Source organism: Pseudofrankia sp. DC12 (assembly GCF_000966285.1).
Taxonomy (GTDB): Bacteria; Actinomycetota; Actinomycetes; order Frankiales; family Frankiaceae; genus Pseudofrankia.
In genome coordinates this window covers 6,753,893-6,810,659 of sequence record NZ_KQ031391.1, presented here as the reverse complement: position 1 = coordinate 6,810,659, position 56,767 = coordinate 6,753,893, and the positions used below count along the sequence as shown (strand labels likewise).

At 73.5% G+C, this 56,767-nt stretch carries 51 protein-coding genes and 2 pseudogenes (2 of these 53 cut by a window edge); 30 read left to right on the top strand and 23 right to left on the bottom strand.

Annotated elements, in window-relative coordinates; all coding sequences use genetic code 11:
* Window positions 1-1,856 carry the 3' portion of a sensor histidine kinase gene (locus FRADC12_RS27615; RefSeq protein WP_045878799.1) on the top strand. Its footprint begins 151 nt before the window's first position, so the window shows 1,856 of its 2,007 coding nt (coding positions 152-2,007); its start codon lies off the left edge, out of view; it ends in the stop codon at window positions 1,854-1,856.
* Window positions 1,857-1,902: 46 nt separating this feature from the next.
* Here the strand turns inward: FRADC12_RS27615 and FRADC12_RS27610 are convergent, their stop codons facing one another.
* The 3 genes from FRADC12_RS27610 to FRADC12_RS27600 form a co-directional block, all read right to left on the bottom strand.
* On the bottom strand, window positions 1,903-2,598 hold the full coding sequence (locus FRADC12_RS27610; RefSeq protein WP_084011234.1) for a response regulator transcription factor: 696 nt from the start codon (window positions 2,596-2,598) through the stop codon (window positions 1,903-1,905).
* Window positions 2,599-3,023: 425 nt separating this feature from the next.
* Complete coding sequence (locus tag FRADC12_RS27605; protein ID WP_045878798.1) at window positions 3,024-4,292, bottom strand: MFS transporter; 1,269 nt, start codon at window positions 4,290-4,292, stop codon at window positions 3,024-3,026.
* A 256-nt stretch (window positions 4,293-4,548) separates the two neighbouring features.
* The gene (locus FRADC12_RS27600; protein WP_045878797.1) at window positions 4,549-5,400 is read right to left on the bottom strand and encodes a rhomboid family intramembrane serine protease; all 852 of its coding nucleotides are present in this window, start codon (window positions 5,398-5,400) and stop codon (window positions 4,549-4,551) included.
* Between the two features lie 329 nt (window positions 5,401-5,729).
* On the opposite strand from FRADC12_RS27600, the gene FRADC12_RS27595 reads away from it, so the two are divergent.
* The 3 genes from FRADC12_RS27595 to FRADC12_RS27585 all read left to right on the top strand — a co-directional run bounded on the left by FRADC12_RS27595 (window position 5,730) and on the right by FRADC12_RS27585 (window position 10,786).
* Window positions 5,730-6,968: an MFS transporter gene (locus FRADC12_RS27595; RefSeq protein ID WP_045878796.1), complete on the top strand. Its 1,239-nt coding sequence runs from the start codon at window positions 5,730-5,732 to the stop codon at window positions 6,966-6,968.
* Window positions 6,969-7,087: 119 nt separating this feature from the next.
* Complete coding sequence (bioA, locus tag FRADC12_RS27590) at window positions 7,088-8,419, top strand: adenosylmethionine--8-amino-7-oxononanoate transaminase (protein ID WP_045880341.1); 1,332 nt, start codon at window positions 7,088-7,090, stop codon at window positions 8,417-8,419.
* Between the two features lie 441 nt (window positions 8,420-8,860).
* Window positions 8,861-10,786 (top strand): GGDEF domain-containing protein, encoded by a 1,926-nt coding sequence (locus FRADC12_RS27585; RefSeq protein ID WP_232304084.1) that lies wholly within the window; start codon window positions 8,861-8,863, stop codon window positions 10,784-10,786.
* 56 nt (window positions 10,787-10,842) lie between these two features.
* On the opposite strand, the gene FRADC12_RS27580 is transcribed toward FRADC12_RS27585, so the two are convergent.
* The 4 genes from FRADC12_RS27580 to FRADC12_RS27565 all read right to left on the bottom strand — a co-directional run bounded on the left by FRADC12_RS27580 (window position 10,843) and on the right by FRADC12_RS27565 (window position 14,935).
* Window positions 10,843-11,676, bottom strand: coding sequence for a bifunctional 5,10-methylenetetrahydrofolate dehydrogenase/5,10-methenyltetrahydrofolate cyclohydrolase (locus FRADC12_RS27580; RefSeq protein ID WP_045878795.1), 834 nt, complete (start codon window positions 11,674-11,676; stop codon window positions 10,843-10,845).
* A gap of 904 nt (window positions 11,677-12,580) precedes the next feature.
* Window positions 12,581-13,330, bottom strand: a complete 750-nt coding sequence (locus tag FRADC12_RS27575; protein ID WP_045878794.1) for a DUF4262 domain-containing protein — start codon at window positions 13,328-13,330, stop codon at window positions 12,581-12,583.
* Window positions 13,331-13,835: 505 nt separating this feature from the next.
* The gene (gene msrB, locus FRADC12_RS27570) at window positions 13,836-14,297 is read right to left on the bottom strand and encodes a peptide-methionine (R)-S-oxide reductase MsrB (protein WP_045878793.1); all 462 of its coding nucleotides are present in this window, start codon (window positions 14,295-14,297) and stop codon (window positions 13,836-13,838) included.
* Window positions 14,298-14,473: 176 nt separating this feature from the next.
* Entirely contained in the window at window positions 14,474-14,935 is a 462-nt protein-coding gene (locus FRADC12_RS27565; protein WP_349305918.1) for a hypothetical protein, read from the bottom strand.
* A gap of 99 nt (window positions 14,936-15,034) precedes the next feature.
* Between FRADC12_RS27565 and FRADC12_RS27560 the strand changes: the two genes are divergently transcribed.
* Window positions 15,035-15,379, top strand: coding sequence for an RNA polymerase-binding protein RbpA (locus tag FRADC12_RS27560; protein WP_013424776.1), 345 nt, complete (start codon window positions 15,035-15,037; stop codon window positions 15,377-15,379).
* A gap of 211 nt (window positions 15,380-15,590) precedes the next feature.
* On the opposite strand, the gene lnt is transcribed toward FRADC12_RS27560, so the two are convergent.
* Together lnt and FRADC12_RS27550 are read right to left on the bottom strand one after the other, a co-directional pair.
* Entirely contained in the window at window positions 15,591-18,416 is a 2,826-nt protein-coding gene (gene lnt / locus FRADC12_RS27555; protein ID WP_045878791.1) for an apolipoprotein N-acyltransferase, read from the bottom strand.
* A gap of 275 nt (window positions 18,417-18,691) precedes the next feature.
* Window positions 18,692-20,317, bottom strand: a complete 1,626-nt coding sequence (locus FRADC12_RS27550; protein WP_084011233.1) for an amidohydrolase — start codon at window positions 20,315-20,317, stop codon at window positions 18,692-18,694.
* A 405-nt stretch (window positions 20,318-20,722) separates the two neighbouring features.
* Here FRADC12_RS27550 and FRADC12_RS35290 point away from each other — a divergent pair, with 405 nt between their 5' ends.
* The gene (locus tag FRADC12_RS35290) at window positions 20,723-21,001 is read left to right on the top strand and encodes a hypothetical protein (RefSeq protein WP_045878790.1); all 279 of its coding nucleotides are present in this window, start codon (window positions 20,723-20,725) and stop codon (window positions 20,999-21,001) included.
* Entirely contained in the window at window positions 20,965-21,105 is a 141-nt protein-coding gene (locus FRADC12_RS31865; protein ID WP_157489086.1) for a hypothetical protein, read from the top strand. The genes FRADC12_RS35290 and FRADC12_RS31865 overlap by 37 nt, the downstream gene beginning before the upstream one ends.
* Window positions 21,106-21,274: 169 nt before the next feature.
* Here FRADC12_RS31865 and FRADC12_RS27540 read toward each other — a convergent pair whose 3' ends face one another.
* Window positions 21,275-21,718: an Lrp/AsnC family transcriptional regulator gene (locus FRADC12_RS27540; RefSeq protein WP_045878789.1), complete on the bottom strand. Its 444-nt coding sequence runs from the start codon at window positions 21,716-21,718 to the stop codon at window positions 21,275-21,277.
* Window positions 21,719-22,073: 355 nt separating this feature from the next.
* Here FRADC12_RS27540 and FRADC12_RS27535 point away from each other — a divergent pair, with 355 nt between their 5' ends.
* The 9 genes from FRADC12_RS27535 (at window position 22,074) to FRADC12_RS27495 (ending at window position 33,147) form a co-directional block, all read left to right on the top strand.
* The gene (locus FRADC12_RS27535; RefSeq protein WP_045878788.1) at window positions 22,074-23,138 is read left to right on the top strand and encodes a 5'-3' exonuclease; all 1,065 of its coding nucleotides are present in this window, start codon (window positions 22,074-22,076) and stop codon (window positions 23,136-23,138) included.
* Window positions 23,139-23,542: 404 nt separating this feature from the next.
* Complete coding sequence (locus FRADC12_RS27530) at window positions 23,543-25,906, top strand: HAD-IB family hydrolase (RefSeq protein WP_045878787.1); 2,364 nt, start codon at window positions 23,543-23,545, stop codon at window positions 25,904-25,906.
* A complete protein-coding gene (locus FRADC12_RS27525) occupies window positions 25,903-27,234 on the top strand; it encodes a zinc-dependent alcohol dehydrogenase (RefSeq protein WP_045878786.1) in 1,332 nt (443 codons plus the stop codon). Before FRADC12_RS27530 ends, FRADC12_RS27525 begins: the two co-directional genes overlap by 4 nt.
* A gap of 169 nt (window positions 27,235-27,403) precedes the next feature.
* Complete coding sequence (gene larAH, locus FRADC12_RS27520; RefSeq protein ID WP_045878785.1) at window positions 27,404-28,984, top strand: NPN-dependent hydroxyacid isomerase, LarAH14/15/16 family; 1,581 nt, start codon at window positions 27,404-27,406, stop codon at window positions 28,982-28,984.
* A complete protein-coding gene (locus FRADC12_RS27515) occupies window positions 28,981-29,964 on the top strand; it encodes a lysophospholipid acyltransferase family protein (protein WP_198153068.1) in 984 nt (327 codons plus the stop codon). Before larAH ends, FRADC12_RS27515 begins: the two co-directional genes overlap by 4 nt.
* A gap of 288 nt (window positions 29,965-30,252) precedes the next feature.
* Window positions 30,253-30,744 (top strand): fluoride efflux transporter CrcB, encoded by a 492-nt coding sequence (crcB, locus tag FRADC12_RS27510; RefSeq protein WP_232304083.1) that lies wholly within the window; start codon window positions 30,253-30,255, stop codon window positions 30,742-30,744.
* Window positions 30,744-31,010 carry a DUF190 domain-containing protein gene (locus FRADC12_RS27505; RefSeq protein WP_084011434.1) on the top strand — a complete coding sequence of 89 codons (267 nt, stop codon included), beginning with the start codon at window positions 30,744-30,746 and terminating at the stop codon, window positions 31,008-31,010. The genes crcB and FRADC12_RS27505 overlap by 1 nt, the downstream gene beginning before the upstream one ends.
* Window positions 31,011-31,258: 248 nt before the next feature.
* Window positions 31,259-31,777, top strand: coding sequence for a hypothetical protein (locus FRADC12_RS35285; protein WP_084011232.1), 519 nt, complete (start codon window positions 31,259-31,261; stop codon window positions 31,775-31,777).
* A gap of 305 nt (window positions 31,778-32,082) precedes the next feature.
* Complete coding sequence (locus tag FRADC12_RS27495) at window positions 32,083-33,147, top strand: hypothetical protein (protein ID WP_045878784.1); 1,065 nt, start codon at window positions 32,083-32,085, stop codon at window positions 33,145-33,147.
* Between the two features lie 4 nt (window positions 33,148-33,151).
* Here the strand turns inward: FRADC12_RS27495 and FRADC12_RS27490 are convergent, their stop codons facing one another.
* A complete protein-coding gene (locus FRADC12_RS27490; protein ID WP_045880334.1) occupies window positions 33,152-34,000 on the bottom strand; it encodes an SDR family NAD(P)-dependent oxidoreductase in 849 nt (282 codons plus the stop codon).
* Between the two features lie 855 nt (window positions 34,001-34,855).
* On the opposite strand from FRADC12_RS27490, the gene FRADC12_RS27480 reads away from it, so the two are divergent.
* Window positions 34,856-35,428, top strand: coding sequence for a MarR family winged helix-turn-helix transcriptional regulator (locus tag FRADC12_RS27480; RefSeq protein WP_084011231.1), 573 nt, complete (start codon window positions 34,856-34,858; stop codon window positions 35,426-35,428).
* A gap of 48 nt (window positions 35,429-35,476) precedes the next feature.
* On the opposite strand, the gene FRADC12_RS27475 is transcribed toward FRADC12_RS27480, so the two are convergent.
* The 3 genes from FRADC12_RS27475 to FRADC12_RS35280 form a co-directional block, all read right to left on the bottom strand.
* On the bottom strand, window positions 35,477-36,898 hold the full coding sequence (locus FRADC12_RS27475) for a WD40 repeat domain-containing protein (RefSeq protein WP_045878782.1): 1,422 nt from the start codon (window positions 36,896-36,898) through the stop codon (window positions 35,477-35,479).
* Window positions 36,899-37,017: 119 nt separating this feature from the next.
* The gene (locus tag FRADC12_RS27470; protein WP_045878781.1) at window positions 37,018-38,109 is read right to left on the bottom strand and encodes a tyrosine-type recombinase/integrase; all 1,092 of its coding nucleotides are present in this window, start codon (window positions 38,107-38,109) and stop codon (window positions 37,018-37,020) included.
* A 76-nt stretch (window positions 38,110-38,185) separates the two neighbouring features.
* Window positions 38,186-38,434 (bottom strand): hypothetical protein, encoded by a 249-nt coding sequence (locus tag FRADC12_RS35280; protein WP_198153067.1) that lies wholly within the window; start codon window positions 38,432-38,434, stop codon window positions 38,186-38,188.
* Between the two features lie 52 nt (window positions 38,435-38,486).
* On the opposite strand from FRADC12_RS35280, the gene FRADC12_RS27460 reads away from it, so the two are divergent.
* The 3 genes from FRADC12_RS27460 to FRADC12_RS27450 all read left to right on the top strand — a co-directional run bounded on the left by FRADC12_RS27460 (window position 38,487) and on the right by FRADC12_RS27450 (window position 43,015).
* A complete protein-coding gene (locus FRADC12_RS27460) occupies window positions 38,487-39,068 on the top strand; it encodes a Clp protease N-terminal domain-containing protein (RefSeq protein WP_045878779.1) in 582 nt (193 codons plus the stop codon).
* Between the two features lie 237 nt (window positions 39,069-39,305).
* Window positions 39,306-41,042, top strand: coding sequence for an ABC transporter ATP-binding protein (locus tag FRADC12_RS27455; RefSeq protein WP_045878778.1), 1,737 nt, complete (start codon window positions 39,306-39,308; stop codon window positions 41,040-41,042).
* On the top strand, window positions 41,039-43,015 hold the full coding sequence (locus tag FRADC12_RS27450; protein WP_045878777.1) for an ABC transporter transmembrane domain-containing protein: 1,977 nt from the start codon (window positions 41,039-41,041) through the stop codon (window positions 43,013-43,015). The genes FRADC12_RS27455 and FRADC12_RS27450 overlap by 4 nt, the downstream gene beginning before the upstream one ends.
* Window positions 43,016-43,129: 114 nt before the next feature.
* Here FRADC12_RS27450 and FRADC12_RS27445 read toward each other — a convergent pair whose 3' ends face one another.
* Window positions 43,130-43,567, bottom strand: coding sequence for a nuclear transport factor 2 family protein (locus FRADC12_RS27445; RefSeq protein WP_045878776.1), 438 nt, complete (start codon window positions 43,565-43,567; stop codon window positions 43,130-43,132).
* A gap of 35 nt (window positions 43,568-43,602) precedes the next feature.
* Here FRADC12_RS27445 and FRADC12_RS27440 point away from each other — a divergent pair, with 35 nt between their 5' ends.
* A complete protein-coding gene (locus FRADC12_RS27440; RefSeq protein ID WP_045878775.1) occupies window positions 43,603-44,286 on the top strand; it encodes a TetR/AcrR family transcriptional regulator in 684 nt (227 codons plus the stop codon).
* A 309-nt stretch (window positions 44,287-44,595) separates the two neighbouring features.
* Window positions 44,596-45,195 (top strand): hypothetical protein, encoded by a 600-nt coding sequence (locus FRADC12_RS27435; protein WP_502685294.1) that lies wholly within the window; start codon window positions 44,596-44,598, stop codon window positions 45,193-45,195.
* A 73-nt stretch (window positions 45,196-45,268) separates the two neighbouring features.
* On the opposite strand, the gene FRADC12_RS33685 is transcribed toward FRADC12_RS27435, so the two are convergent.
* Window positions 45,269-45,709, bottom strand: coding sequence for a DUF6204 family protein (locus tag FRADC12_RS33685; protein ID WP_232304082.1), 441 nt, complete (start codon window positions 45,707-45,709; stop codon window positions 45,269-45,271).
* A 71-nt stretch (window positions 45,710-45,780) separates the two neighbouring features.
* On the opposite strand from FRADC12_RS33685, the gene FRADC12_RS27430 reads away from it, so the two are divergent.
* The gene (locus FRADC12_RS27430; protein ID WP_045878774.1) at window positions 45,781-46,584 is read left to right on the top strand and encodes a class I SAM-dependent methyltransferase; all 804 of its coding nucleotides are present in this window, start codon (window positions 45,781-45,783) and stop codon (window positions 46,582-46,584) included.
* A 207-nt stretch (window positions 46,585-46,791) separates the two neighbouring features.
* Here the strand turns inward: FRADC12_RS27430 and FRADC12_RS27425 are convergent, their stop codons facing one another.
* Window positions 46,792-47,394 carry a TetR/AcrR family transcriptional regulator gene (locus FRADC12_RS27425; RefSeq protein ID WP_045878773.1) on the bottom strand — a complete coding sequence of 201 codons (603 nt, stop codon included), beginning with the start codon at window positions 47,392-47,394 and terminating at the stop codon, window positions 46,792-46,794.
* Between the two features lie 133 nt (window positions 47,395-47,527).
* Between FRADC12_RS27425 and FRADC12_RS27420 the strand changes: the two genes are divergently transcribed.
* Window positions 47,528-48,310 carry a class I SAM-dependent methyltransferase gene (locus tag FRADC12_RS27420; protein ID WP_045878772.1) on the top strand — a complete coding sequence of 261 codons (783 nt, stop codon included), beginning with the start codon at window positions 47,528-47,530 and terminating at the stop codon, window positions 48,308-48,310.
* Here the strand turns inward: FRADC12_RS27420 and FRADC12_RS27415 are convergent.
* Window positions 48,265-48,552, bottom strand: a complete 288-nt coding sequence (locus tag FRADC12_RS27415; protein WP_045878771.1) for a hypothetical protein — start codon at window positions 48,550-48,552, stop codon at window positions 48,265-48,267. The two genes, FRADC12_RS27420 and FRADC12_RS27415, sit on opposite strands and share 46 nt — an antisense overlap.
* Before the next feature lie 134 nt (window positions 48,553-48,686).
* On the opposite strand from FRADC12_RS27415, the gene FRADC12_RS27410 reads away from it, so the two are divergent.
* From FRADC12_RS27410 to FRADC12_RS35270, 3 genes and pseudogenes are all read left to right on the top strand, one after another.
* Window positions 48,687-49,529 carry a class I SAM-dependent methyltransferase gene (locus tag FRADC12_RS27410; protein ID WP_232304081.1) on the top strand — a complete coding sequence of 281 codons (843 nt, stop codon included), beginning with the start codon at window positions 48,687-48,689 and terminating at the stop codon, window positions 49,527-49,529.
* Window positions 49,530-50,059, top strand: a pseudogene (locus FRADC12_RS35275) (recombinase family protein); the annotation flags it as partial.
* A 15-nt stretch (window positions 50,060-50,074) separates the two neighbouring features.
* Window positions 50,075-50,293, top strand: a complete 219-nt coding sequence (locus FRADC12_RS35270) for a helix-turn-helix domain-containing protein (RefSeq protein ID WP_502685325.1) — start codon at window positions 50,075-50,077, stop codon at window positions 50,291-50,293.
* A 62-nt stretch (window positions 50,294-50,355) separates the two neighbouring features.
* On the opposite strand, the gene FRADC12_RS27400 is transcribed toward FRADC12_RS35270, so the two are convergent.
* Window positions 50,356-50,988: a formyltransferase family protein gene (locus tag FRADC12_RS27400; RefSeq protein WP_045878770.1), complete on the bottom strand. Its 633-nt coding sequence runs from the start codon at window positions 50,986-50,988 to the stop codon at window positions 50,356-50,358.
* Window positions 50,989-51,272: 284 nt separating this feature from the next.
* Between FRADC12_RS27400 and FRADC12_RS27395 the strand changes: the two genes are divergently transcribed.
* The gene (locus FRADC12_RS27395) at window positions 51,273-51,869 is read left to right on the top strand and encodes a histidine phosphatase family protein (RefSeq protein WP_052711225.1); all 597 of its coding nucleotides are present in this window, start codon (window positions 51,273-51,275) and stop codon (window positions 51,867-51,869) included.
* A gap of 170 nt (window positions 51,870-52,039) precedes the next feature.
* Here the strand turns inward: FRADC12_RS27395 and FRADC12_RS27390 are convergent, their stop codons facing one another.
* Complete coding sequence (locus FRADC12_RS27390; protein WP_198153066.1) at window positions 52,040-52,555, bottom strand: GNAT family N-acetyltransferase; 516 nt, start codon at window positions 52,553-52,555, stop codon at window positions 52,040-52,042.
* A 275-nt stretch (window positions 52,556-52,830) separates the two neighbouring features.
* Here FRADC12_RS27390 and FRADC12_RS27385 point away from each other — a divergent pair.
* Window positions 52,831-54,291 (top strand): annotated as a pseudogene (locus FRADC12_RS27385) (Tn3 family transposase); the annotation flags it as partial.
* Here FRADC12_RS27385 and FRADC12_RS27380 read toward each other — a convergent pair.
* A complete protein-coding gene (locus tag FRADC12_RS27380) occupies window positions 54,288-54,563 on the bottom strand; it encodes a hypothetical protein (RefSeq protein ID WP_045878763.1) in 276 nt (91 codons plus the stop codon). The pseudogene FRADC12_RS27385 and the gene FRADC12_RS27380 overlap by 4 nt on opposite strands.
* A gap of 424 nt (window positions 54,564-54,987) precedes the next feature.
* On the opposite strand from FRADC12_RS27380, the gene FRADC12_RS27375 reads away from it, so the two are divergent.
* Window positions 54,988-55,557, top strand: a complete 570-nt coding sequence (locus FRADC12_RS27375) for a recombinase family protein (protein WP_045878767.1) — start codon at window positions 54,988-54,990, stop codon at window positions 55,555-55,557.
* A gap of 43 nt (window positions 55,558-55,600) precedes the next feature.
* Here FRADC12_RS27375 and FRADC12_RS27370 read toward each other — a convergent pair whose 3' ends face one another.
* Both FRADC12_RS27370 and FRADC12_RS27365 read right to left on the bottom strand, forming a co-directional pair.
* The gene (locus tag FRADC12_RS27370; protein WP_045878766.1) at window positions 55,601-56,164 is read right to left on the bottom strand and encodes a P-loop nucleotide/nucleoside kinase family protein; all 564 of its coding nucleotides are present in this window, start codon (window positions 56,162-56,164) and stop codon (window positions 55,601-55,603) included.
* Window positions 56,161-56,767 carry the 3' portion of a class I SAM-dependent methyltransferase gene (locus FRADC12_RS27365; RefSeq protein WP_045878765.1) on the bottom strand. 131 nt of this gene lie beyond the right edge of the window, so only the last 607 of its 738 coding nucleotides appear in the window; the start codon falls outside the window, past its right edge — the gene reads right to left on this strand; the stop codon is at window positions 56,161-56,163. The genes FRADC12_RS27370 and FRADC12_RS27365 overlap by 4 nt, the downstream gene beginning before the upstream one ends.

The following is a 56,767-nucleotide window of genomic DNA, read 5'->3' as shown; positions in this document are numbered from 1 at the left end:
ACCCCGCCACCGCGGCGGTCTGGGTGCCTGCCCGGCAGCGGCCGGGCGCCGGCGGGCGCACCGCCGCCGGACCGGGGTTCGAGGAGCGGGTCGAGCGGATGCTCCACCAGCTCGGCGACCGGGTCGGTGACGCCCTCGCCGCGCACGACCGGATGCGTGGCCTCGCGGACGCGCTCGCGGCCGTCGCCCAGGAGTCGAGCCTCGGGGCGACGCTGCGGTGCGCGGCCGAGTCGGCCTGCCGGCTCGCCGACGCCCAGTTCGGCGCGATCGGCGTGCTCGCGCCCGACGGCCGGGTCCGCGACCTGGTGGCGGTCGGGCTCGACGCGGCCGCGCTGGCCCGGGCCGGGCGGCTGCCGCGTGGCCGCGGGCCGCTCGGCGCCGCGTTGCGCGAGTCCTGGTCCGGGTGCGACGGAGAGGCGGCTGGTGCGTCGCGGACCGGCGCCTTCCCGCCGGGGCATCCGGCGTTCGGCGCGTTCCTCAGCGTGCCGGTCACGATCCGCGGGACGGCCCTCGGCGATCTCTACCTCGGCGGCAGACGCGGCGGCGGCCCGTTCACCAGCCAGGACGAGGACCTGGTGATGGCGTTCGCGGCGGCGGTCGGCATCGCGATCGAGAACTCGCGGCTGCGCGACGAGGCCCGCCGCCAGCAGGCCTGGCACGCGGCCAGCGGCGAGATCACCGCGGCGCTCGTGGCGGTGCCCGAGCCGTGGGCCGCGCTGGACCTGGTGGCGAGCCGGGCCCGGCAGGCCACCGCGGCCTGCCTGGCCGCGATCGTCATCCCCGACCCGGCGGCCGGGGTGGTCGTCACGAACGCGGACGGCTCGGGGGCCGACCGGCTGTGCGGGCGCAACCTGCCGGTCGAGCGCAGCCCGCTCGTCGAGGCGATGCGGGTCGGGCGGGCGCGGGTGGTCACCGGGGCCGAGCTGGTCGACCTGATCGGGCCGGCGGCGGCGGAACTGGCGCTCGCGTGCGTGATGGTGGTGCCGATGGTCGCCGCTGGCCGCGCGGTCGGCGGGCTGCTGCTCGCGACGCCCGGCGGCGGTGACGACTACGCCCCCGAGCCGGTGGCTGACGGGCCGGGCCGGGCCGGGGGCGTCACCCCGTTCGGCGAGCTGGACCTGCGGATGGCGACGGCGTTCGCCGGTCAGGCGGCGCTCACGCTGGAGCTCAACCGGCTGCAGCGTGACCGGGAGCGGCTCGCGGTGTTCGAGGACCGGGACCGGATCGCGCGCGACCTGCACGACGTGGTGATCCAGCGGCTGTTCGCCACCGGTCTGCAGCTGCAGGGGATGACCCGGTCGATGCCGGCTGCCATGGCGGGCCGGGTCGAGGAGGTGGTCGGCGAGCTCGACCAGACGATCACCGAGCTACGGCACACGATCTTCTCGTTGAGCTCACCGACGCCGGACGGCGCGGCGCTGCGGGCCGAGATCGAACGGATCGCCGGTCAGGCGGAGCACTCCGTCGGCCTGCGCCCGGCGGTGCGGATCGAGGGGCACGCCGAGCGGGTACCGGTGGTGGTCCACCCGCACCTGCTGGCGGCACTACGAGAGGCGCTGTCGAACATCGCCCGGCATTCGCGGGCCACCCGGGTGCAGGTGCTGGTCCGCGCGACCGACGACGACGTCCTGGTCGAGGTGCACGATGACGGCGTCGGCCCGGGCGGGGCCAGCGTCACCAGTGGCCTGGCGAACCTGCGCCGGCGGGCGCAGGACCTTGGCGGGCACATGGAGTTCGGCCCGGGACCCGGCGGGGTCGGTACCCGGGTCCGCTGGCAGGTGCCCACCGCCGCGCGGCCGGCGCCGGCCGACTGGGCGACCAGCCCGACGCCGCCGCCCGGGCTGCCGCGCCCCTGAACGGGGCCCGCGGTCAGCCGCGGCTGACCGAGCGAGGGCCGGCCGGTCAGGTACCGAGCTTCGTGGCGAAGACCGCCGCCTGTGTCCGGCTTTCCAGACCCAGCTTCGACAGCATGCTGGAGACGTAGTTCTTGACGGTCTTCTCGGCCAGGTACATCCGGTTCGCGATCTGCCGGTTGGTGAGGCCCTCGGCGATCAGCGCGAGGATGCGCCGCTCCTGGTCGGTGAGCCCGGCGAGCCGCTCGTCCTCGGCCGGGCCCTGCCGCAAGCGGAAGAGCACCCGCGGGGTGACCTCCGGGTCGAGCAGGGACTGGCCGGCGGCGACCCGGCGGACGGCGTCCACGAGGGCGGCACCACGGATCTGCTTGAGCACGTAGCCGGCGGCCCCGGCCATGATCGCGGTGAACAGCGCGTCCTCGTCGTCGAACGAGGTGAGGATCAGGCAGGCGATGCCGGAGTCGTTCGAGCGGACCTGGCGGCAGACCTCGATGCCGCTGCCGGCCTGCAGCCGGGCGTCCAGCACGGCGACGTCCGGGCGCAGCGTCATGATCCGCTCAAGCGCCTCGTCGGCTCGGCCGGCCTCCCCGACGATCTCGATGTCGGGCTCCTCGGAAAGGAGGTCACGCAGCCCGCGGCGAACGACCTCGTGGTCGTCGAGCAGGAAAATGCGGATCGTGCGGCCGGGGGGCGGCGCGGGCTGGCCGGCCGCCACCGACGGCGAAGCCGCGAGACCAGGCGACATGCCCGCGGTCGTCCGGGCGTTCCCCGCCGCGGGAATGTCCGCTGATACCTCTGACACCGTTGACCCCGCCAGACCCGCAGTCGTTGAAGACTGTCCGAATGTCACCTGATGCAACGAGAGTATAACGCGGCCGTTCCGGGTCCCAGAGTTGTCCGATGATCAAAGCGATCCGACTGCGGCGCGCTAGGGCCGGAAGGAACGGTAATTCGTCCCGAGTGATTGGATGAACTCGCTGGGCGACATCTGCCCTGTTCGCGCGGCTATCAGGCGTCAGTTTGACGCTGTTTGTGCGCACCAGGACCGCGACTGTCGCGCTGCGCCGTGGGTCAGCGCCTTTCCGGTGTTCTTCCGGTGGGCTGGCGTCCGCCCGATGGTGTTGTGTCGACGCTCGGCAGCCCATTGAGGGACACGTCGTCCGGGCGCGTCTAGGCGGGCCTACCGGACATTTCGGACCGGCCGACCGCGACCGCGCCCGGCGTCGCCGGGCCGGCGGGACCTTCCGGCCCCACCCGGGCGCCGAGCACGGCCCGCTGCCCGCCGAGCGCCGCCAGGCCGACCAGGACGCCCGCGCCGGCCGCCACCGCCCAGCCGGACCGGGCGCCGAACCGGTCGATCGTCGCGCCGGCCAGCGGCGCCCCGGCCGAGATGCCGGCGACGAGCGCCACCTGCAGCCAGGCGAAGCCCTCCGTGCGAGCGGCGGCGGGCACCAGCCGCTCCATGACCGTGTTCGCGCCGGCCATCGAGGGCGCGACCGTCGCCCCGGTGAGCACCACCAGCGGGATCAGCAGCGGCACGTTCGGCGCGGCCCACGGCAGCCACAGCGCGAACGCCATACACCCGCAGGCGACCAGGAACCGGCGCGCGAACGCGTCGCCGGCGGGCCGCGCGCCCCAGAACAGCCCGCTGGTCGCCGAACCGAGGGCGAACAGTGCGAGCAGTACGCCGGAGAACGCGCCGAGCCCGTGCTGGCGGCCGAACGCGACGGTCGTGACGTCGGTCGCGCCGAACGACACGCCGACCGCCACCAGCACCAGCAGCAGCGCGCGCAGCGCCGGGTCGCGGAACACCCGGGGCCGCTCGACGGCGCCGGCGTCGGGCCGCGGCCCCGGGTCGGTCCCGCGCTGGGCCGCCAGGGCCAGCGTCCCGACCGTCAGCAGGACACCGGCGGCGATCAGGCCGGCCCCCGGCGCGACCGCGGTCGCGAGCACGGTCGCCAGCACCGGGCCGGTGATGAAGATGACCTCGTCGACGGCGGCCTCCAGCGAGAACGCCGCGCCGAGCAGGTCGCCGTCCGTCAGGCAGGCGCTCCACCTGGCCCTGGAGCAGCTGCCGGTCGGCGGGAACACCCCTCCCATGATCACGGCGAAGAGGTACCAGAGCGGCCGGGGCGCCCCGGCGCTGACGGTCACCAGCAGGCCGAGCAGCCCGACGAGATGGCCGAGCAGGCACAGCACGAGGACCCTCGCCTGACCGAACCTGTCCAGCGCCCGGCCGATCCGGGCGGCGCTGAGCGCCTCGCCGAGGGTCGCCGCGGTCACGACGGTGCCGCCGACACCGTAGGAGCCGGTCGCCTCCTGGATGTAGAGGACGGTTCCGATGCCGAGCATCGAGATCGGGATCCGGCCGACGAACGCGGCGAGGACGAAGCGCGCGGAGCCCTGGGTCGTGAGCGCCCGCCGGTAGACAGAGGCCATGGCCGGTCTTACCCTGCCTGACCTGCTGTCCCGGATCCACCGGATTACCGGCGACCCGCCTCACAGCACCCCGCCCCGCGCCAGCGCCGCCATCCGGGCGGGAACCGGGCCCCTACCGCACCCGCGGCCGGCGCCGCCAACCCGGCCAAGATCCTGGCCACTGCTCCAGACCGCGAACGATCTCCGCGTCCACCGCCGACAGGCGCAGGGCGGGCGCTCAGCGCCCGACGGTTCGGTGCCCTTAAGGCCCCGAATCCTAGCGGTCCGGACCCCAACGGGTGCCGCGGACCCAGCGGCTGCGTGGCGCATGCCGGCGCGGGTCCGGGCCGGCGGCGCGCAGCCTGCGGACGAACGGCAGCGCCACCAGGGCGCCGAACACGAACCCGACGACGTGTGCCCCGTAGGCGACCGCGCCGCCGGAGGACACCCCGATGCCGGCGAAGTACAGATACTGCAGGACGAACCAGAACCCCAGCACCAGCCAGGCCGGCAGCCAGAACGGGATGAAGAAAAGGATCGGCACGACGCCGATGACCCGGGCCCGCGGGAATACCACCAGGTAGGCGCCGAGAACGCCGGCGATTGCGCCCGACGCGCCGATCAGGGTGTTGCGCGAGTCCGGCTGGGCGAACGAGAAGCCATAGGCGGCGACGAACCCGCAGGCGACGTAGAAGAACAGAAAGCGCAGCCGGCCCATCCGGTCCTCGACGTTGTTCCCGAAGACGCCCAGGAAGAGCATGTTGCCAAGCAGGTGCACCCAGCTTCCGTGCAGGAACATCGAGGTCAGCACGGACAGCACCGGGTTCTTGTGGAACGGCGGCGGTGAGCTCACCTCGCAGCCGGTCGTGCCGTCCGGGTTGAGCCCGATCCTCCCGGTGTCGGCGACCGGCAGCTGCTTGTCGGCCATCAGCTCCTTCGGGATGGCCCCCCATTCCTCGAAGAAGCGCCGCTGTTCGCAGACGTTCGGGCTGGTGCCGCGGTGCAGGCCCATCACAGCCGTCGACACCGGGGTGAACAGCACGAACACGAGGACGTTCACCGCGATGAGCAGCCAGGTCATGACCGGCCGGCGTTTCAGCGGATTGATGTCGTGGATGGGGATGACCACGCCCGCCATCCTGCCGAACCCGGCTGACGCGGGCGCCCGCGGGTCCGTCGCCCCAACGGTCCCCGCCGTCGGGAACTACGGTCGCCGGCCTGCGGCCCTCCGGCCCGCGCGGGCCGGAGGGCCGCAGGCCGGGCGGGGGAGCGCCGGCCGAGCGTGACGTCCGGCCTGGCTGACGTGGGCGGCGAGCGGACAGGAGCGGTGACCGGGGCGATCGGCCGGCCGATCGCGACGGTGGTCCCCGTCACGTGCCCGGCGGGAAGCCGCGACGCCGGCGGGGGCATTGTCACTCCCGTGCGCCCTGTGACTCGCCGTCGCCGGCCGGCCCACCCGTGACCCCGGCACCCGGCGGGGTGCCCGCCCCCGCGGGCCGGGGTGTGCTGCGCGGCGGGGCCGCGCTGGCGGCGGCCGCGTACGCGTTCGTCGTGACCATGGCCGGCACGACGCTGCCCACGCCGCTGTACCCCCATTACCGGGCCGAGTTCGGCTTCTCCCAGCTGATGGTCACGGTGATCTTCGCGACGTACGCGGTCGGGGTGATCGCGGCGCTGCTGCTGTTCGGCCGGCTGTCGGACCGGATCGGCCGGCGAGCCACCCTGCTGCCGGGACTGGCCGTGTCCGCGGCGAGCGCCGTGGTGTTCCTGCTCGCGGGTGGCCTGCCGGCGCTGCTCGTCGGGCGGCTGCTGTCCGGCCTGTCCGCCGGCATGTTCACCGGCACCGCGACGGCCGCGATCGTCGACCTCGCGCGGCCGGGCCGGGCCGGGCGCGCCGCGTTGCTCGCGACGGTGGCGAACATGGGCGGTCTGGGCTGCGGCCCGGTGATCGCGGGCCTGGTCGCCCAGTTCGGCCCGGACCCGCTGCGGTGGACGTTCGTCGTCGACCTGGCGCTGCTGGTGCCGGCCGCGCTGGCCGTGTTGCTGCTGCCGGAGACGGTGTCGCCGGCGGCCCGGGCCGCGAACCGGGCCGGCGGCGGCCGGCTGGTCTCCCGGCCGCGGGTGCCGGCCGCGGCGCGGGTGGTCTTCGTGCGGGCCGCGCTCGCGGGGTTCGCCGGTTTCGCGGTGCTCGGCATGTTCACCGCGGTGTCCCCGGCGTTCCTCGGGCAGGTGCTCCACCAGCATGACCCGCTGGTCACCGGGCTGGTGGTGGCCGCGGTGTTCGCCGCGTCGGCGGCCGGCCAGGTGCTGGCCCGCCGGACCGGGCCGGCGGCCGGGCTGTGGCTCGGCTGCGGCACGCTGCTCGTCGGGCTCGCCGCCGTCGCGCTCGCGCTGGTGTTCGCCTCGCTGCCGCTGCTGGTCATCGGCGGGGTGGTGACCGGGGCCGGCCAGGGGCTCAGCTTCGCCGCGGGGCTCGGCGCGCTGCTGACGGCCGCGCCGCCGGCGGCGCGCGGCGAGACGTCGTCGGCGTTCTTCGTGGTGGCCTATGTCGCCATCTCGGTGCCCGTGGTCGGCATCGGTGTGCTGGCCGAGCTGACCGCGCTGCGGACCGCCGGACTGGTGTTCATCGTGGTCGTCGCGGCCCTGGTCGTGATGGTTCTCGCGCTGCTGCGCCGCGGCGACACCCAGGCCGCGTAGGCCCCCGGCACCCCCGCGACGGTGGCGGCCCAGCCCCGGCCGCCGGCCCGGCCTGGCCCACAGGTCATGCACGGGGATCGGGCAGAGTGGGGCAGGTGGAGCTGCTGAACACCCCGACGGTGAGTGACCCGGATCGCGGTGGCCCCGACCCGCGTGGCGGTGCAGCGGCGCGGCTGGTGGCGCGGGACCGGGCGGTCGTCTGGCACCCGTACGCGACCGCCGGAGCCGCCGCGGGCGGCCCGCTGTTCGCGGTCGCGTCGGCGTCCGGGGTGCGTCTCCAGCTGACCGACGGGCGCGAGCTGATCGACGGGATGTCGTCGTGGTGGGCCGCGATCCACGGCTACCGCCACCCGGTGCTCGACGCCGCGGCGCACGCGCAGCTCGACACGATGGCGCACGTCATGTTCGGCGGGCTCACCCACGAGCCAGCGGTCCGGCTTGCCGAGACGCTGGTCGCGATCACCCCGGCGCCGCTGTCGAAGGTGTTCCTGTGTGACTCGGGGTCGGTCTCCGTCGAGGTCGCGATCAAGATGGCGCTGCAGTACTGGCTCGGCCGGGGCCGGCCCCGGCGCACCCGGCTGCTGACCGTGCGGCGCGGCTACCACGGCGACACCTCCGGCGCGATGGCCGTCTGCGACCCGGACGGCGGCATGCACCACCTGTTCGCCGGCCTGCTCTCGCGCCACCTGTTCGCGCCGGCGCCGGCCTGCGCGTTCGACGAGCCCTGCACCGACGCGCACGTCGCGCCGTTCGCCGCGCTGCTCGCCGCCCACGCCGACGAGACGGCCGCCGTCATCCTCGAGCCCGTGCTGCAGGGCGCGGGCGCGATGCGGGGCTACCACCCGGGCTTCCTGACCCGGGTCCGTGAGCTGTGCGACGAGCACGGCGTGCTCCTGATCGCCGACGAGATCGCCACCGGGTTCGGCCGGACCGGCGAGCTGTTCGGCTGCGACCACGCGGGTGTCAGCCCGGACATCATGTGCGTCGGCAAGGCGCTGACCGGCGGCTACCTGACCATGGCGGCGACGCTGTGCACCGACGAGGTCGCCGACGGGGTCTGCGCCTCGGAGGCGGGGGCGTTCATGCACGGCCCGACGTTCATGGCCAACCCGCTGGCGGCAGCGATCGCCACCGCGAACCTCGAGGTGCTGCTCGGCTCGCCGTGGCGCGAGACCGTCCGACGGATCGAGGCCGAGCTCGCCGCCGGTCTCGCTCCCGCCGCCGCGCTGCCGTGCGTCGCCGACGTGCGCACGCTGGGAGCCGTCGGCGTCATCGAGACCCGCGAACCGGTCGACATGGCCGTCATCCAGCCCCGGCTCGTAGAGCTGGGCGTCTGGGTCCGCCCCTTCGGGCGCCTCGTCTACACGATGCCCCCCTTCATCACCGGTACGGCGGACGTCGCCACGCTCACCTCGGCGATGGTCGAGGCCGTCGCCACGGCGTCACGCTGAGGGACCTGTCGGGGATCGGCCCGACACCCAACAAGATAGTCAACAGTGTTGATGGCCTCCGCGCGGCGTATCGTGATCTTGGTGGAGGGCTGGGCGCCGGGTGGACAGCCGTGGATGGGCTGTGATCTGCTGGTGAAGACCACTGTGTTCCTAGGGTCGCCGCGGCGGGGGATGGGTGCCGTTGGAGGCTGGTAGGGGAGTGGCTTGTTCGCGCAGGTCAGCGCTTGTATCTGGTGTCCAGATGATCGCTGTGCGTAAACATTCTCCAGCGGGTCGCTACCTAAGGCAACAGATTTCCGGCTTCTGTGAAGTGGTTGCCGATACCGGCCCATGCTTCGTACTCTTTGTTCTCAGCAGAGCACAGGGAGTAGCACAACCCCCAGGGGGGCGATGAACCGGCGATATCCCGCCCTGGATCTGGACGAGGAAGGCCGATGCCCCGTGGCCACAGCGACCGACGGTCCGTCCTCTCGCGACGGCAGTGAGGCTCCCGGCCCGGCCCGGCCCGGCGTGGGCGGTGCGCCGCGAGCCGCCGGCGGCGGCGACCCCGTCGGCCTGCGTCCTTCTGGCGGGCTTGGCGACAGCTGCCCCACCGGCGCGCCGCTGGGAGCCGCCGCGCGCGCCTGGTGGCGGCCGGCCGCGCCGCGTCTGCTGGCTCCCCGGGCCATGGCCGGACGGCCGGGCCGCTGGTTCGGCTTACCCTGGCGGCCCACCGGCGCCGGCCGGGCCGTGGTACCGCTGGCGGCGGACTGCGGGTGGGTCGTCGACACGCCAGCCGTCGGGCTCCCGGCGATCCCGGCCGGCCCCGAGCCCGCCCGCCCCGCGGCGGCCTGGCAGCATCCTGGCCCGGCTCGTCCGCCGGCCAGCGCCATCGTCGGCGCCTCGGCCCGACGGTTGCCCGCCCGAGCTGCGCCGGCGCCGCCCGGCCCGCCCGCGCAGCTCGGGATCGCCCTCACCACGACAGCGCCCGGCCCGGCTCCGGGGTCGCCGCCGCCGCGTGCCTCCCAGCCCGGCTGGCGCCTTGCGGGCCTGGGCGCGCTGTGGCTGGCGCTGGCGGCGGGCGGGCTGGCCGGGCTGACCTTTCGCCTGTCGGACGCGGCGACCTTCGCGACGCTGCTCACCTTCGCGGCGCTCGCGCTGCTGACCGCCCGCCCGCCCGGCGGGAGCGGTGCCCGCGACCATGGCCTGGTCGTCGTCTGGACGCTGCCGGTCGCCTTGCTACTGCCCCCGATCTACCCGCTGGTCGTGCACCTGCCGCTGAGCCTGCTGCGGGCGGGCTGGTGGGCCCGATGGGGCCAGTTCCCGGCGCCGCCCGGTCCCGACCGCGGCGCGGGGGAGCCGTGCCAGTGGCTGGGCGGCCCGCTGCGTCTGCCGGCCCGCCGTCGGGTGCAGGACGCGCTCGCCCTCGGCGCGGCCGGCGCGGCGGCCAGCTGGCTGCATGGCTACGTCGTTCCGCCACACGGCTCCTACAGCGCGCTCGACCTGACCGGCTCGCCCGCTCGGCTGGCCGGCCTCGCCGCGGCCGCGGCCGGGTTCGCGCTGGCCCGCGCCCTGCTGCTGCCTGGCTCGGCCTGGCACTGGTGGCCGCGTGGCGAACGGGCGCGGACGACGGCGCCCGGGGGAGTTCTCCCGTCGGCCGGTGCGGCGCTGGGCGTCACCGAGCTGTGCGGCGCCGTCGCGGTGGCGGCGCTGTGGGCGACGAACCCGCTGCTCATGCTGGCCGCCGCCCCGCCGGCGCTGCTGCTGGCCCGGAGCCTGCCGCCCGACGAGCTGCTCGCCGCCGCGCGCACGGATCCCAAGACAGGTCTCGCCAACGTCACCTGGTGGCGACAGGTCGCCGACGCCGAGCTGATCCGCGCGCGTCGCGCCGGCCGGCCGCTTTCGGTGCTGCTCGTCGACATCGACCACTTCAAACAGGTCAACGACCGGCATGGCCACCTGTTCGGCGACACCGTGCTGGTCGCGGTCGCCGAGGCGCTGCGGGCGGCGACCCGGCCGTGGGATTTGGTCGGCCGGTTCGGTGGCGAGGAGTTCGTCGTCCTGCTCGCCGAGGTCGACCTGGTGACGGCCGCGGAGATCGCCGAGCGGATTCGGCGGCAGGTGGCGGCGGCCCGCTGCCCGCTGGACCTGACGGCGCTCGACGGCGACGCGGTCAGCGTCACCGTGTCTGTCGGCGCGGCGGTCTGCGAGCACTCCGCCGGCCTGGCCGAGGCGCTCGAGGCGGCCGACGCGGCGCTCTACCGGGCGAAGGCCGCCGGCCGCAACCGGATTCGCGTCGCGGACACGGCGGTGCCCGTCGAGACCGGTGACCACGCCGGCGAGGTGGCCCCCCCACCTTTGCCCGTCCAGACGGCGCAGCCCGACTGACCGCCGTCTCGCCCGCCCGCTGGCGGCCGTCGCGGGCGGGCGAGGTGCTGCGACCCTCAGCGGGCGCGGTGGGCGGCCTGGATGGTGTTGCGTAGCAGCAGCATGGTCGTGACCGGCCCGACGCCGCCGGGCACCGGGGTGAGGGCGCCGGCGACGTCCGCGATCGCGTCCGCGTCGACGTCGCCGGCCAGTCCGCCGTCGGTGACGTTGGTGCCGACGTCGATGACGGCCGCTCCCGGACGCACGAACCCGGCGCCGACCAGCCTCGGCCGGCCTACGGCGGCGATCACGATGTCGGCCTCATGCGCGACCGTCGCCAGGTCCCGTGTGCGCGAGTGGCAGATGGTCACGGTGGCGTCCTCGGCCAGCAGCAGCAGCGCCACCGGCTTCCCGACCACCGGGCTGCGGCCGATCACGCAGGCCCGCGCGCCGGCCATCGGGACGTCGCCACGACGCAGGATCTCGACCACGGCCTCGGCGGTCGCCGGGGCGAACGCCGGCAGGCCCAGCGCCAGCCGGCCGAGGCTGGTGGGGTTCATCCCGTCGACGTCCTTCGCCGCCGGGATGCGCGCGCCGACCTCGTCCGCCGTCATCCCGGCCGGAAGGGGCGTCTGCGCGAGGATCCCGTGGACGGCAGGGTCGGCGGCCAGCCGGCCGAGGGTGTCCGTCAGCTCGTCGGGTTTGCCGGACAGCTGGTGGCGCTGACAGGCGACCCCGACCCGCCCGGCGGTCTGCTCGATCACCCGGGCGAAGGACAGCGCGGCCCGGTCGTCGCCCGGCAGCACCACGGCCAGGGTTGGCGTGACACCCGCCTCGGCGAGTACGGCCACCTCGTCCAGGACATGCCGGCCGATCTCGGCGGCCATCGCCCGTCCGTCCAGAAGCCTCATCGTTGTATCCGTTCCCTGGTTGTCTGCGCGTCCCCGTCGCCTGAGAGCCCTTCGTGCGGAACCCGTTCGCCGGCACGGTAACAATCGGGACGCCGATCTTCCGGGACGAGGCGTGGACGTCGTGGATCGCGTGGCCGCCGTGGGATCGCCCCTCAGGGCACCTGGTCTGGCCGGGGCACCTGCTCGGCGAGCCGCGGCGGGGCCTGTAGGCAGTACGAATCGGTCAGCAGCTCGGCGAGCTCGTCCCAGTCTGTGTCGTCGGCCTGGACCAGGCCGACGACGTTCTCCCCCCAGCCCGCCCTGAAGTACGGCGGGCCGAGCCGCCCGCACGCCCCCCCCCCCGCCCCCCTGGAAGGCGGGGGGGCGGAGCCGCTCGAACGCCATCAGCTCGGACGGCTCGGCGCGGAAGGTGATCCTGAACAGCTGGTCCTCGCCGCCGAACACGTGCGCGACCGTCGCCGCGCCGACCCGCCAGCGCACGCCCGCCCACGCCTCCTCCTCGTGACAGTCGGGGAAGCGGCCCAGCAGTGCGCCAAGGCGACTGACGATCTCGGCCGGCACGGGCGGACGCTCTGGCATGGCCCGAAATCTGCCACACGGCACCGACAGTCTGGCTCTGTGCCGGACGAGCTCCGTGCCGCCCGCCGCCCGCCGGAAGCGGTCCTCGCCGCTGGTCTCGCTCCTGAGGCCACCGCCCGACACGGCCACCTCATGGCCCACAAGATAGTCAACGCCGTTGACGTGCGCCCAGCTCCGCTATTGATCTTGTTGGGAATTTCCCCCAAAAGGCCCCTACGGGGCTCATGACAACCAACAAGCAGGGGCCAAGAGGCTGGCGCCGCCCGACTCGCGACGGCCGCGGCGCCAGCCCCCGCCCGTCCCAACCAGACTGCGGCGGGACGGATCAGCCGGCCCCGGCGGGTCGCGGGGCGTCGTCCTCCCGGCTGAGAGCGCGGGACCGGAGGCGGTCCGCGGCGCCAGGCCCCGGCTCGTCTGGTCCGGTGTCCTCGCCCAGGTCCAGCTCGTCCTCGTCGAGGTCGGTGAAGGGATCGAGCGGGTAGTGCAGGACCGGCTGGGCGTCGTGTGGCAGGACCCAGCCGGGCTCCCAGGGCAGGTGGCCCGCGGGGTCGCACCAGACGACCTGGAGTGCCTCGACGGGCGGGCCGTCGGTTGGCTGGTAGCGGCGGTTCGCGGCGACGAGGAGTCCCGCGCTGTTGTCGGGGTCGACGTCGAGCAGCGCGAGGCGTGGCCAGCCGGGGAAGTCGGGGCACTGCTGGCGGCTGCCGAGGCGTTGGCCGTCACGGACGTGGTCGCACAGGACGTTCAGGATCCGCGCGGCTACGTGGGGCCGCAGTCCCGTGATGACCAGCTCGGGGTGCCGGTCGTACGCCGTGAGACCGACGGTGTGGGCGAGTCGCGGCCGGCCGTGGCAGGCGGGGACGGCCTGCAGCGCCCAGCCGTGGGTGGCGATGGCCTCGTCGACGAGCGCCTCGAACCGGGCCTCGAACTGGTCGCACAGCTCGTCGAGGAGCCGCTCGGGGTCGACGAGTTGCGCGGGGCGGGCGGCGCGGCCAGCCGGGTACCGGTCGGGGCTGGGAAAGGTCGTCGTCGGTCGAGGGTGCGGCCGGGGGCCAGGGTCGCGGGTCGTGGTCATGGCGTCTCCTGCTGTCGGCGGGAACGCCCCCAGGTGGCGCCGGCGGGCCGGCAGCGGTTCGGCTGCGGCTGCCCGTCGGCTGTCTGGCTGTCGGTGGTGTGCCGTGGTCCTCCGGTGGGTCACCGTAGTCGCTGGTGGCGGGGCTGGGGTGCCGGCTGTGGATACCGGTGCGCGAGCCACAGCGGCCGTCGCCGCGAGGCCCGGGCTGGGGTCCCGGCGAGGCGGCGGACGAGGCGGGCGGCGCGGGATCTCCGCCGCCCGCGGGTGAGGTGCGTTGCTGCTCGACGGGGCCTTGGCGCCCCGGCTCCCGGGGGTCCGTCCTACGCCGTGGTCGCGGGGACGGGCGACGCCGCGACCATGGCGTAGGACGCACGCCGCCAGGTGCTGGGTGATCTGCCCGGCCGCCGGCCCGCTGCTGACGCGCCGTCGCCAACGCTGCGGCTCCCGGGCGGTTGGTGCGCTGGTGCCCCTCCTTCCGGCCCTGGGGCAGCGGGCCGGAAGGGTCTCAGCCGTCCGTGTTGGGGCTGAGGTCGAGCGCGAGGCTGTTCATGCAGTAGCGCTGCCCGGTGGGCTGGGGACCGTCGGGGAAGACGTGGCCGAGGTGGGAGTCGCAGCGGCCGCAGCGGACCTCGGTGCGGACCATGCCGTGGGAGCTGTCATCGACGAACCGGACGGCGTCCGGGGTGATGGGCTCGTAGAAGCTGGGCCAGCCGGAGCCGGAGTCGTACTTGGTGTCGGAGGAGAACAGCGGGCTGCCGCAGGCGCCGCACTGGTAGGTGCCCGTCTCCTTGCTGTAGGTGTAGGCACCGGTGAAGGGCCGCTCGGTCGCGGCCTGGCGCAGGATCTGGTAGCGGGCCGGGTCGAGGACGGAGCGCCATTCGGCGTCGGTGCGGGTCACCTTGTCGGCCGTGGCCGGCTCTGCCGTCCGGGCGGTCGCCGGGGCCGCGGGGTCGAGGTGGTCGCTCATGGTGTTCCTCCGTTCGGCGGGGTGGATGGTGGCCGGGGCGCCGCCCAGGGCTGGGAAGCGGCGGGCTGGGGTCGAAGCCGATGTCGGCCGCCCGGCGCATGGGGTGTAGCGGTCGGGGTGCGGGTGGCATTCCCGCGGGCCGGCTGGGTGATGGCCTGGCCGGCTGGGTGGGGCTGTCAGGGCACGATGGGGGTGGCGTCGTCTGGGGCGGCGCCGGGTGTGGCGGGGTCGGAGAGGACGGGGAGCGCGGCCGCCGCGGCCGCGGCGCCGAGGAGGGCAGCGAGGGTTCCGGCGGCTGGGGAGAGGTCGCGCCGGGCGGTGGCGGTGGCGAGGACGGTCGCGTCGATGGCGTCGGCGATCAGGCCGGCCCAGACCCAGCTGCTGGTGGGCTGGCGGCGGCCGACGGCGTGCAGGAGGCCGGCGCCGAGGGCGAGGTCGCGGCCGCCGAGGAGGCGGGCGGTCCAGGCGGTGCGTTCGGCGGTGACGCGGTCGACGCCGGTGGCGCGCAGGGCGGTGACGGGGTGTGCGAGGGCGGCGACGCCGAGGCCGCATCGGGCCAGGGCGAACAGGCCCAGATAGGGCCGGGTGCCGACACGCTGGGCGACGACTGACATCGGCTGGACACGCGGTATGGCCACGGTCTCGTTACCGACCCTTCCGTTGTGGGAACGTCTCGACTGGCCGGGTCGTTCAAACTGCTGAGACACGGGTATTCGACAACGCTCGGAGGGGTTTCTATGGGCGAACGCGTTCTGCGGGGCAGCCGTCTCGGCGCGGTGTCCTACGAGACCGACCGCAGCACGGAGCTTGCGCCGCGGCAGACCGCGTCGTACGACTGTCCGAACGGTCACCAGTTCACCATGCCATTCGCGGCTGAGGCTGAGGTCCCCTCGGTCTGGGAGTGCCGGGTGTGTGGTGAGGCCTCGGTGATCGTGGACGGGGAGCGGCCGGAGCCGAAGAAGGCGAAGCCGCCGCGTACGCACTGGGACATGTTGATGGAGCGCCGGACGACCGCGGACCTAGAAGAGGTTCTGGCGGAGCGGCTGGCCGTGCTGCGTGGCGAGGACCGTCAGGCTAGTTGAGTCTCGGCGGTTCGCTGCTTGGGGGCGGGCTGCTGGGTGGAAAGTACGAAAAGGGAGCGTGGCGGCGGCCACGCTCCCTTTTCGTGTGGATTCCTGGCCCCGACGGCTGTGGAAGTAGTCCCTCCCGGCGGCCGTGGTGCGGCCGACCGGGAGGGCCGTGATCGCGGGCATGCCTGTGGTGGCACGGAGGCCGGCCAGGCCGGTAGTGGCGTCAGCTGTCGCCCGTGGCGCTCTGCTGGACGGGGGCATCGATGGTGGTGGCTCCGTTGGGGCTGGTGCCGTTGGCGGCCGTTGTGGGCAGTGGCGAGCCGCCGCCTGGCGTGGCCTTGGTCACCTGGGTCGCGGGAGTCGCGAGCGCGGGCTCCGGGGTGGGCGACGGTACCTTCACCGATGGTGACGGCGTGGGGCGGATGGTTCCCGGTCCGCGGCGGCCGGAGGCGACGGCCCACAGGGCGGTGCGCCAGAAGGCCTCGATGATGATGGACCGGCTCATCTTGGAGGCGCCGCGTTCGCGTTCGACGAAGGTGATGGGCACCTCGGCGACCTCGAAGCCCTGGCGCCAGGCGGTCCAGGCGAGGTCGACCTGGAAGCAGTAGCCCTGGGACTGGATCTGGTTCAGGTCGCGGGCGCGCAGTACGTCGGCGTGGTAGGCGCGGTAGCCGGCGGTGGCGTCGCGCAGCGGGATGCCGAGGGCGGCACGGACGTACAGGTTCGCGCCGCGGGACAGTACGAGGCGGCGGCGCGGCCAGTTGCGGACCTTGCCGCCGGGGACCCAGCGGGAGCCGATGACCAGGTCGGCGGTGGCGAGCCGGGCGAGCAGCCGGGGCAGCTCCTCGGGCTGGTGGGAGCCGTCGGCGTCCATCTCGACGACGACGTCGTAGCCGTGGCGCAGCGCCCAGGAGAAGCCGGCGATGTAGGCGGAGCCGAGGCCGGACTTGCCGGCGCGGTTCAGGACGTGGATCTGGGGGTCCTCGCGGGCTAGCTCGTCGGCGATCTGGCCGGTGCCGTCGGGGCTGTTGTCGTCGATGACGAGCAGGTCGACGGTGGGGTTGGCCTCGCGGAGCCTTTGTGCCGTACGGGCGAGGTTCTCCCGTTCGTTGTACGTCGGCACGCAGACAACTACCCGGTGGGCGTCCACGCCGTTCCTTTCCTGTCCGCGGCCGTCGGGCCGGTGGCCTGTCCACGGGTCGGCCAGTGCCCCGGGCGCGTCGTGCTGCGCCCAGGAGGCCTCCCGTGGGGTGCCGTCGTGGTCAGGGCCGGTGTGCCGCGGGCCGGTGGTGGAGGTAGCGGGCCGTGGGCGCCGGCGCCCGGTGGCGATCCCAGCAATAATGGCCGCCGCTCCGAGGGCGGTCGCGACCGCCTCCGGGATCGCGCCGACCCGGTCGGCGAGGGTGCGGGCGGTACGTAGTGGAAGTGCGGCGGAGAGTATGCCGGGCTGGTAGAGCCCGGTCTGTGCGAGGACCGTGCCGTCGGGGCTGATGATCGCGCTCTGGCCGCTGGTGGAGACCTGGATCGTGGCGCGGCCGTGCTCGACGGCGCGGATCCGGGTCATGGCCAGTTGTTGCTGGCTTTCGCCCTTGCGGCCGAAGGAGGCGTTGTTCGTCTGGACGACGAGGAGCCGAGCGCCCTGGTCGACGGAGGCGCGGACGTTGCCGTCGTAGGCGACCTCGAAGCAGATGACGTCGCCGATGACGGTGTGGCCGGCGGGCAGGACGGCGGGGCCGGTGCCGTGGACGAAGTCGTTGGGCATCTCGTCGGCGAACCGTTTGATCAGTTTCTGGAGGACCGGCCGGCCGGGGAGGTACTCGGCGAACGGTACGGGCCGGTGCTTGACGTACAGGTGGCCGCTGAAGCCGCCGGGGGTCCACAGGAGGCCGGCGTTGCGGACGTGGCCGCGGCCCGGGCCGTCGAGGACGGCGCCGACGAGGACGTCGGCGCCGACGGCTTGGGCGGCCTCGTCGAGGAGGCTCGCGGCGTCGGGGTTGACGAAGGGGTCGACGTCGGAGGAGTTCTCGGGCCAGACGACGAGGCCGGGGGCGGCGACGTTGCCGGCGCCGACCTGGGCGGCGAGCTTGAGGGTCTCGTCGACATGGTTGCTGGTGACCTGGAGGCGTTGGCCGAGGGCGTCGTAGCCGCCGGGTGCGTGGACGCCGCCCTGGATCGCGGCGACCTGCAGGGTGCCGTCCTGGGCGCCGGTGGGCAGGGGGACGGCGAGGCCGGCGGCGGCGAGGGCGAGGATGCCGACGGCGGGCAGGAGGGCGCCGAGGGCGAGCGGGCGGCCGGTGGGCCGGGCGGCGGGTGTGGGCTGGTCGGCCGGGACGGCGCCGGGGACGCCGAGGTGGCGGTTGAGCGCGCCGCGGCCGGCGGCGGCCAGGGTGGTGAGCGTCAGGGCCAGCAGGGCGCCGGTGGCGGCGACGGCGAAGGTGAGGGTCGGGGCGCCGGCGACCGCGGCCAGCGGCGTGTACGGGGTGTGGGGCTGGCTGAACGCGAGCCTGCCCCAGGGGAAGCCGCCGAACGGGGCGCGGCCGCGCAGGGCTTCCTGGCCGATCCAGACGCAGGCGACGGCGGCCCACGAGTACCAGGACTTCAGGCGCAGCGCGAGGGTTGTCGCGGGGCCGACGACCGCGAGGATGGCGGCTTCGCCGACGGCGAGGGCGATCAGGGCGTCGAGGCCGACGTAGTCGACGAACCGCAGCAGCGGTAGGAAGAACCCGAGGCCGAAGAGGAGGGCGAGGCCGTAGGCGGTGCGTAGGCGCCGGCCGCGGACGAGCAGGGTGAGGCCGGTGACGGCGACGGGGGCGAGTGGCCAGGCGCCGGCGGGTGGGAACGCGAGGCAGAGCAGGAGCCCGCTGCCGATGGCAGCCGCGGCGCGCAGCGTGGCGGCGGGCCGGGGTGGCCGCGGCCGGCGGCGGTGGGCGGGGGCTGGGACTGCGGGGTCCGGGCCGTCCGCCGGGCCGCCGGGGGTGGGCGGGGCGCCGGGCGCCGCGACGGCGGGGGTGGGGCCGGTGGGCGCGGGGGCTGGGGACGGCGGTGTCACGGTCCCAGTTTGCTAGAGCCGGGGCCGGCGGTGTGCCGGAGTGTCCGTCCTGTCCGCCCGGCCCCTTCACGGCGGGGGGCGAATGTGCCTGCGGCGCGGCGGCACCTGCACACGGGGTGGTCTTCATTACGGCCACGCGGCTGGTAGGCGAAGCGGCCAGGTCGCACTACGTAGCCGGCTGTCGCGGTAGGCGCGGGTCGCGCCGGTTCCTGTCGCGACGGCCTCGGGATGACGGCCCTTTCCCCCACCTTCAGCCAACAGGCCGGTGGGGGCGGCTATGGGGTGGTGGGGGTCTCGTGCAGGACCGTGCCCGCGAGGACGGTGCGCACGCAGGCCGGGCCGGGGCCGGTGAGGTCGGGCAGCGGGGCGTTCGTCGGTTGTCCGGTGAGGCCGGCGGGCAGGCGCCACACGGCGAAGGTCGCCGGCTGGTGGGCGGCGAGGGTGCCGTCGGTGGCGGCGCGGGCGGCGTGCCAGCCGCCGCGGGTGGCCGCGTCGAAGGCGGCCGCGAGGCCAAGGCGGGCGGCGGGGGTGTGGTGGCCGGTGGCGGCGCGGATGGCATCCCAGGGGGCGAGCGGGGTGACGGGGGCGTCGGAGGACAGGGCCAGGCCGACGCCTGCGGCGGCCAGGGCCGCGAACGGGTTCATCGCTTCGCTTCGGTCTGGACCGAGGCGTTGGGCGTACATGCCATGCCGGCCGCCCCAGAAGGCGTCGAACGCGGGCTGGACGACGGCGACGGCGCCGAAACGGGCGAGCGTGGCGAGCTGGTCGAGGTGGACGAGCTCGCAGTGCTCGATCCGGGGGCGTGCGGCGACGAGCCGTTCGAGGCTGGCGGTGTCGGCGGCGTCGGCCAGGCCGGCGATGACGGTGTCGACGGCGGCGTCGCCGATCGCGTGGAAGCCGGGCTGCCGGCCTGTCGCGACCGCGGCGAGCACGACGTCGCGTACGGCGGTGGCGTCGAGCATCGCCGCGGGCCGGTGGCCGGGCCGGTCGGCGTAGGGGGCGCGCAGCGCGGCAGTGTGGGAGCCGAGGGAGCCGTCAACGAACAGGTCCCCGCCGACGCCGACCGACCGCGTGCCGTCGGGGTCGAGGTCGGCGAGGTCGGCGAGGTCGGCCGGGTCACCGGCCCAGTACCCGGCGATCGTCGGCCCGGGCTCGGCGGCGGCGTGCGCGAGCAGGGCGGCGAGGTCGTCGGCGGAGGACACCTCGGGGCCGGCCATCTCGTGTAGCGCGACGATCCCGAGCCCGGCGGCGGTTGACCGCAGCCGCCGCCAGGCGTCCTCCCGCTGGCCGGGGGTGATCGTGTCGTAGGCGTGGACGCGGGCGGCGTGGTGGGCGTTGTCGCGGACGAGGCCGCCGCCGAGCCAGCCGTCCCGGCCGGGGGCACCGGACGCGGTGGCGAGGGGGCCGGAGACGACGGCGGTGTGGCCGTCGACGCGGGCGAGGTAGACCAGCCGGCCGGGGGCGGCGCGGTCGAGCTCGGCGGACGTCGGCGGGCGCCGCTGGGGCCAGCGGGTCTCGTCCCAGCCGGTGCCCAGCAGGGTCGTGCCGGCGGTGGCCCGGGCGGCGGCGCGGACCGCGTCGAGCGCGGCGGTCAGGGTTGCGGCGGCGGCGAGGTCGAGGCCGCCGAGCGTGAGTCCGGTCGCGGTGGCGTGCACGTGGGCGTCGACGAACGCGGGGGCGACGAGGGCACCGGCGAGCTCGACGACCTCGTCGGCGCCGCCGGGGGCGTCGGTGTCGGCGCCGAGCCAGGCGATGCGCGGGCCGGCGGTGAGCAGCGCGGTGGCGCCCGGGACGGCCGGGCTGTGGATGTGGCCGCCGCGGTAGAGGACGACGCGGGCCCGGTCGCGACCGGCCCGAGCCGGGTGGTCTGGGCGCGGGACGCGGTGCGCGTGGCTGCTCACCGCTGCGAGTCTGCCGAACGGGCTGGCCAGCCGGCCGGCGGCCTCAGCGGCGGTGGTGTGGCCTGGATCCGGATTGGCCGTCAGTACATCGTGCGCCGGAACTGGCGCGTCTGGACTGAGCACGGGTGCGGCGGGTTTACGAGGTGAGGAGGCGGGTGTGCGTGCGGATGGCGAACGGGCGTTCGAGGAGTTCATGGCCCGGACGGCGAAACGCCAGCTACTGAGCGCGGTCCTGCTGACCGGCGGCGACTGGGCGTCCGCCGAGGATCTCGTCCAGGGCGCGTTCGAACGCATGTACCTGCACTGGCGCCGGATTGAGGGGGCCGCGAGGAGGCGTACCTGCGCCGGACGCTGGTCAACGGCGCGACGAGCCGGTGGCGGCGGCTGCGAGTCCGGGTCAACGAGGTGCCGCTGCTCGTCGACGGCGAGTGGACCGTGGACGTCCCGGCGGACGGTGCCGACGCCGCCGACCGGCTGGTCCAGCGCGACGGCCTTGTCCGCGCGGACGCGACGGGCGTGATCCTGACCGTGGACCTTGCCGGGCCGAAGCCGCCCGACGTCGCCGTGGCGCACCGGATCGCCGACGGCATCGTGCTGGGGAAGATGCCGCGTTCGCAGGGTCGGGTGGGCTGCGGATGCTCGACGCCGTGGACGACCCCGCCGGGCGGGCCCGGCAGGCCGTGACGAAGTACCTGTCCGAAGACCCGAGGACCGGGGCCACGGTCCGGCTTGACAGCGTCGGTGACGTCGTCTTCCTCAGCCCCACCGAGGCCGGCAGCCAGGTGTAGATCTTCTACCCGGGCAAGCCTGGCCTGTTCGGCGGCGTCGGCGCCAACGTCCGCTTCACCCGCACCGCGGCTGGCTGGAAGCTCACCAGGCAGAGCTTCTGCATCGGCATGTACATCGAGTTCCCGGCTGCCCGACCACGCGACCTGGCGGGGCACTGCCGGGGGGCTGTCACAGGGCCGGGGAGCGGCCCTCGTAGGGGGTGGACAGGACGACGAGGGTGCGGGTGGAGACGTTCGCGGCGGCGCGGACCTGCTGCAGCAGCGTCTCCAGGTCGGCCGGTTCGGCGACGCGTGCCTTCAGCAGGTAGGACTCCTCGCCGGCGACCGAGTGGCAGGCCTCGATCGCGTCGAGGTGGGCGAGCCGGTCGGGCGCGTCGTCGGGCTGCGACGGGTCGATCGGTTTGATCGAGATGAAGGCGGTCAGCGGCAGGCCGACCTTCGTCGGGTCGACCTGGGCGCTGTAGGAGGTGATCACCCCGCGTTGCTCGAGCCGGCGGACCCTCTGGTGGACCGCGGAGACGGACAGGCCGGTAGCGCGGGCGAGGTCGGTGAAGCTCATCCGCCCGTCGGCGCATAGCAGCCGGACAATCTGCCGGTCGAGATCTTCGAGCACAGCCCGGAGATTATGGCCCGATCACCGATCGGTTCCGGGGTGATCGGCGCAGTTGTGCGCGGTACTGACCGTCGCGCCGGTCGCTATGCCCGACCGGCGCGGGAAGAGCCGCCTCTGTATCGCCCGAAGGGGCACTGTTGCCTGGCTGTGGGCCTGGGCGTGGGTGTCGGTGGCCGCTTCCTGCCGGCTTTGGGGGCCTGCGGCCCGTTGTTGTCAGCCCTACCGCGGCTGGCGGCCCGGGCCGGCGGCCAGGACTGCCGGTGGGCCGTGCCAGGCTGGGCGGGTGAGCGCAGGAACGAGTGAGCCCGTAGTCGCAGGATCCGTAGTCGCAGGGTCCGGGGCGGGCGGCGGGCTGATGCTGGTGGACACGCCGTCGCTGTATTTCCGGGCGTTCTACGGGGTGCCGAGGTCGGTGACGGCGCCGGACGGGATGCCGGTGAACGCCGTGCGCGGCCTGCTGGACGTGCTTGCCCGCCAGATCGCCGACCTGCGGCCGGCCCACCTGGTGTGCTGCTTCGACGGGGACTGGCGGCCGGCGTTCCGCGTCGAGCTGGTGGCGTCGTACAAGGCCCACCGGGTCGCCGACGTGGTCGACCGGGCGGCGGTACCGCCGTCCGTCCCGGTCTCGGCGGCGCCGCCACCCGAGACCGCTGGCGCGAAGCCCGCGGGCGGGGGCGCGGTGGCGGTCGAGGAGGTCCCGGACGAGCTGACGCCGCAGCTGCCGGTGATCGACGCGATGCTGGACGCGTTCGGGATCTGCCGCGTGGAGGCGGCCGGGTTCGAGGCCGACGACGTGATCGGCACGCTGGCGACCCGGTTCCCGCGCGGCGACGACGCCGGCTGGGGGGCCCGCGACCACGACGAGCCGGCCGCGGCCGGCGGGCCGCTGGCCGGGCCGGTGGAGATCCTGACCGGTGACCGGGACCTGTTCCAGCTGGTCCGCGACGACGTGCCGGTCCGGGTGCGGTACTCGGTGGAGAAGTTCGCGGTCATCGACGAGACGGCGGTCAGCGCCCGCTACGGCGTGCCCGGGCGGGCCTACGGCGACTTCGCGACGCTGCGCGGTGACCCGTCCGACGGGCTGCCTGGGGTGGCGGGCATCGGGGCGAAGACGGCGGCGGCGCTGCTGACCCGGTTCGGGTCGCTGACCGCCGCTGTCGCCGCGCTCGACGCCGGGCAGACCGACGGCTTCCCGGCCGGCGCGCGGCGCCGGCTGGAGGCGGCCCGGGACTACCTGGACCGGGCCGAGACGGTCGTGCGGGTGGTCCCCGACGTCCCGCTGCCGGCGCTGTCGACCCGGCTGCCCGCCGCCCCCGCGCACCCCGGCGAGGTGCTCGCCCTGGCGGAGAGGTTCGGCCTCGCCGGGGCCGCGACCCGGCTGACCCGCGCCCTGACGGCGGCGGCTGCCCGCCCGGCCTGACCGGCGAGCCGGACCCCCGCGGCCGGGCACCCGGGAGATGGCGGCGCCCGACGTCACCGAGGCCGGGAGATCTGGCCCACATCGGGACAAAGCTGGCCGGGCGGGCGCCGACGCCGTCGCCGGGCGAGGCGGGCCTCCCGGACGCCCGGGCGGCGACAGTACAGACTGCGGGTGCTGGGCTCGCCGGCGGCCAGTGCCTGGGCGCCGGACCGCGCCTGACCGGGGTCGCACCGGCCGGGCGCCGGGGGCGCCAGATGGCGGAGCCGGTAGTTTGACCAGTCATACTCCGGCCTGGGCAGTACGCGCGCGCGAACGATTCGGCCAGGACACCGATGTAAGTGTCCGGTCGTCGCCTACCGTTGCCCAGCGGATGTCGGTGGTGTAGTGGTCGCGGAGGTGGACGGGTGGGGCTGCGGGAGCGGCTCGCGGGCAGGCGCGTATTCCTGACCGGGGTGACGGGGTTCGTCGGTGAGGCGCTGCTGGAGCGCCTGCTGTCGGACTTCCCGGACACCCGGGTCGTCGCGCTGGTGCGTCCCCGCGGCGGGCAGGACGGAGTGGCGCGGCTGCGCCGCCAGTTGCGCAAGCCCGCGTTCGCGGCGCTGCGCATGACGCTCGGCGACGGCGCGGTGGACCAGCTCGCGGCGCGGGTCGAGGTGCTCGCTGGTGACCTGGCGTCGATGCCGGACCTGCCGTCCGATATCGACCTGGTGATCCACTGTGCGGGTGAGGTGTCGTTCGACCCGCCGGTCGACGAGGGGTTCGCGACGAACCTGGGCGGCCTGCAGGAACTGCTGCGCGCGGCGCGGGCGGGCGGCGCGGCGCCGCACATCGTGCACGTCTCGACGGCCTACGTGGCGGGCCTGCGCTCGGGGCACATCGCCGAGGGCAGGCTGGCGCACGACGTCGACTGGGCCGCCGAGCAGGCGTCGGCGGCGCGGGCCCGGCAGGCCGCCGAGGACGCGTCGCGCACTCCGGAGCGCTCGGCGGCGTTCCTCGCCGAGGCGCAGGCGAAGCATCTGCGGGCCGGCGCGCAGTCGGTGTCCCGGGACGCCGAGGACCGCCGCCGCCAGTGGGTCCGTGACCGGCTGGTGCGGGCCGGGGCCGAGCGGGCGCAGGTGCTGGGCTGGACGGACTGCTACACGTTCACGAAGGCGCTCGGCGAGCGGTTCCTGGAGGACTTGCACGGCGACCTGCCTTTGACGATCGTCCGGCCGTCGATCATCGAGTCGGCGCTGGCGCGGCCCTTCCCGGGCTGGATCGAGGGCTTCAAGATGGCGGAGCCGCTGATCCTGGCGTACGGCCGCGGCGAGTTCCCCGACTTCCCCGCCTCACCGGACGCGGTCGTCGACATCATCCCGGTGGACCTCGTCGTCAACGCGATCCTCGCCGCGGCCGCGGAGACTCCCGCCGCGGAGACACCGGCCTACTACACGGTCTGCTCGGGGTTCCGTAACCCGCTGCTGTTCCGCGAGCTGTTCGAGCACGTCCGGGCGTACTTCCGCGCCTTCCCGCTGCCGAAGCGGGGCCGCGGGGAGATCGCGGTGCCGGACTGGCCGTTCGCCGGGGCGCGTGCCGCCGAGGCGAAGCTGCGCAACGGCGAGCGGGCCGCGTCGATCGCCGGCCGGCTGCTGGAGCACGCGCCCCGGTCGGAGCGGGTCCGCCAGTGGGCCGGCGGCTTCGACCGGTTCGAGGCCCGCGTCGGGTTCCTGCGCCGCTACTCGGACATCTACCGGGCGTACACGAAGGCCGAGCTTGTCTACGTCGACGACGCGACGAAGGCGCTGCACGACGCCCTCTCGGAGGCGGACAAGGAACTGTTCGGCTTCGACCCGGCCTGCTACGACTGGACGCACTACCTCGAAGAGGTCCACTTCCCGGCGGTCACGGCGGTTCTGCGCCGGCCACGGGACCCAGCGCCGGCGAAGCGTGCCGGGGTGCACCTGGCGGCGAACCCGGCGGCGCTCGCGGTCTTCGACCTGGACGGCACGCTGGTCACCTCGACGGTCATCGAGTCCTACCTGTGGCTGCGGCTCGCCGACGAGGCGCCGGCCGGGCGGGCGCGGGAGCTCGCCGGCCTGGCGGCGAGGCTGCCGAGCTACCTGCGGGCCGAACGCACCGACCGGGGGCATCTGATCCGCTCGGTGTACGGCCGGTATGAGGGCGCCGACCCGGTGGAGCTGGCGCGGATCATCGACGAGGTGGCGGGGGACATCCTGCTGCGGCGGGTCAAGCCGGCCGCGATCCGCCGGGTGCGGGCGCACCGCGACGCCGGCCACCGCACGGTGCTGCTGACCGGGTCGGTCGACTTCCTGGTCCGGCCGCTGGCGCCACTGTTCGACGAGGTCGTCGCGTCCAGGCTGACCGTCGGCGCGGACGGCCGGTTCACCGGGAAGCTCGCCGCGTCGCCGCTGGTCGGCGACGCCCGGGCGGCGTTCCTGGACCACTACGCCGGCCGGGTCGGCGCGGACCTGTCCGCGTCGTGGGCGTACGGCGACTCGCAGTCGGACATCCCGATGCTGCGCGCGGTCGGCAACCCGGTGGCGGTCAACCCGGACCTGGCGTTGTTCCGCCTCGCGAAGGCGACCGGCTGGGCGATCGAGGAGTGGCCGTCGACGCCGGGCGAGCCGCGGGCGGTGGCACCGTCGCTGCGGGAGCGGGGGCTGTTCCACACGGCCCGCACCGCCGCGGCCGAGACGCTCGCGGCGACAGCGGCTGCAACTCGCGCGGCGACAGCGGCCGTGGTCACGGGCACGGGAGGTGCGCGGTGAGCCGCGGGCTGGAGCTGTACCGATCGATGCCGCGATACGCGGCGGCCCGGGTGCTGTCGAGCAGGGTGCCGGCCCTGGCCGGCGCGGCCGCGACCGCGGCTGCGCCGCTGCGGCTGGTCGACCGGGGCGACCCGGTGCTGCCCGGCGCGGGCTGGGTGACGGTCCGCCCCCAGCTGGCCGGGATCTGCGGGTCGGACCTGGCGACAGTCACCGGGCAGTCGTCGTTCTACTTCTCGCCGCTGGTGTCGATGCCGTTCACTCCGGGCCACGAGATCGTCGGGGTGCTGCAGTCCGACGCGGCGGCGGCCGACGGGACACCGCTGTCGGCCGGCAGCCGGGTCGTCCTCGACCCGGTGCTCGGCTGCGCCGCCCGCGGCCTGGAGCTGTGCGCGAACTGCGCGGCGGGGCTCACGTCGCGCTGTGACCGGGTGACGCTCGGGCATGTGTCGCCGGGGCTGCAGACCGGCTACTGCAAGGACACCGGCGGCGGCTGGGCGCGGGCGATGGTCGCCCACCACAGCCAGCTGCACCCGGTGCCGGACAGCCTGCCGGACGCGCGGGCCGTGCTGGTCGAGCCGCTCGCGACGGCGGTCCACACCGCCGGGCGCGCCCGGGTCGCCCCGGGTGGCCGGGTGCTGGTGATCGGCTCCGGCGCGGTCGGCCTGTTCACGCTGCTGGCGCTGCGCGCCTACACCCAGGCTGGGCACATCACCGTCGTCGCGAAGCACCGCCGGCAGGTGGAGCTCGCGAAGGCGTTCGGCGCCGACGAGGTGCTCGCCCCCTCTGATGCCCTCGGCGGGGTGCGCCGGGCGACCCGGGCGCTGCGGGCCGACCCGGAGCTCGGCGGTTCCTACCTGCTGGGCGGGGTCGACATCACGGTGGACTGCGCCGGGTCGTCGTCGTCGCTGTCGACGGCGCTGCGGGTGACCCGCGCCGGTGGGCGGGTCGTGCTGTCCGGGGTGCCGTCGGGCGCGGTGGACCTGACCCCACTGTGGTACCGAGAGCTGGAGCTCGTCGGCACCTACGCCTCGTCGGGCCGGACCGCCCAGCCCGCCGCCGCGGCGCCGGCGCCGTCGCCGTCGCCGTCGTCGTCGTCGGCGGCGAGCCTGGAGCCGGCGGGTGGCCCGCCGGCGGCGGGCCTGGACGGCGGCGGGGCCGCGCGGTCGGACTTCGGCCGGGCGTTCGAGCTGGCCGCGTCCGCGCCGCTGGACGGAGTCGTGTCGGCGGTCTACGCGCTGGGCCGCTGGCGGGAGGCGTTGGACCATGCGCTGTCCGCCGGCCGCCTCGGCGCCGTGAAGATCGCTTTCGACCCGACGCTGACAGCATGATCGTTACCATCGGCGGGGGTGGCGCGATGGACATCGCGGGCGCCGCCGCGTACACCACCACCAGGTCCGCCTGTCCGCGGGTTCGCGGCGTGGCCGGGGTGGGCAGGGCAACCGCAACGGCAACAGCCCGCGACGGCCACACGCCGTCTGGGCCCGCGACGAGGGGAACGTGGCTGTGAGACCGGGGTTCGTGCTCGAGGTCGACGAGCGGACTCCCCCGCTGCTGGTGCACCAGGGTGAGGGCCTTCTGCTGGAGCAGTTCCCGCTGGGGACGCGGGTCGTCTACCCGCCGGAGCCGCTGCCCGGGCTGCCGGACGTCGACGCGGCGATCGTCGACGCGCTGGAGCACCCGCAGGGCAGCGAGCCGCTGCGGGAGCTGATGTTCCCCGGGATGAAGCTGACGATCGCGTTCGACGACCTGTCGATCCCGCTGCCCCGGATGCGCCGGCCGGACATCCGCCAGCGGGTCATCGAGCAGGTGCTGACCGTCGCCGCCGAGCAGGGCGTCGACGACGTCCAGCTGATCGTCGCGACGGCGCTGCACCGGCGGATGACCGCTGCGGAGATCGAGTACGTCGTCGGGGAGCGGGTGTTCCGGTCGTTCTGGCCCGACAACCTGTACAACCACGACGCGGAGGACAAGGACAACCTCACCCACGTCGGGCTGACCGACCTAGGCGAGGACGTCGAGGTCAACAGGCGGGCCGCCGAGTCGGACCTGCTCGTCTACGTGAACGTCAACCTGGTCGCGATGGACGGCGGGCACAAGTCGGCCGCGATCGGCCTGGCGTCGTACAACTCGCTGCGCCACCACCACAACAGCCACACGATGCTGCACTCGACGTCGTTCATGGACAGCACCCGCTCGGCGATGCACTCGTCGGCGTGGCGGATGGGCCGGCTGCTCAACGAGCACGTCAAGGTGTTCAACATCGAGACGACGCTGAACAACCAGGCGTTCCCGGAGAAGTACGGGTTCCTGACGAAGCGCGAGTGGGAGTGGTCGCGCAAGGACCAGGCGATGGCCTATGGCACGGCGGCGGCGCTGCCGAAGCTGCCGAGCCGCCAGCGGCACAAGTTCTTCCAGGGCATCGTCGCCGACTACCAGGTCACCGGTGTCCACGCCGGTGAGACCGAGGCGGTGCACGAGAAGACCCTGGAGGCGGTGCACCGCCAGCAGCTCGTCGAGGTCGAGGGCCAGTCCGACGTCCTCGTCGTCGGCCTGCCGTTCCTCGGGCCGTACAACGTCGACTCGGTGATGAACCCGATCCTCGCGACCTGCATGGGCCTGGGCTACTTCTTCAACATGTACCGGGGCAAGCCGCTGGTCCGCCACAAGGGCGCGATGATCCTCTACCACCCGGTGACCCCCGAGTTCACCCAGCTGCACCACCCGTCGTACGTCGACTTCTACGAGGAGGTCCTCGCCGTCTCGACCGACCCGGCGACGATCGAGGCGAAGTTCGAGAAGCAGTACGCGACGGACCCCTGGTACGTCCACCTGTACCGGACCTCGCACGCCTACCACGGGGTGCACCCGTTCTACATGTGGTACTGGGCGACGCACGGCATGGACCATCTCGGTGACGTCGTCTGGGTCGGCGGTGACCGCAAGGCGTGCGCCCGGATGGGGTTCCGCGCCGCGTCGACGTTCGCGGACGCGCTGGAGATGGTGTCCGGCTCCGTCGGGCGGCACCCGTCGATCACCTACCTGCACTCGCCGCCGCACGCCATCGCGGACGTGCGGTGAGCGCCGTGTCGGGCAAGTCGGGCCGGGCGCTGCGGGTCGGCTCGGCGGCGCCGGCACGCCGCCGCCCGGGCCTCGGCCTGGGCCAGGTCGCGCGCGGGTTCCGCTGGACGGGGCGACCGCTGGTCCCCGCGTCGGCGCAGCAGTTCCGCCCGCCGGTCGCCGGCCGGGAGTTCCCGACGGCGTGGGCCCGTGGCCCGGTCGCGCGGGCGGCCCGGGGGGCGTTCCTCGGCGGGATCATGGACCCGCTGCTGCACTCCCAGCTGACCTGGCGGGTCGAGGGCGCCGAGGTGTTCGCCGGCCTCGGCGAACCGGCGCTGATCGTCGCCAACCACGCCTCGCACCTGGACGCGACGGTGCTGCTGTGCGCGCTGCCTGCCGCGGTGCGGGAACGCACGGTGGTGACGGCCGCGGCCGACTACTTCTTCGAGTCGACCTGGCGGGGCCTGTCGACGGCGCTCGCGTTCGGGACGGTGCCGATCGACCGGCGCGGCGGCGCGCCGTCGACGACACCGGTCGACCTGCTGCGCGAGGGCTGGAACCTGGTGATCTTCCCGGAGGGCACCCGGTCCCCCGACGGGGCGCGAGGGAAGTTCAAGCTCGGCGCCGCGTTCCTCGCGCTCAACGCCGGGGCCCCGGTAGTGCCTGTCGGCCTGCGGGGCACCTTCGCGGCGATGCCGCGCGGCCGGTCCTGGCCGGTGCCGGGCCGCCCGGAGGTGTCCGTCCGGTTCGGCCGCCCGCTGCGTCCCGGCGCCGGCGACGACGTGCGCGGGTTCACCGCCCGGCTCGTCGGCGAGGTCGACCGGCTGGTCGCCGAGGGCGAGACGTCGTGGTGGTCGTCGCTGCCGCGCCCGGACGGCCCGACGGTGTCGGCGCGGGCGGCGCGCCCGGCGCCCGGTGGCGGTGAGCCGGCCCGTTGGCGCAAGATGTGGGCCGCGACCGAGCCGCCCGCGTCCAGCCGCCCCCGATCCCCCTGGTCCTAGCATTCTCCCTGGCCCCGAGGGGCGGGAGTCGTGCTCTGGCAGCAGCCCCTCGTCCAGTCCTGCGTCGTTGCCGGGGCTGAACCGCGACCAGTGTTGTAGGACTCGTCCTGGGCGCCGGGCACTGTGGGGCGGCCGCAGGCCTGGCGGCGGGTCTGGTCGTTGGCCGGGACCGCCCAGTCATACGCCTTGGTCGCTGGACGGGCGAATCCGCGGCCATGGTGTAGGCCTGAACGGTGGCTCGCTGGCAGCACCTGGGGTCCGCGAGTCATGGGCTGGCGGGGAGGGCGTGTGAGCGACACGGTACGGCCGATGGCCGTGCCCGCGGCAGGCGCGGTGGCGGTCCGCGGGTCTCGGGCGCGGGCCCAGCCGGCGCTGCTCGGCGTGATCGCGGTAGGTGGGTTGATCGGCGCCTGCCTGCGCTACGGCGCCGCCCTGGCCTGGCCGACCTCTCCGGGCGGGTTCCCGGCCACGACCCTGGCGGTCAACACCGTCGGCTGCGCGGCGATGGGCGCGCTGATGGCCCTGATCACCGCCGCTCCGTCGACGCACCCGCTGGTCAGGCCGTTGCTCGGGACCGGGGTGCTCGGCGGGTTCACCACGTTCTCCACCTACGCCCTCGACGGGCAGCGTCTGCGCGACGCCGGCCGGGCCGGCATCGCGCTGGCCTACGTCGCCGGGACGGTCGCCGCGGCGCTCGCCGCCGTCGCTGTCGGCCAGGTCGCGACCCGGCTGGGCCTGCGGGCCCTGCGACGGCTGGTCGCCGCGGTCGGGAGAGTGTGATGACGAGGCTCGCGGGCTGGGCGCTGCGGCTGACCGTGTTCGTGGGGGAGAGCGACCAGGAGAGCGATCAGTGGCATCACCGGTCGCTGGCCAGTGAGATCGTGCGCCGGGCCCGGGCGGCCGGCCTCGCGGGGGCGACGGTGTTCCGCGGCGTGGAGGGCTTCGGCGCCTCGTCGGTGGTGCACACGACGCGGCTGCTGTCGCTGTCGGAGGAGGCTGGTGCTGGGTCCGCTGCCGGGAGGCTCGGGCACGGTCTGTCGGCGTGAGGCGGACCGGCCGGGACTGGTCGAGGCGGCGCTCGAGAGGTCCGGACCGGACCCGACCGTGAATGTGAGATGTATCACATAAAGATCGACATGTGGATAAGCCTGTCGACAGCACGGTGGGTAACCGGACTACGGCTGGGGACCGTGGTGGGTGAAGCTGGGGATCGCCTGTGGGGCGGGCACGACCCAGCCGACGGGCCGAATGTCAAGGCGTTGAAGGCCGTCCGGCGATAGGTATCACTGGGTGCATGGCCCTCCTGCACAGGCTCCGCCGCCCCGACGAGACGTTCGCCGACGACCTGGCCGCCGGTGTGACCGTCACGGCCCGTCACCACGCCCCGGCCGGCTCCGCTCCGGCTTCCCTGGTTCCGGCCGGCTCCGCCCCGGCTGGGCTCGGCCTGGTTGGCCTTGGCTCAGCCGGCCTCGGCCTGACCGGGCCCGCCGCAGGGCGGCCAGCCGCGGCGAGGGCGGCCGGCCCGCCGCCGGCGGCGGGCCGCGGGCCCGCCGCCGCGCGGGGCGACGTGCCCGCGCTGCCGCCCAGCGTGGCCCGGGTCGCCGCCCGCACCCGGCTGTCGGCCGAGCTGCTCGCCGCGATCCTGGAGGTCGACGCCCGGCAGCGGGCGACGCTCGACGACATCGAACGCGCTGACGCGCTCGCGCAACGGCTGCTGGCCCGCCGCGCGGACCGCCAGCGCGCCGCCGCCTCGGGCCGCGCCGGCTCGTCGCCGCGGGCCCGTCTCGCCGCCGAGGTCCGGCTCGCCGGCTGACCGGCGGCCCGCCGCACCTGCCCGTCTGCCTGACTCCCCAGCCGGGCGGACCGGTGCGACGGGCCAGGTGGGCCGCGGGCCGACACCGGCTGTGGACACCACCGCGTCGTCCACAGCGGCGGGTGCCCGCCTGACAGGCCGGCCTGCCCAGGTGACGCTCTGTTCCGCCTGCTGGGCGCGGCCTACGGCGTCCGCGGCCAGCAGGCTCCGCCGGGCAGGCGGCGGTGACGGACCAGGGCGAGGGGACTCGGCATGACGGACTGGAAGCGGCGCGGCGCGCGCCACACCCCAGAGCGGGGTGCGCGGTGAGCGGGACCGGGCTGCCGGCCGGGACGGCGGGTGGCGGGGCGCGGCGCGCGGCGGCGACGGACGAGGGCCCGGCCGACGTGCTGCACCTGAAGGTCGAGCAGGACACACAGCCGGCCGGGGTGTCGCTCGGGCAGGGCAGGGTGCTGCTCGCCGGGATGGCACGGCTGCTGCAGGCCGCGGCGATGGCGGTGATCGGCCCGGCGCCGCGGTTCGCCGGCCGGCGTCCCGACGTGGTGAAGGCGTTCGTCGAACAGGACGTCCGGTTCGCGCTCACCGACGCGGCCGGTTCCCTGCTGGCCATGTTCGTCCACCTGGACGACGACCCGCCCGGCCCGCCGGGCGTGACCGGCCGGCGGGCGGCCACGAGCTGGCCGGCGGGCTCCGCGGCGGTGCGGCTCGCCCCGTTCCAGCGGCGCGCCGGCGTCCTGATGGCGGGCGGCCTGGTCGCGGTCGTCGAGACGGTCGGCGAGCACCGCGCCGGGCGGCGGCCTGCCACGTCGGCGAGCCCCAGCGCGCCGCCAGGCCTGGCCGCGCCGGACGGCGCGGCCGCGGCGGCGCGGCCGGCGGAGACGCTGCGGCCGCTGGTCACGCGGGGGGTGAGCGCCGACCTGTGCGACGCGCTGCTCGCGATGGTGACCGCGCCGCGGGTACGGACCCTGGACTTCTCGTTCTACTGGGCGCAGCGCGCCGGGCTCGACACCCCGGCGGTGGTCCGGGCCGCGCTGCACCGCGCCGACGCCGACGCGCTGCGACGGCTGCGCGACGAGGTCGCGGCCCTGCCCGAGCCACGCCACCCGACCGCTGTCTACGGGCAGGTCACCCGGCTCGACCGGGGCGACGGTGGCGACGGCGGCGTCGCGACGATCCACGGGGTCGTCGGGCGGTCCACGCCGCGCACCGTCCAGGTCGCGGTCTCCGGACCCGAGTACGACGACGCGATCCACGCCTACCGGACCCGGGCACCGGTCGTCGCGACCGGCCGGCTGCTCCGCCGCGGCGGCATCCACATCCTCACCGGCCGGTTCAGCGTCGCGACCGCCGTCGTCGGCGCGAGCCCGTGACCACTCAGGCCGGCAGGCCGACCCGCTCCAGCGAGTAGTCCCAAAGCCCGCGGGCCAGCCCGGGGTCGTTGGCCTGACGGGCGGTGAAGAACCGCTCGCCCTGGTGGAACCGCATCCGGAAGGTGCCGTTGAGGGCCTGCGGGTCGGCGCGCGTCGCCAGCTCGACCAGCGGCAGCGCACCGCTGGCCGAGGACCTGGCGCCGAAGACCTTCAACGGCCGGCGGTAGAACGTCCGCACGAACCAGCTGTCCCGGCCGAAGCTGCTCAGCACTACTCCCGGGTGCACCGCGGTCGCTGTCGGTCCGTCCGGATACCCCCGGCGGGCGAGTTCCTTGACGAACAGGATGTTCGCCAGCTTGCTCGTCGAATACGAGACGAAGGGACGATAGCGCCGGTCCACGCAGCCGGGGTCGGCCTCCAGGCCGGCGAGGTCGATGCGGCCCTCAAGGTTCATGAAGCTGCTGGTCACGATCACCCGGGAGCCGGGGGTGTCGCGCAGCCGGGGCAGCAGCAGGCTTGTGAGCAGGAACGGAGCGAGATGGTTCACCTGGAACGTCAGCTCGTTGCCGTCCTCGGTCACCACGCGGTGCGGGAACAGGCCGCCGGCGTTGTTGACCAGCACGTCGATCCGCGGGCACAGCGCGGCCACCTCGGCGGCGGCGCAGCGGACGTCCGCGAGCCGGGCGAAGTCGGCGACGACCGGGGTCGCGCCGGTCTCGGCGGCGACCGCGGCCGTCTTCAGCGGCGACCGGCCGAGAGCGATGATCCGAGCCCCGAGACCGGCCAGCTGCCGCACCGCCTCAGCGCCGAGACCGGCGCTCGCGCCGGTGACGACCACGGTGCGCCCGGCCATGGGCCGCTCGTCCCCGGCGGCCCTCGGCGCCGAGGCTGGTGGTACCCGGGGTGCCGGCACCTGCGCCGGCGGTTGTCCGTCCTGCGCCGGCCATCGGGACTTGTCGACCACCTGGCCTGTTCGCTCCTGCTGAAGTGCCACGCATCCTCCGCCGTCGTCCCGATCGCCGCGCACGGGGCCGCGCGATCATCGCACGACTCGGCGCGGTCCGCGCGGGTCCATCGGGTCCCACGCCGATCCGGGAGAGCCCGTCGCGGAAGCCCGCGGTTTCCAGGCAATCCTGACGGTGACCGGACCGGCGGACGATGTCGCTGCGCCGACAGCGACGGACGGACGACACAGGCCGCGCGCCGACGTCTGACGGCTCGACGCTGGGTCCGGACGAAGGCGGGCGAAAATGGGGCTGCCGGCCCGATGGCCAGGGCCGGCAGCCCCAGGGCGCGGACCCGTGCAGGACGCCCGCGTCGCGGGCGTCCTGCACCCTGGCTGCCGGCTGGGTGGGGACCACGCCGGGTCGGCAGCCGGGGCGCCGCCGGTCGCGGTCGAGCCGTGCGGGCCGACGACCAGGTAGACCGTTACCGCGGCGGCGGCGAGGAGACCCGCGCCGGCGAAGCTCGCCACGTTGAACCCGTGCACGACCGCGGCCTGCGCCAGCGCCCGGGGGCCGCCGGCCGCGGTGTGGTGCGCACCGAGGTAGCTGGTCGTCGCGGTGCCGGCGATCGTGCCGAGCAGCGCCAGCACCGCCGGGGGAACAGCGCCCCGAACCGCCGACGTTGGTGTCGCCAACAGAAACAAGATTCGTGGGTTGCGCCAACGAATCTTGTTAGACTCCGGGCCGTGGCTGGCAGGCGGAACGTGACACCGAAGCCAGACGACGCGCCGGATCTCGCGCTCGGGGCCTGCCCCGACGCGGGCGAACCCGACTGGCGGGCGACAGGCGACGAGCGCTACTCGGCGACGTGGCCGACCCGGCTGAGCCGGCTGGCCACCTGGCTGGTGAACAGGACAGCGGCTCACTCCCACCGGCTGACCGCGGAGGGTTTCGCGAGCACCGGCGGGCGCCGCCACCACTACGCGCTGCTGGCCTCGCTCGCCGAGTTCGGCGCGTCCAGCCAGGCGAGCCTCGGCCGGCGGTGCGGCTTCGACCGCAGCGACGTCGCCGCCATGGTCAACGAGCTCGCGACGGCCGGCTACGTCGAGCGCACCGAGGACCCGGCTGACCGCCGCCGCAACATCATCGCGATCACCGACGCGGGCCAGGCCCGGCTGGCGGAGTTCGACGTGATCGCCGAGGCGATGCAGGACAGGCTGCTCGCACCGCTGTCACCGGCCGAGCGGGCCGAACTCGTCCGGCTTCTCACCCGCGTGCTCGACCACCACGCCGCCGGCCACGGCCACGCCGCCGAACAGATCACCCGCTGGACGTGAGCCACCCGTAGGCGGCCGTCCGGCCGGCGAGCCCAGGTCTCGGGCCGGTCAGCTGGCGGTCGAGGCGAGCCGGTTGCCGATACTCCACAGGACGGTGGTCTTGCCGGCGCACGCCGCGGCCAGCAGCGCCCCGTTGCGGGAGAACGCCAGGTCGTGGACCGCGCCGTACCCGCTGGACAGCGCCGCGAGCCGGCGTGGCTGGCCGGGGGAGGCGATGTCCCACAGCGCGACCGTGCCGTCGGCGGCCCCGGTCGCGAGCCGGGTGGCGTCGGCGGTGACCGCCAGCGCCGTCACCGCCTTGCGGTGGCCGGTCAGCTCGGCGACCGGCTCCGGGTGGGCAGGGCTCGTGACGTCCCACAGCCGGGCGGCCCGGTCGCTGCCGGCGGTCACCACCAGCGTCGGGGTCGCGAACCGGAGCGCGCAGACGGTGTCGCGGTGCGCGGCGATCGTCGCGGTGCGGGTCGGGTGCTCGGGATCGGCGACATCCCAGAGGATCACGGTCCTGTCGTCGCCGCCGGAGGCCAGCCGCCGGCCATCCGGGCTGAACGCCACCGCCCGGACGCCCTTGCGGTGCTCGGTCAGCACCGCGAGCACACTCTGGCGGCCGGAGCGGCGCGCGTTCCACAGCGCGACGGCCTTGTCCTGCCCGCCGGTGGCGACGACGGCCGCGTCAGGGCTGAGTGCCACCGCCCGGATGTAGTGCTTGTGGCCGCGTTCGCTGAACACCAGCTCGGGCGCCGCCGGGTCGGTGAGGTCCCACACCGCGACCTGCATCGCGTCGCCGACGACGGCCAGGCGGGTGCCGTCCGCGCTCGTCGCGAGGGCTCGGACCCACTCCTGGCTGTACCGGGCCCCGTACTCGATCTCGACCATCGTCGTCGGGCGGGCCGGGTTCGCCAGGTCGAACAGGCGGATCTTGCCGTCCTGCGCGCCAGTGGCGAGCACCCCGCCGGTCGCCGGGATCACCACCGCGCGCACCGCGGACGGGAACCCGGCCAGCTCGGCGAGGACCGCGACCCCGTCCTCGTCGGCCGTCGCGGGGACGGCGACGGCCACCGCCGGAACAGGCGCCGGGGCCGGGGCGGCCGCCGGCTGGCCGGCCGGCCCGGCGCGCAGCACGGCGAGCTGGCGGCGCAGCCACTCCCGGGCGACCGGCCGCTCCAGGCCGAACAGGTCGAACGACACGACCCGGCTGAACCGGCCGGGCCGGCGGCAGTCCGCGACCCGGACCGCGACCAGCCGTCCCGCCGCCGCGTCATCCAGCCTGTCCGCGGCGGTGCCGGCCGCGGCCAGGTAGTCGTCCGACAGCACCACCAGCACGTGCTCGGCATGGCCGGCCGCCCTGGCCAGCGCCGGCGCGGCGTCCGCACCCGCGGGCAGCGGCGGCTCGGCGACCGCCCGGACGCCCGCGTCCTGCAGCTGCCAGACGAGCCAGTCGGCCCAGCCGCGGTCGGCCTCGACGAACGACACCGTGAAATCCCACCGGACGCCGTCCGGGGATCCGCCTGCCACGCTGGGGGTTGTCACAGGACGAGACTGCCACGCCGAGACAGGGCCAGCCCAGCCGGCCCCGCCCGCGCCCGCTGCGGCTACAGGCCGACCTGGCTCGACGGGTTGTCCCGGTCGAACAGCCGGCCGGCGCGGACGTAGCTGTCGAGGGACGCGGCCGAACGCCACCGGCCCTGCCGCATGATCGCCCGGTCGGAGGCGCCGGCGCGGGCCGCGGCGGTCGCGAACCCCGAGCGCAGCGAGTGGCCGGCGAAGTCGGCCGGGTCCAGCCCGGCCGCCCGCGCCCGCCGCTGCACGATCCGGGCCACGGAGCTTGCGTGCAGCCGGCCGGCGCCGACCTGGCCGTGCCGGTTGATGCCCCGGAACGCCGGGCCGTCCTCGACGCGGGCCGCCGCCGCCCAGGCCTGCCAGGCCCGCACCGGGCAGGTCGGCCGGTAGGAGCCGTACGCGAGGCCGACGAGCGCTCCGGCGCCGTCCTGGTCGGTCTTCGACGAGCGGACCGACAGCACCAGCCCGTCGGCGGTCACCTTGATGTCGGCGACGTCCAGGCCGACGAGCTCCGAGCGGCGCAGGCAGCCAGCGAACCCCACCAGCAGCAGCGCCCGGTCCCGGACGGCCGCGAGCGCCGCCGCCGGGCCCGCGTCCTCGGCTGGGGCGCTCGCCGGCTCGTCGAACGCCGCGAGCACCCGGGTCAGCAGCGACGTCTCCAGCGCGGCCTTGCGCTCGGGCCGGATCCCGTGGACGCGGCGGATGCCGTCCCACACGGTCGCGACCTCGACGGAGGCGGCCGGGTTCACCGGTGCCTTCGCGAGCTGATGGGCCACCGAGATCGCGGCCAGCCGGCGGCGGATCGTTGACGGCTTGTAGCCCGTGTCGGCCAGGGCCGTCAGATAGCCCGCGACGGTCAGCGCGCCCGCCGGCACCGCTACCGGCGTCCCCGGCTGCACGGCGCACCAGGCGCGGAAGTGGCGCAGGTCCGCGTCGTAGGCCTTCCACGTCGACGCCGCGCGGGCCGCCCGGGCGTAGTCCGTGACCCGCCCGGTCAGCCACGCCGTCAGCTCGCCTTCGTCAGGCTCGCGCTCCAGCGGCACGGGCAGCGCCCGGTCCTGGGTGGGGGAACGCGGCCACTGCGGGCCGGCGGGGCCAGCGGCCGGGACAGGTCCGAGGGGCATGGCCCGAGTGTTCTCCCGCCTCTCACCTGACGGCAAGGACCCCGCCGCCGGGCTGGACAGTACCACGGCTGTCAGTTCAAACTGACAGCCGTGGACGACACAGCCAGGGACGTCGGTCCTGGACGTCGGTGACGGGGGAGACGGCCTTCTGGACCGGGTCCGGACGCAGGACCCGGCGCTGGGACTGCGGGCGGTCGGCGCGCTGCACCGGCTGGCGGAGCAGGTCGAGGCCGTCGCCGTCGTCGCGGCCCGCGACTGCGGCTGGTCGTGGGAACAGATCGGCGACGCCCTCGGGGTGTCCCGCCAGTCCGCGCACGCCAAGCACGGGCGGTCCGCCGGCTGACGGTGCCCGGGTCGAGCACGGGGGGACGGGGGGAGTGCAGCCGAGGTTCGGACCCGGCGCCCGCGAGGTGATCGGCTCGGCTGTCGCCGAGGCCCGGCTGCGCGGCGACCGGCGGATCGGCACCGAGCACCTGCTGCTCGGGGTGCTGCGCCACCCGGACACCGACGCGGCCCGCGCGCTGGCCGTGGACCTCGCCGACGCCCGCGGCGCGCTCGCGGCCCTCGACCGGGAGGCGCTCGCGGTGCTCGGGATCGACGTGAGCCCCGAGTTGGCGATCCCGACCGGCGGTCCGTGCCTGGCCCCCGGCGACCCGTGGGAGCCCCCGGCACCCGGGCCCGCCGCCGACGGCCAGCTGTTCGGCGTGCACCAACACCCGCCGAGCCCCGAACAGGTCGCCCGGCTGCGGGCCGCGCTGAGCTCCGGCGCCCGCGCCGTGCTGTCCCGCTCGATCAGCGCCGCGCCCCCCGGCCGCGTCACCCCCGAACTGGTGCTCGCGGCCCTGCTCGAGCGGCAGCCACCCGACCCCGCCGCCGCGCTGCTGACCCAGCTCGGCGTCGACCGCGAGGCGGCCCGCGCCCGGCTGACGCCGCCCCGCCCACGCCCACCGACCCGCTGAGCCCACGGCTCGGCCAGAAAACACGTTGACCTGAAGTGGAGTTGAGCTCGTAGTGTCCCCATACGCCGACGGCGAGACACCGCGGGACCGGCGCCGTCCGGCCCAGGGCTGTCGTAGCCGTGTGGCAGCGTTGCCACCGGTCACAGCGACGGCCGCCGCCGCGCGGCCGCCGTCGCCCGGCCCAGCACAACCCGTGCCCCACCTTTCCGGATCGCCGCCGAGAGGGATCGCCGCCGCATGCTGATCCGAATTCTGCGGGCCCACCTCGGGCCCTACCGCGGGCAGATCGCGGCGCTCGTCGTGCTCCAGCTGGCCGCGACCTTCGTGATGCTCTACCTGCCGACCCTGAACGCCGATCTGATCGACCACGGCGTCGTCGCGGGGGACACCGGCTACATCGTGTCCACCGGCGGCATCATGCTCGCGCTCACCTTCGGGCAGGTCGTCTGCGCGTGCGGTGCCGCGTTCTTCAGCGCCCGCACGGCGATGGCCTTCGGCCGCGACGTCCGCCGCTCGGTGTTCGACCGGGTGCAGTCGTTCTCCGCCCGCGAGGTCAGCCACTTCGGCGCCCCGTCGCTGATCACCAGGGCGACCAACGACGTCCAGCAGGTCCAGATGCTCGCCCTGCTGTCCGGCACCATGATGATCTCGGCGCCGTTCATGTGCATCGGCGGGATCATCCTGGCGATCAACCAGGACGCCAGGCTGTCGCTGCTCCTGGTCGCCGTCGTCCCGCTCCTCGGTGTCGTCATCAGCCTGATCATCCGGCGGATGCACCCGCTGGGCCGGGCGATGCAGGAGCGGCTCGACCTGGTCAACCGGGTGCTGCGCGAGCAGCTGCACGGCCTGCGGGTGATCCGCGCGTTCGTCCGCGACACCCACGAGCGGGACCGCTTCGCCGTCGCGAACGCCGAGCTGACCGACACCTCGATGCGCTACGGCAGGCTGATGGCGCTGATGTTCCCGCTGGTGTTCGCCGCGGTGAACATCTCCTCGATCGCGGTGATCTGGTTCGGCGCGCACCGGATCGACTCCGGCGGCATGCAGATCGGCGCGCTGACCGCCTTCCTGTCCTACCTGATGCAGATCCTCATGTCGGTGATGATGGCGACGTTCATGTTCGTCATGATCCCCCGCGCCGCGGTGTGCGCCGAGCGGATCTGCGAGGTCCTCGACACCGAGACGACGCTGCTGGCACCGGAGAACCCGGTCACCGAGCTCGCCCGCCACGGCGAGCTGGAGCTGCGCGGTGTCGGGTTCCGCTACCCGGGCGCCGAGGCCGCCGTGCTGCGCGACGTCAGCCTCACCGCCCGCCCCGGCCAGGTCACCGCGATCATCGGGTCGACCGGCGCGGGCAAGTCGACCCTGATGTCGCTGATCCCCCGGCTCTCGGACGTCACCGAGGGAACGGTGCTCGTCGACGGCGTCGACGTCCGGGACCTCGACCCGAAGCTGCTCGCGAAGGTCGTCGCCCTCGTCCCGCAGAAGCCGTACCTGTTCTCCGGCACGGTCGCGTCCAACCTGCGCTACGGCGACCCGGGCGCCACCGACGACGAGCTGTGGCGCGCGCTGGAGACCGCGCAGGCGAAGGGCTTCGTCGAGGCGATGCCCGACGGGCTCGCGACCCCGATCTCCCAGGGCGGCACGAACGTCTCCGGCGGGCAGCGCCAGCGCCTCGCGGTCGCCCGCGCGCTGGTACGCCGCCCAGAGGTCTACCTGTTCGACGACTCCTTCTCGGCGCTGGACTACGCCACCGACGCGGCACTGCGCGCGGCACTCGCCCGGGAGACCGCCGCCGCGACCGTGGTGATTGTCGCCCAGCGGGTCGCGACGATCCGCGACGCCGACCAGATCATCGTTTTGGACGCCGGCCAGATCGTCGGCGTCGGCACCCACCACGAACTGATGACCGACAACGAGACCTACCGGGAGATCGTGCTGTCCCAGCTCACCGAACAGGAGGCGGCCGCATGACCAGCCCGAACGGCCGGCCGGGCGGCGCGCCGGCGCAGCGGGCACCGATGGGCGGGCCGCCGATGGCCCGGATGATGATGCAGGGCGGCAGCGTCGAGAAGCCCAGCGACTTCAGGTCCTCGACCCGCCGCCTGCTCGGCCTGCTGCGCCCGCAGCGCCACCTGGTCGTCCCCGCCGTCATCCTCACCGCCCTCGGGGTCGCCCTCAACGTGTCCGGTCCCCGGCTGCTCGGCCACGCGACGGACCTCGTCCTCACCGGCCTGCTGTCCAAGCACATCCCCGCCGGGGTCGGCAAGGCGCAGGCCGTCGCGCAGCTGCGCGCCCAGGGCCACGGCACCCAGGCCGACCTGCTGTCGTCGCTGAACGTCCGCCCCGGCCACGGGATGGACTTCGACGCGATCGGCCGGGTCCTGGCCATCGTCCTGGCCGTCTACCTGCTCGCCCTCGTCTGCAACATCGTGCAGGCCCGGCTCATCAACGCCGCGCTGCAGCGGGTCCTGTCCGACCTGCGCACCGAGGTCCAGGCGAAGATCACCCGGCTGCCGCTGCGGTACTTCGACCGGGCCCAGCGCGGCGAGGTGCTCTCCCGGGTCACCAACGACATCGACAACCTCGGCCAGAGCGTCCAGCAGTCACTCTCGCAGCTGATCCAGTCCATCCTGCTGATCATCGGCGTGCTGTCGATGATGTTCTGGATCTCCTGGCTGCTCGCGCTGATCGCGCTGGTCACCGTCCCGCTGTCGATGCTCGTCGCCGCCCGGGTCGGCAAGCTCTCCCAGCCGCATTTCGTCAACCAGTGGCGCACCACCGGCCGGCTCGGCGCCCACATCGAGGAGATGTACACCGGGCACTCCCTCGTCCGGCTCTTCGGCCGCCAGGACGAGGCCGCGGCGACGTTCGCCGAGCAGAACCAGAAGCTCTACGAGGCCAGCTGGCGCGCTCAGGCCCTCGCCGGCCTGATGCAGCCCGCGATGATGTTCATCGGGAACCTGAACTTCGTGTTCGTCGCGGTCATCGGCGGCCTGCGGGTCGCCTCCGGGGACCTCTCGATCGGCTCGGTGCAGGCGTTCATCCAGTACTCCCGGCAGTTCTCCCAGCCACTGACCCAGGTCGCCTCGATGGCGAACCTGGTCCAGTCCGGGGTGGCATCCGCCGAGCGGGTGTTCGAGCTGCTCGACACCGACGAGCAGGCCCCAGACCCCGAGGTCCCGGCACGGCCGGAGCAGCTGCGCGGCCGGGTCGCGTTCGAGCACGTCGCGTTCCGCTACGAGCCCGACAAGCCGCTGATCGAGGACCTGTCCCTGGTCGCCGACCCCGGCGACACGGTCGCGGTCGTCGGCCCGACCGGCGCCGGGAAGACCACCCTGATCAACCTGCTGATGCGGTTCTACGAGCCCACCAGCGGGCGGATCACCCTCGACGGCGTCGACATCGCGACGATGACCCGCGACGAGCTGCGGGCGACAACCGGGATGGTGCTGCAGGACACCTGGCTGTTCGGCGGCACCATCGCGGACAACATCGCCTACGGCGTCCAGGGGGCGACCCGCGAACAGGTCGTCGAGGCCGCGAAGGCCGCCCACGTCGACCGGTTCGTGCGGCTGCTGCCGAACGGCTACGACACGGTCCTGGAGGACGAGGGCACCGGCGTGTCCGGCGGCGAACGGCAGCTGATCACGATCGCGCGGGCGTTCCTCGCCGACCCGCAGATCCTGATCCTCGACGAGGCGACCAGCTCGGTCGACACCCGCACCGAGGTCCTCATCCAACGGGCCATGGCGCAGCTGCGCTCCGGGCGGACCGCGTTCGTCATCGCCCACCGGCTCTCGACGATCCGGGACGCCGACACGATCCTCGTGATGGAGCACGGCTCGATCGTCGAGCAGGGCTCCCACCACGAGCTGCTCGCCGCCGGCGGCGCCTACGCGCGCCTCTACCAGGCCCAGTTCGCCCAGGCGGTCGCCGAGGTCTGACCGTCCTGGGCGGGGGCGCGGCGCCTCGCGCTGTGTCGATGCCCGAAGTCGTGTGCATGAAGGTCCGCAGTCATCTCCACGATGCTTCGGGCACCAGTGTGGTTCCCCGGCTCCTCACCGGTGGGCGGGCAGGAACATGCGGGTGGTGGCGCCGGTACGCCAGGCCGGGCGCATGGTCAGTTCGCTGAGCCGCCAGCCGTCCGGGGTCAGCTTGGCGCTGGCCTGGAGGACGCCACCGGCCACGAAGTGGGTCTGCAGCTCGGCCGAGTTGCCGGCGTCGTTCCAAAGGTGCATGGCCTGCATGTTCGCCCGTACCTGAGCGGCGTCCCCGGACCGGGTGACGATGTGGTCGGTGAGCATGTGGTGAGTGGCCCGGAAGCGCGCGAAGCTCTCGTTCTGCTCGGCGAGGATCTCGGCCCGGCCGGCGAGCGCGACCCCGTCGGGCCGTACCACTCGGCCGTCCGGCAGGAACGTCGCCGCGATCACCTCGGCATCGAGGCACTTGTCGTCAATGGCCGCGAAGTAGGCGCTGAGTAGCGTCGGGATCTCCATGGCTACAGTGTAGCCAGAACGGATACACTGTAGCCATGGTCGTCTGGAGCCAGGAGCCCCCGCCGCGGCGGGGGAGCGCGCCCGACCTGCCGGAGATCGTCGCGGCCGCGGTCGCCCTGGCCGATCGGGAGGGTCTCGACGCGGTCTCCCTACGCCGTGTGGCCACCACGCTCCGGTCGGGCACGGCCTCTTTCTACCGCGTGCTCGACAGCCGTGACGAGCTGCTCGATCGCATGGTCGATGAGGTCCTCGGCCGGCATGTGCCGCCGGAAGCGTCGGGCGATTGGCGCGCGGACCTGGCCGCTGTGGCCCGCAACCGGCGCGCCATGCTCAAAACCCATCCATGGCTGGGTGCTGAACTGGCTGGACGCCCGGCCATCGGCCCCAATGCCTTGGTTCACCACGAACGGGCCCTTGGAGCGGCGGCTGGCTATGAGGACGACCCGACCACCGCGAGCAGTGCCGTAGAGACCGTCTTGGCGTATGTACTGGGTGCAGCCGCAAGAGAGTTGGCCGAGACGCGGACCCAGCGGCGTTCCGGGCTCACCGAAGAGCAATGGCGCGCCTCCGTGGCCCCATACCTGCAAGAGGCTCTGAACAGCGGCAGCTACCCACACCTGGAGCGAATGGTGCGCGAGGCCACGGACCTGGACGCCGACGAACGGTTCGAGCGTGGCCTGGCCTGCCTACTGGCCGGACTCGCCACCTGGGCGTCGTAACCCGGGGCATAGGCCCGCGAGCTTCCCTTGGGATCAGTACTGGATCAATGTCGCCAGCTCATGCCCAGCAGCCTACGACCACAACCCCCGCCGCTCACCGGATTTTCCACGTGGGGGGGCACCACCTCGCCTGGGCCGACCCGCCGGTCGTCTTGATCGCCGGCTCCCGTGTGGCGGAAATCCGGCGGCGTAGGCCCGTCCGGCCCCTGCGCCGGACGGGATGCGATGGTTAGCGTCAGGGATGCGGGCCTTCGCGGTCGTACGCGGGCCCGACGCCCCAGGCACGACCAAGTGCCAGGACGCGCGGCAGTGACCGTCGACGAAGCCGGAGAGACCCCAGTCGTGAACAAGTTCCTCCTTTGCCTGCATGTGCTCGCCGTCATCCTCACGATCGGCCCGGTTGCCGTCGCGGCGAGCATGTTCCCGCGTCACCTGCGGCTCGCCGCCGGCGCGGCGGACAGCCCGGGGGAGAGCGCACCGCTGACGGTCGCCCGGACGCTGCACCGGATCTGCCAGGTCTACACGCTGGCCGCGATCGCGGTGCCGTTCTTCGGCCTCGCGCTCGCCGGCCCGCTCCACGTCTTCGGCCAGGCCTGGCTGATCGTCTCGATCGTGCTCACCGCCGCCGCGGCGGGGCTGCTCGCCGGAGTCGTCCTGCCCGGCCAGAACCGCGCGCTCACCGCGCTGACCACGAACGGCGCCCCCGCGACGACCGAAGCCGCCCCGGTCGCGACAGGCCAGTCGGGAACGGCCACCCTCGTGACGCAGGCCCGGCCGGCCCCGACGGACCCGGTCTCGGCCGCGAAGCAGGCAGCCCGGCTGGCGATGACGACCGGGATCTTCAACCTGCTCTGGGCCGCCGTCGCCGTTCTCATGATCGTCCAGCCCGGGTCGACGACCGGAGGCTGACCCCCGCGGCCCGCTCACGGCGCAGGCCCGTCTCGCCCGCGGATCCGAGTACGTCGTCAATCCACGTACGTCGTCAATCCACACGCGGCCCCCCTGCCACAGCAGCACCCGCTCCCGCGGCCCGAGGTCCTCCCGGCCGAGCAGCTCCTCGACGACAGCGCCCTACTGCGGTCGGGGGCGCGGCCGCAGCCTGGGACCTGAGGTTCTTGTAGCCGTAGCCGCGCGCGGTCAGCCACGCTTCTGCGGCGGCTTCAGCGCGCTGGGTCGCCTCCAGAATGTCCGCCTCCGCCTCGCCCGAGTCCAGGAACCGGAAGGTAAAGGCGGACCGGGCGGCAAGGTCATAGCTGCGGTGCCCCTCGGCGGTGAAGGCCGCGTGCAGCAGGTCATGCTGCGCGGCACGGGCCAGTAGCGGCGACCAACCGGTCCCGGAACTGATCGGACTTGCAGCCGCCCGGTGAGGCCGCTGACGAACCCGACCACCGCGCTGCCCCTGCCCGCCACCGGGGCCGGTCAAGGCCCTCGAGGAACAGACGTCCCGGGTCAGGGCTCCTGGCCTCGGGTGTCGGAAAGGCTAGGGTCTGATCGGTGTCTGGCCAGCAGGAGCTCCGGTACACGGACGATGTGCTTGGTGGCCCGGAGGCGGCAGAGCGGGCCCGGCTCGGCGCCATGGCCACGGTCTGCGACCCGACGAGCGTCCGCGTCCTCGACGAGCTTGGCGTCGCCGCCGGCTGGCGCTGCCTGGAGGTCGGTGCCGGCAGCGGGTCGATCGCGGTCTGGCTAGCCGAGAGGGTCGCTGCCGCAGGCCAGGTCGTCGCGACCGATATCGACACCGGCCACCTGACCGACCTCACAGTTCCGCACCTGACGGTTCTGCGGCACGACATCACCCGCGACCCGGCGCCGGACGCGGCGCCGTTCGACCTCATCCACGCACGTTTCGTCCTGGAGCACCTCCCCGAGCGGGAAGGGGTCCTGGACCGCCTGGCGAGCTGGCTGAGGCCAGGCGGCTTGATCGTGATCGAGTCGATCGCCGGTTTCCCGCTCGGCTCCTCACCGCACCCCCAGTTCGGCCGGGCCATGGGCGCGATCGACCAGGTGCTCGCGAAGACGATCGGCACCGACTCCACGTGGGCACGCCGATTCCCCGGCCCGCTGGTCGACCGGAACCTCGTCGATGTCGGGACGACTGTTCATCTCCCGACCACGGGCGGCGCCAACGCCTCGGCGCTGTGCTGGTCGCTGACCCTGACGCGGCTGCGTACGCGCATCCGTGAGTTCGACCTCGTCTCGGACGACACTCTCGACGAGGCGTTGGAGCTCCTGGCGGACCCGGCCTTCTTCGACCTCGCCTTCGCGACGGCCATCGCCTGGGGCCGGCGGCCCGCATAGCGTCAGCGCGGGCCTGGTCGATCGCCTCCGGGTACGCCTCGCGCTCGGCGTGCCCGGCCAGCGCCCGGTAGATGCTGGCCGGGCTGGGGTTGCCGCCTTGCGTTACCGCGCATCCGCTCCCAGGGCGGTCCGGCGAGCGATTCTCAGGAGGACCGTTCGCGAGAACTTCCTTAACACCTTGCGTCAGGCGGCGTGCTGGCGGGCTGCTTACCGCAGCCGTCGTCGCATGACATCGGCGATGACCGTGGTCACGACCTTGTCGACAGCTCCAGAGCCCGGTGGGGCGCCCTGCCGGCCCGCGAACAGCAAATGTCCGGCCCCGATCAGCGAGAGTGCGAGCGAGTCGGCGTCGACGTCGGCCGCGATGCGGCCCAGTTCGCACTCGTCGGCGAGATAGGAGGCGATCATGACGCTGGCCTCGGCCAAGACCGGGATGTCAGGGGAGGACCTGGCCTTGCGCAGCCGGAGGCGCAGTTCGTCCCGGCAGATGACGAGGCCGACGATCGCGACAGCGACCGAGTCGAACAGGTCCATCAGAGCGCGGGTGAGGTTGCCGGCGACGGTGCCAGTCCCGGCGGACTGGCGCAGAGCGGCGGCCTGGGCCTCGATCCGGGCGACGCGGTCCTGCGCGAGCTCGACGAGGAAGGCGTCGAAGTCGGCGAAATGCCGGTGCAGGACTCCCTTGGCGACACCCGCCTCGGTGGTGATCGCCCGGCTGGTCAACGCGCTCGGCCCATCCCGCAGCAGGACGCGCTCGGCGGCGTCGAACAGCTGCTGGCGAGCGTCGCGGATGTGCACCCCTGTTGGCACCGGGCGTCCTCCGTACCCGGGTAACCCTCACCCGATACCTTAGTGGGCACACGCCCACTAGAGTGGGCGTGTGCCCACACTATCGCGGGAGCCATCACGTCCTCCCGAGCAGGAGCCTCATCAACACCGACAGATGGCCGAGTCGTTCGGCGTGGACCCCGAGCGTTACGACCGGGCCCGGCCCCGCTATCCCGACGCGCTGGTGGAGCGGATCGTCGCCACCAGCCCCGGCCTCGACGCCCTCGACGTCGGCTGCGGCACCGGCATAGCGGCCCGGCAGTTCCAGGCGGCCGGCTGCAGGGTGCTCGGCGTCGACCCCGACGCGCGGATGGCCGAGTTTGCCCGGCGGACCGGGGTCGAGGTCGAGGTCGCCACCTTCGAAGCGTGGGACCCGGCTGGCCGCCTGTTCGACGCGGCCGTCTCCGGACAGGCATGGCACTGGGTGGACCCGGTCGCGGGCGCGGCCAAGGCGGCGCGGGTCCTGCGGCCCGGCGGCCGGCTGGCGGTGTTCGGGCACGCGTTCGACGCCCCGCCCGAGATACAAGAAGCGTTCACCGCCGTCTACCGGCGGGTGGCGCCCGACTCACCGTTGAACCTCCGGCCAACGGGCCGTGACCAGCCGACTAGGACCGCCGCGGACATCTACCAGGCGATGTTCGCCAAGGCCGCCGACGGCATCCGACAGGCAGGCGGGTTCGGCGAGCCGGAGCAGTGGCGATTCGACTGGGAGCAGTCCTACACCCGCGACGAGTGGCTGGACCATCTGCCCGCCACCGGCGCCCTCACCCAGCTCTCGCCGGACAAGCTGGCCGAAGTGCTGGACTGCGTCGGGGCCGCCATCGACAGGACCGGGGGCGGCTTCACCATGCCCTACACCACGCTGGCGGCCACTGCGGCGCGAACCGGCGCCACCTGACCCAGCTTGCCAGTCTGTCCCGCTGCCGGCGGGATGCCAGCCCAGGCCAGGGAGTCGTAGGAGATGCCGCAGGCATCCGCCATCCAGGGCAGCTCGACACGGCCGACCACACCTGCGCCGTCCAGGACCTCCTCGACGAGGCCGCTCGCCGCGGCCACCCCGTCACCCTCGACGTCCTGGCCGTCAACCAGCAAGCGCACGCCCTCTACCAGCGACTCGGCTTCCATGACGTCGTTCGGCACGGCGAGAACAACATCAAGATCAGAATGAGCTCCGCCCGACCCCGCGAAGATCAGGCGTAGCAAGCAAATCCGCAGGTCTTGACGACTTTCTCCAGGATTCCGGGCGTCGGTAAAGGTGACGGCAGGATGGTGCGATGGCAGGCTCGAATCGACGGAACCTCGGTCGGGTGTTCAACGAGGTGCCGGAGCTCTACGACCGGGTTCGGCCGAGATACCCCGACGAGTTGTTCGCGGACCTCGTCACCATCACCGGCATGGACGCGGGGTCGTCGGTGCTTGAGGTGGGCTGCGGTACCGGTCAGGCGACACGGTCGCTGGCAGCGCTCAGATGCTCGGTGACCGCCGTCGAGCCGGGCGTGGAGATGGCCGCGCTCGCTCGCGATCGGGTCGCCACCTTCCGCGACGTCACCGTCGAGACGTCCACGTTCGAGGAGTGGGACGACCGCGGTCGATGCTTCGACGTGCTCGTGGCCGCGTCGTCGTGGCACTGGGTCGACCCGTCGATCGGCTGGCAGCGAGCGCACGACGCGCTCCGTCCTGGAGGCTGGATGGCGCTGCTCGGCAACGTCGTCGTCCGCAGACCGGGAGAACCGGAGGTGTACGCCGAGACCGCCGATCTGCACCAGCGGTTCTCTCCCGGGAATCCCGACTGGGGTCATCCGCCGCTGGAGGACGACGTGCCTACCACGGACGAGGGATGGGGACTGGCCGAGGATCCCGGCAGCCTGTTCGGCCCCACGACCGTGCGCTGGTACCCGACCGTTCAGTGGTTCGACGGGGCCCGGCTTCGCCAATCTTCTCCGCACGACCTCGATCTACCGAAAGCTCGACCACGACGTCCGCGAGCCCCTTCTCGACGCCATCGCCGAACGCATCCGCACGCGGATGGGCAACCGGGCGCCACGCCGTTACCTGAGCGTCCTGCGAGTCGGACAGCGCGCCGAGTAGGCACCAGGGGGCAGGCGAAGAGATCTTGAGTGTCCGTAAGGGGATCCCCAACCGGACAGTGCTCGGCCCGGATCGCGGCGCCGGTCGTGGCCAGGATCGTCCGAGGTCAACGCGCCGCCTCGATCGCCGAGCGCGTCTCAGATAGCCCGTCCGCTGGCCGTCTCAAATGTCGGTGGCTATCCGTACGCTCCCGGGACGTGACCGCGACCCTGATCGGCTACGCCCGCTGCTCCACCGACAAGCAGGACCTCGCCGCACAGCGAGCGGCACTGCTCGACCTCGGCGTCGCCGAGGACCGCATCTACCTCGACCGTGGGATGACCGGCACCACCCGCGCCCGGCCCGGCCTGGACCAGGCCTCGCGGCCGTCCGCGGTGGCGACACGCTCGTGGTGCCCAAACTCGACCGGCTGGCCCGCTCCGTCCCCGATGCCCGCGACATCGGGGACTCCCTCGCCGCCCGGCGGGTACGGCTGCAGCTCGGCACCATGGTGTACGACCCGACCGACCCCATGGGCAAGCTGTTCTTCAACATCCTGGCCACCTTCGCCGAGTTCGAGGTCGACCTGCTGCGCATGCGGACCCGGGAGGGCATGGCGATCGCCCGGGCCAAGGGCAAGCTCAAGGGCCGCGCGCCGAAGCTGTCCCCGCCCCGCCAGGCGCACCTGGTCAAGCTGCACACCGCTGGAGAGCACTCGATCGCCGACCTGGCCGAGTTGTTCGAGGTGTCCCGGGCCACGGTGTACCGGGTCATCGAGCGTGCTGGGGCCAACAAGCCTGAGATCGACGTCTGATGCCAGGTCCCTCAACCGAACTCCGTGCCCCGGGAAAAGCGGATCACGGAGGAATGGAACGATCACGTACGCGACCTCTTGGTACCGTCAGCTCTCCATTGGCCGGCCGCACGCACGGCGAGGTCCTGTACTACTTCGGGAAGGAGGAGGTGCTCGGCCCTGAGGACTCGCTGTGAGAGCATCTCCACGGTGTCATCCAGCTCGACGGCGACTATCCGACGCCCGATGACCGGGCCTTCGTCGTACTCCGCCGTGACGACGTGGACCGAAACGCCAGACACGTGATCACCCGACGCCAGCACAGCCTCATGCACCGCGCGGCCGAACATACCTTTCCCACCGTATCGCGGGAGCAGGGACGGGTGCACGTTGATGATCTGACCGGCGTAGGACTCCAGCGTGCGCGGGCCGATCTTCTTCATATAGCCAGCCGTAACAATCAAATTGATCTCATGACCGTCCAGGAGCGAGCACATCGCAGCGTCAAGCTGGACCGGATCGGGATGCGTCACTCCGGACATGTGCGCGAAAGGTATGGAACAGGCTTGCGCGTAGGCGAGAGCCCCAGACTCCCGGTTGTTGCTCACCACCAAGGAAATGCAGAACGCCGCATCACTTTCAAGGGAGGCATGGTGCAGCGCCCGCAGGTTGGTGCCCGTGTGCGAAGCGAACACCGCGACGCGAAAATTAGTCACCCGTAGTACCTCGTCGACTCGGTCGTGGCCTCGTATCCAAGGACCCGTCAGAACGAATTATGATAGCGACTCGCTACTGGCACTGCGGACGGGGAGAGATCGACTTCGACGGTTGCGCGCGCGACCCGAGCGAACAGGCCGGTAACCGCAGCACTCCAACAGCCCCGGAGGACCGCCGCGCCTCGGCCCGAGGGCCCCGGCCCATCAGGTCAGCCCAGCGGCGAGAGTCAGATCCAGCCCCGTTCTCGCCTACGTAGCGAGCGGCGTGACGCATGATCTCTCCTGTGGTCGTCCTGGTCTTGGTCCGTCACGCCGTGTCCGTCACACCGACCCTCGATGGTCCCGACGAGCACCATCGGCCGCTCACCAAGGCGGGTCATGAACAGGCGGTCGCCCTTGCGGCGCCCCTCGTTGGCTTCGGCGTCTCGCAGGTCGTGTCCAGCCCGTACCTTCGCGCGATCCAGACCATCGAACCGACCGCACAGGCCCTGGGCCTGCCCATATGTCACCGTGACGATCTGCGCGAGTGGCGGTCAGGCCTGGACCCGACCCCGGGCTGGCAGGCCCACTACGAGCAGCGCTGGAATCAGCCCGATCTCGCCATTGGCGCGGGCGAGACGCTCACCGATCTCACCCACCGCGCAGGGAACGCCGTTCGTGATCTTGTGGCGTCCGTTTCGTCCACGACGACGATCCTGGCCGCGACGCACGGCACCTGGATCGCCCGCGGGCTCCTCGCCCTGGGTCTTTCGATCGACTGCGCCTTCTGGCTGTCGATGCCCACGCCCGCGATATACAAGCTCGGCTTCGACGGCCCTCACCTGCACAGCGCCCTCGGCCCGGGCCTCAACCAGGTGCATCCGAACGGCCAGTCTCGCTAAGCCGCCCGCACGCCAGCCGCTACCGGGACTCTTCATTCCGTTGCTCGCGGGCCGAGACAACCAGGCGATGCGGAGATTCCGGGAGCCATGCTGCCGTTGCCACCGGTGGCGTAATAGGTTTAAGTGGCATGAGCGCGGTGCCAGCGGCTGGTGGTCGGGCAATGGCGGGTTCAGCGTCGGGGCCTCGCATGCCATTCATGTGCGAGAACGCTGTACAGGTCTGAGTCGCGCCAGCCGTCGCGGATCAGCATCGTCTCGCGCATCCGGCCCTCGTAACTCATCCCGAGCCGCCGCAGGACGGCAGCCGACGCGACGTTACGCGGGTCACAGGTGGCGAAGACGCGATGAAGGTTGTGCTCGTCGAACCCGAGCTGGACGAGCTGGCTGGCGGCGGCTGTGGCCAGCCCCTTTCCCCAGTAGTCAGGGTGCAACAGGTAGCTGATTTCCCCCTGGTCCCGGCCGCGAAGGTTCAGCTCGCAGTTACCGACAACGCATCCGTCGAGGGTAATCGCGTAGACGAATCTTGTCTGGGGAGAGGAAGTCCACGCTTTCGCGGCCTCCCACACGAACTCGCGTGTCTGCTCCGTTGTGTTCGGACCCCACGCCTGGAAACGGCAGACCCGCTCCTGGCTCGCCCAGAGATGGACCGCCGGCCAGTCGTCCTCCTCGATCGGCCTGAGTAGCACGTCTCCCGACCTCGGACCCGCCATGCGGGGACTATGGCACCCCGCCGCGCCGGCCCGACTCCCGATCGCCACCGACCGTGACCCTCAACCCGCTCGCATTCGATGCGGGATTTCTGCATCAGATGCGAAACGCCTGGTCAGGCACCCCGCGCGCACCGCACGGCGATGCCCGAGGCCGCGAGGCCAGGTTCCACATCTACCAGACCGCCAACGACTACGCGCTGGCGCGGGCACGCTAACGCCATTGAGCGTTCGGTTGCTGCTCAAGCCCCGACACCACGCTCGCCGGCTGGGTCGCGCGGCTGGACCGCTCCCACCGCGAGCTCGCCGACGGCCTGGCGGCTAACCCCGCCGTGCGGATCGAGCGGCAGGACGGCCGCGACCGCATCATCCTCACCGGTCTCGACCGGCTGGAGGTCCCCGCGTCCCTCGACGAGCTCAACCGGCAGGTCGATGCCCGCCTGCCCTCCGTCGACCTGCCCGAGATGGTGCTGGAGGTCAACTCCTGGGTGCCCTACCTGGCGGAGTTCACCCACGTCTCCGAGGCCGAGTCCCGGATGGACGACCTGGAGCTGTCCGTGGCCGCTGTGCTCACCGCGGAGGCGACCAACGTCGGCATGGAGCCGATCGTCCACGACGGGATCGCCGCGCTCAGCCGCGACCGGCTGTTCTGGGTCGAGCAGAACTACCTGCGCTCCCAGACCCTCAGCCGGGCCAACGCCCGCCTGGTCGCCTTCCACACCCTCCTGCCGCTGGTCCAGGCATGGGGCGGTGGCGAGTTGGCCTCGGCCGACGGCCTGCGGTTCCTCACCCCGATCCGCACCCTCAACTCCGGCCCGAACCCGAAGTACTTCGGGACCCGCCGGCACGGAGCTACGTTCTACAACTTCCTGTCCGACCAGTTCAGCGGCCTGCACGGCATCCTGATCCCCGGCACCCAGCGCGACTCGTTCTACATCCTCGACGGCCTGCTGGAACAGGAGACCGCCCTGCGGCCCGTCGAGGTCACCTCGGACACCCATGGCGCCTCCGAGATGACCTTCGGCCTGTTCCGCCTCCTGGGCTATCAGTTCTCCCCACGCCTGGCCGACGCCGGCAGCGCGACCCTCTACCGCGCCGACCCGGACGCCGACTACGGCCCCCTCAACCCGCTGACCCGCGACCGGATCAACCTCGGGCAGATCGCCGCCAACTGGGATGACGTCCTGCGCGTCGCCGGCTCCCTGCACTCCGGCACGATCAAGGCCTCCGAGGTCTTGCGCGTGCTGGCACCCGGCGGCAAGCCCACCCCCACCGGCAAGGCAATCATGGAGATCGGCCGTCTCGACCGCAGCGCCTACCTGTCCACCTACTTCGCCGACGAACTGCTACGGCGGCGCGTGAACACCCAGCTCAACCGGCAGGAGTCCCGCCACAACCTCGCCCGCAAGATCTTCCACGGGCAGAAGGGCGAGCTACGGCAGTCCTACCGCGAGGGACAGGAAGACCAGCTCGGGGCACTGGGACTGATCCTCAACATCGTCGTCCTGTGGAACACGGTCTACTTCCAGCAGATCATCGACGAGATGCGAGCCGAGGGCATCCACGTCCGCGACGAGGACATCGCCCGCCTCTCGCCGCTGAAGTTCGCCCACATCAACTTCCACGGCCGGTACAGCTTCGCGCTGCCCGCCGAGGTCGCCGGAGGCCAGCTCCGATCCACCCGCAAGCCCGCCGAGGCCACAGCCCTGGGCTAGGAGGGCCCGGCCGGCTCGCTCTCCGCCCGGGCGAGCCGGTAGCGGACCTTCTCGTGCGACAGACCCACCAGGCCGCCGATCTGCCGCAGCCCCCAGCCCTCCGCCCTCGCCGCAGCCATCCCGCTGTCCAACGCCGTGTCCGTCACCTCGTCCAGCGCCTGCCGCAGCTCAACAACGAGCCGCAGCCGGATCGCAGGCGCCAGATCGTCCAGGCCGGCGCAGAACCGCGCCACATCCGCCTTCAGGAAACCAACCGTCGGGTCATCGCTCACCCACCCACCCTGTCGGACCCGACCGCCGACCGTCAAAAGTTTTGACAGCAACACCGGCTTTCCGTTCCGTTCCTACCGGGCCCCCGCTTCTCGACCCATTCGCCGTCGGCTGTCATCGAGATGAACGTGGCCTCGTAGCCCCCTGCGCTGGTATCACGTCGGCTTCCCCCGTTCCGTCCGCTGTTGCCCGATCACGGTAAGGCCTGGCACCGACAGAAACAGGGGCGCCGGCTCGGCGGTCCGGGACCGGTTCCGGGCGCGAGGATGATCAGATTCTCGTCAGGTTGAAGTAGACCCCAACGCCACACATCCAGGTGACCTGCGGGGCGTCAGATTAGAGTCCCGGGCCCCATTTCTTGACGTCCGTCTACTTGGTTCTTAGATTCCATCTTGACATTTCGGATGGCGAGGGGGCCGGGAGCGGATGCGGGTCGGTTACGTCAGGGTGAGCAGCGCCGACCAGAACACCGTGCGTCAGCTCGACGGGGTCGAGGTCGAGCGGCTGTTCACGGACAAGGCGTCCGGGAAGGATGCCGATCGGCCGAAGCTCGACGAGATGCTCGCGTTCGTTCGCGAGGGCGACACCGTGCTCGTGCACTCGATGGACCGGCTCGCGCGCAATCTCGACGACCTGCGCCGCCTTGTGCGGACCCTCACGGCCAAGGGCGTGCGGGTCGAGTTCGTCAAGGAGGGCCTGACCTTCACCGGCGAGGACTCGCCGATGGCGACCCTGCTGCTCTCCGTCATGGGCGCGTTCGCCGAGTTCGAGCGCGCCCTGATCCTCGAGCGCCAGCGCGAGGGCATCGCCGCAGCCAAGCAGCGCGGCGCCTACACCGGTCGCAAGCCCGCCCTGACCCCCGGCCAGGCCCGCGAGCTGGTCGCGCGCGCCGCCGCCGGCGAACGGAAGTCCGACCTGGCTCGGGAGTTCGGCGTCAGCCGCGAGACGGTGTACAGCTACCTGCGCGCCACCGAGGCGGCAGCTGTCGCGGGCTGAGTCGACACGGCTTGGCAGGCCCGTCCCACGGCCCGGCCTGCGCTCACGGGATGGGCTCGGTGAGGAACGCGGCGATGGTGTCGAGGCCGGGGCGGTAGCCGTCGCTGGTGTCGACGGGGAGCCGCGGGAGGTCCAGGCGGATGTCGACGAAGGCGTCGAGGGAGTGGCGGCCGGCGGCGATGTCGTCGAGGAGGTCGCGGTCGCCGTGGGCGGCGCGGTGGGGGTCGAGCCCGGCGCGGTTGGTGATCCGCTGGTGGGCGGTGGCGGCGTCGACGGCGCAGCGGATGATCCGCACGTCGGCGTGGGCGGTGAGCGGTTCCAGGTGGGGTCTCCAGAGCCGGTCCTGGAACGCGGCCTCGGCCACGACGGTGACACCGGCTTTCGCCAGCGTTTCCAGGACGCCGAAGAAGGCGTGCAGAGCGGGGATGTTGAGTGGGTCGTCGCCGCCGGCCTGGTAGCCGGGGCTGGCCAGGACCAGTCCTTGTTTGATCTCGTCGCGGATCACCGCCGGGCAGCCGACGGCCGTGGCGAGCGCGCGGGCGAGGGTGGTCTTGCCGGTTCCTGGCGGGCCGCTGACGACGGCTAGCACCGGTCTCCCCGTGGTCATACTGCTGGATCCTTCCACGCGGGCGCCGTGTCCGGCGGCTTGGCGAGGCGGTAGGCGATGAACCCGGGCTCCCGGGACAGGCGGGCGAACACGGCGGGGTGCGTGCGCGCCATCCGCGGCTGGGGCTGGTGCTCGACGAGGGCCTTGAGGAGGAATCCGGCGGCGGTGAACTCGGCGATCCAGTTCTGCAGGGGCTGCCGCCAGTAGCGGTGGGTGAGTCCGCACGACCACTGCTCCTGCTCGTGGCGGGCGTCGAAGTAGCCGCCGTCGCTGGCCTGCCAGTCGGCGGTGGGATGGCTGGTGGAGATGACCAGGGCCCCGCCGGGGCGCAGGACCCGGTAGATCTCGCGGAGCGCGCCCGCCCGGTTGTCGAGGTAGTGGATGACCAGGGCGAGCAGCGCCAGGTCGGCGCTGGCGTCGGGCAGCCAGTCCAGAGGCCGGTTCAGGTCGTGCTGGCGCAGCACGGGACCGGGGCCGAGCCGCCTGTGGGCGAGGGCGATCATGTCGGTGCTGGCGTCGCAGCCGATGACGTGGGCGCCGCCGCGCAGGAGTTCGGTGGCGTAGAGGCCGGGCCCGCAGCCGGCGTCCAGGACGGTGAGTCCG

Coding starts and splice junctions, on each gene's coding strand:
- FRADC12_RS27375 (WP_045878767.1), top strand. CDS start 54,988: ATGCGGGTCGGTTACGTCAGGGTGAGCAGCGCCGACCAGAACACCGTG.
- FRADC12_RS27505 (WP_084011434.1), top strand. CDS start 30,744: ATGACGAGGCTCGCGGGCTGGGCGCTGCGGCTGACCGTGTTCGTGGGG.
- FRADC12_RS27445 (WP_045878776.1), bottom strand. CDS start 43,567: ATGGAGATCCCGACGCTACTCAGCGCCTACTTCGCGGCCATTGACGAC.
- FRADC12_RS27610 (WP_084011234.1), bottom strand. CDS start 2,598: ATGTCGCCTGGTCTCGCGGCTTCGCCGTCGGTGGCGGCCGGCCAGCCC.
- FRADC12_RS27470 (WP_045878781.1), bottom strand. CDS start 38,109: ATGCCCCTCGGACCTGTCCCGGCCGCTGGCCCCGCCGGCCCGCAGTGG.
- FRADC12_RS27535 (WP_045878788.1), top strand. CDS start 22,074: ATGCTGGTGGACACGCCGTCGCTGTATTTCCGGGCGTTCTACGGGGTG.
- FRADC12_RS27455 (WP_045878778.1), top strand. CDS start 39,306: ATGCTGATCCGAATTCTGCGGGCCCACCTCGGGCCCTACCGCGGGCAG.
- FRADC12_RS27575 (WP_045878794.1), bottom strand. CDS start 13,330: ATGACCACGACCCGCGACCCTGGCCCCCGGCCGCACCCTCGACCGACG.
- FRADC12_RS27410 (WP_232304081.1), top strand. CDS start 48,687: ATGGCAGGCTCGAATCGACGGAACCTCGGTCGGGTGTTCAACGAGGTG.
- FRADC12_RS27560 (WP_013424776.1), top strand. CDS start 15,035: ATGGGCGAACGCGTTCTGCGGGGCAGCCGTCTCGGCGCGGTGTCCTAC.
- FRADC12_RS35285 (WP_084011232.1), top strand. CDS start 31,259: ATGGCCCTCCTGCACAGGCTCCGCCGCCCCGACGAGACGTTCGCCGAC.
- FRADC12_RS27420 (WP_045878772.1), top strand. CDS start 47,528: ATGGCCGAGTCGTTCGGCGTGGACCCCGAGCGTTACGACCGGGCCCGG.
- FRADC12_RS35270 (WP_502685325.1), top strand. CDS start 50,075: ATGCGGACCCGGGAGGGCATGGCGATCGCCCGGGCCAAGGGCAAGCTC.
- FRADC12_RS27490 (WP_045880334.1), bottom strand. CDS start 34,000: ATGGCCGGGCGCACCGTGGTCGTCACCGGCGCGAGCGCCGGTCTCGGC.
- msrB (WP_045878793.1), bottom strand. CDS start 14,297: ATGAGCGACCACCTCGACCCCGCGGCCCCGGCGACCGCCCGGACGGCA.
- FRADC12_RS27450 (WP_045878777.1), top strand. CDS start 41,039: ATGACCAGCCCGAACGGCCGGCCGGGCGGCGCGCCGGCGCAGCGGGCA.
- FRADC12_RS27440 (WP_045878775.1), top strand. CDS start 43,603: ATGGTCGTCTGGAGCCAGGAGCCCCCGCCGCGGCGGGGGAGCGCGCCC.
- FRADC12_RS27580 (WP_045878795.1), bottom strand. CDS start 11,676: ATGAGGCTTCTGGACGGACGGGCGATGGCCGCCGAGATCGGCCGGCAT.
- FRADC12_RS27605 (WP_045878798.1), bottom strand. CDS start 4,292: ATGGCCTCTGTCTACCGGCGGGCGCTCACGACCCAGGGCTCCGCGCGC.
- FRADC12_RS27370 (WP_045878766.1), bottom strand. CDS start 56,164: ATGACCACGGGGAGACCGGTGCTAGCCGTCGTCAGCGGCCCGCCAGGA.